Annotated in this window: 38 protein-coding genes, 2 pseudogenes and 1 riboswitch (1 of these 41 cut by a window edge); of the genes and pseudogenes, 26 read left to right on the forward strand and 14 right to left on the reverse strand. The window is 43.2% G+C overall.

Annotated elements, in window-relative coordinates; all coding sequences use genetic code 11:
• Both ISALK_RS01640 and ISALK_RS01645 read left to right on the forward strand, forming a co-directional pair.
• A protein-coding gene (locus ISALK_RS01640; RefSeq protein ID WP_160718485.1) for an ABC transporter ATP-binding protein crosses the window boundary here: on the forward strand, positions 1-1218 show its 3' portion. The gene continues 555 nt to the left of window position 1, outside the view; 1218 of the gene's 1773 nt are visible here — the last part of the coding sequence; its start codon lies beyond the left edge, outside the window; its stop codon occupies positions 1216-1218.
• A gap of 82 nt (positions 1219-1300) precedes the next feature.
• Positions 1301-1386: riboswitch (cyclic di-GMP riboswitch) on the forward strand.
• A gap of 81 nt (positions 1387-1467) precedes the next feature.
• Complete coding sequence (locus ISALK_RS01645; protein WP_160718486.1) at positions 1468-1905, forward strand: nuclear transport factor 2 family protein; 438 nt, start codon at positions 1468-1470, stop codon at positions 1903-1905.
• Between the two features lie 93 nt (positions 1906-1998).
• Here the strand turns inward: ISALK_RS01645 and ISALK_RS01650 are convergent, their stop codons facing one another.
• Positions 1999-3057, reverse strand: a complete 1059-nt coding sequence (locus ISALK_RS01650; protein ID WP_160718487.1) for an SAM-dependent methyltransferase — start codon at positions 3055-3057, stop codon at positions 1999-2001.
• Between the two features lie 219 nt (positions 3058-3276).
• Between ISALK_RS01650 and ISALK_RS01655 the strand changes: the two genes are divergently transcribed.
• The 4 genes from ISALK_RS01655 to ISALK_RS01670 all read left to right on the forward strand — a co-directional run bounded on the left by ISALK_RS01655 (position 3277) and on the right by ISALK_RS01670 (position 7914).
• Positions 3277-3516 carry a MoaD/ThiS family protein gene (locus ISALK_RS01655; RefSeq protein WP_160718488.1) on the forward strand — a complete coding sequence of 80 codons (240 nt, stop codon included), beginning with the start codon at positions 3277-3279 and terminating at the stop codon, positions 3514-3516.
• 129 nt (positions 3517-3645) lie between these two features.
• Entirely contained in the window at positions 3646-3960 is a 315-nt protein-coding gene (locus ISALK_RS01660; protein WP_160718489.1) for a hypothetical protein, read from the forward strand.
• 609 nt (positions 3961-4569) lie between these two features.
• Positions 4570-5964, forward strand: coding sequence for a PAS domain-containing protein (locus tag ISALK_RS15490; protein ID WP_371723382.1), 1395 nt, complete (start codon positions 4570-4572; stop codon positions 5962-5964).
• 111 nt (positions 5965-6075) lie between these two features.
• Entirely contained in the window at positions 6076-7914 is a 1839-nt protein-coding gene (locus tag ISALK_RS01670; protein ID WP_160718491.1) for a sensor domain-containing diguanylate cyclase/phosphohydrolase, read from the forward strand.
• Between the two features lie 115 nt (positions 7915-8029).
• Here the strand turns inward: ISALK_RS01670 and ISALK_RS01675 are convergent, their stop codons facing one another.
• Genes ISALK_RS01675 through ISALK_RS01690 form a run of 4 tightly spaced genes read right to left on the reverse strand, consistent with a single transcriptional unit; the run spans position 8030 to position 11903 of the window.
• Positions 8030-8989: an ABC transporter ATP-binding protein gene (locus ISALK_RS01675; RefSeq protein ID WP_160718492.1), complete on the reverse strand. Its 960-nt coding sequence runs from the start codon at positions 8987-8989 to the stop codon at positions 8030-8032.
• Positions 8982-10001, reverse strand: coding sequence for an ABC transporter ATP-binding protein (locus ISALK_RS01680; protein ID WP_160718493.1), 1020 nt, complete (start codon positions 9999-10001; stop codon positions 8982-8984). The genes ISALK_RS01675 and ISALK_RS01680 overlap by 8 nt, the downstream gene beginning before the upstream one ends.
• A gap of 15 nt (positions 10002-10016) precedes the next feature.
• Positions 10017-10946 carry an ABC transporter permease gene (locus tag ISALK_RS01685; protein ID WP_201756814.1) on the reverse strand — a complete coding sequence of 310 codons (930 nt, stop codon included), beginning with the start codon at positions 10944-10946 and terminating at the stop codon, positions 10017-10019.
• A 27-nt stretch (positions 10947-10973) separates the two neighbouring features.
• Positions 10974-11903 (reverse strand): ABC transporter permease, encoded by a 930-nt coding sequence (locus ISALK_RS01690; RefSeq protein ID WP_160718494.1) that lies wholly within the window; start codon positions 11901-11903, stop codon positions 10974-10976.
• Positions 11904-12148: 245 nt separating this feature from the next.
• Here ISALK_RS01690 and ISALK_RS01695 point away from each other — a divergent pair, with 245 nt between their 5' ends.
• The 11 genes and pseudogenes from ISALK_RS01695 (at position 12149) to ISALK_RS01745 (ending at position 26945) form a co-directional block, all read left to right on the forward strand.
• Positions 12149-13861 carry a peptide ABC transporter substrate-binding protein gene (locus ISALK_RS01695; protein WP_160718495.1) on the forward strand — a complete coding sequence of 571 codons (1713 nt, stop codon included), beginning with the start codon at positions 12149-12151 and terminating at the stop codon, positions 13859-13861.
• 312 nt (positions 13862-14173) lie between these two features.
• On the forward strand, positions 14174-14668 hold the full coding sequence (locus tag ISALK_RS01700; RefSeq protein ID WP_160718496.1) for an FMN-binding protein: 495 nt from the start codon (positions 14174-14176) through the stop codon (positions 14666-14668).
• Positions 14631-14723 (forward strand): annotated as a pseudogene (locus ISALK_RS15495) (hypothetical protein); the annotation flags it as partial. The gene ISALK_RS01700 and the pseudogene ISALK_RS15495, both read left to right, overlap by 38 nt.
• 170 nt (positions 14724-14893) lie before the next feature.
• Complete coding sequence (locus ISALK_RS01710) at positions 14894-16732, forward strand: sensor domain-containing diguanylate cyclase/phosphohydrolase (RefSeq protein WP_160718498.1); 1839 nt, start codon at positions 14894-14896, stop codon at positions 16730-16732.
• 401 nt (positions 16733-17133) lie between these two features.
• A complete protein-coding gene (locus ISALK_RS01715; protein WP_160718499.1) occupies positions 17134-18135 on the forward strand; it encodes a virulence RhuM family protein in 1002 nt (333 codons plus the stop codon).
• Between the two features lie 111 nt (positions 18136-18246).
• Positions 18247-19077: a YitT family protein gene (locus tag ISALK_RS01720; RefSeq protein WP_160718500.1), complete on the forward strand. Its 831-nt coding sequence runs from the start codon at positions 18247-18249 to the stop codon at positions 19075-19077.
• A gap of 146 nt (positions 19078-19223) precedes the next feature.
• Positions 19224-20297, forward strand: coding sequence for a Wadjet anti-phage system protein JetD domain-containing protein (locus ISALK_RS01725; RefSeq protein ID WP_160718501.1), 1074 nt, complete (start codon positions 19224-19226; stop codon positions 20295-20297).
• Positions 20297-21766: a hypothetical protein gene (locus ISALK_RS01730; RefSeq protein WP_236660220.1), complete on the forward strand. Its 1470-nt coding sequence runs from the start codon at positions 20297-20299 to the stop codon at positions 21764-21766. The genes ISALK_RS01725 and ISALK_RS01730 overlap by 1 nt, the downstream gene beginning before the upstream one ends.
• A 4-nt stretch (positions 21767-21770) precedes the next feature.
• Positions 21771-22532, forward strand: coding sequence for a DUF6063 family protein (locus ISALK_RS01735; RefSeq protein WP_160718503.1), 762 nt, complete (start codon positions 21771-21773; stop codon positions 22530-22532).
• Positions 22510-23937 carry a hypothetical protein gene (locus ISALK_RS01740; RefSeq protein ID WP_160718504.1) on the forward strand — a complete coding sequence of 476 codons (1428 nt, stop codon included), beginning with the start codon at positions 22510-22512 and terminating at the stop codon, positions 23935-23937. The genes ISALK_RS01735 and ISALK_RS01740 overlap by 23 nt, the downstream gene beginning before the upstream one ends.
• Positions 23880-26945, forward strand: coding sequence for a coiled-coil domain-containing protein (locus tag ISALK_RS01745; RefSeq protein ID WP_160718505.1), 3066 nt, complete (start codon positions 23880-23882; stop codon positions 26943-26945). The genes ISALK_RS01740 and ISALK_RS01745 overlap by 58 nt, the downstream gene beginning before the upstream one ends.
• Positions 26946-27027: 82 nt before the next feature.
• On the opposite strand, the gene ISALK_RS01750 is transcribed toward ISALK_RS01745, so the two are convergent.
• Entirely contained in the window at positions 27028-27969 is a 942-nt protein-coding gene (locus ISALK_RS01750; protein WP_160718506.1) for a zf-HC2 domain-containing protein, read from the reverse strand.
• Positions 27966-28460: an RNA polymerase sigma factor gene (locus ISALK_RS01755; RefSeq protein ID WP_160718507.1), complete on the reverse strand. Its 495-nt coding sequence runs from the start codon at positions 28458-28460 to the stop codon at positions 27966-27968. Before ISALK_RS01755 ends, ISALK_RS01750 begins: the two co-directional genes overlap by 4 nt.
• A 471-nt stretch (positions 28461-28931) precedes the next feature.
• Here ISALK_RS01755 and ISALK_RS01760 point away from each other — a divergent pair, with 471 nt between their 5' ends.
• The 4 genes from ISALK_RS01760 to ISALK_RS01775 all read left to right on the forward strand — a co-directional run bounded on the left by ISALK_RS01760 (position 28932) and on the right by ISALK_RS01775 (position 31741).
• Positions 28932-29444: an SOUL family heme-binding protein gene (locus ISALK_RS01760; RefSeq protein WP_160718508.1), complete on the forward strand. Its 513-nt coding sequence runs from the start codon at positions 28932-28934 to the stop codon at positions 29442-29444.
• A gap of 172 nt (positions 29445-29616) precedes the next feature.
• Positions 29617-29895 carry a tRNA-specific adenosine deaminase gene (locus ISALK_RS01765; RefSeq protein ID WP_245394400.1) on the forward strand — a complete coding sequence of 93 codons (279 nt, stop codon included), beginning with the start codon at positions 29617-29619 and terminating at the stop codon, positions 29893-29895.
• Positions 29896-29942: 47 nt separating this feature from the next.
• A complete protein-coding gene (locus ISALK_RS01770; RefSeq protein WP_160718510.1) occupies positions 29943-30953 on the forward strand; it encodes a macro domain-containing protein in 1011 nt (336 codons plus the stop codon).
• 137 nt (positions 30954-31090) lie between these two features.
• Complete coding sequence (locus ISALK_RS01775) at positions 31091-31741, forward strand: vWA domain-containing protein (RefSeq protein WP_160718511.1); 651 nt, start codon at positions 31091-31093, stop codon at positions 31739-31741.
• 325 nt (positions 31742-32066) lie between these two features.
• On the opposite strand, the gene ISALK_RS01780 is transcribed toward ISALK_RS01775, so the two are convergent.
• Positions 32067-32255, reverse strand: a complete 189-nt coding sequence (locus ISALK_RS01780; RefSeq protein ID WP_160718512.1) for a hypothetical protein — start codon at positions 32253-32255, stop codon at positions 32067-32069.
• A gap of 266 nt (positions 32256-32521) precedes the next feature.
• On the opposite strand from ISALK_RS01780, the gene ISALK_RS01785 reads away from it, so the two are divergent.
• Both ISALK_RS01785 and ISALK_RS01790 read left to right on the forward strand, forming a co-directional pair.
• Positions 32522-33352 carry a YitT family protein gene (locus ISALK_RS01785; RefSeq protein ID WP_160718513.1) on the forward strand — a complete coding sequence of 277 codons (831 nt, stop codon included), beginning with the start codon at positions 32522-32524 and terminating at the stop codon, positions 33350-33352.
• An 84-nt stretch (positions 33353-33436) separates the two neighbouring features.
• Positions 33437-33856: a recombinase gene (locus ISALK_RS01790; protein ID WP_160718514.1), complete on the forward strand. Its 420-nt coding sequence runs from the start codon at positions 33437-33439 to the stop codon at positions 33854-33856.
• Positions 33857-34494: 638 nt separating this feature from the next.
• Here the strand turns inward: ISALK_RS01790 and ISALK_RS01795 are convergent.
• Positions 34495-35586: an RNA-guided endonuclease TnpB family protein gene (locus ISALK_RS01795; RefSeq protein ID WP_160718515.1), complete on the reverse strand. Its 1092-nt coding sequence runs from the start codon at positions 35584-35586 to the stop codon at positions 34495-34497.
• A gap of 234 nt (positions 35587-35820) precedes the next feature.
• Here ISALK_RS01795 and ISALK_RS01800 point away from each other — a divergent pair, with 234 nt between their 5' ends.
• Both ISALK_RS01800 and ISALK_RS01805 read left to right on the forward strand, forming a co-directional pair.
• Positions 35821-36453, forward strand: coding sequence for a hypothetical protein (locus ISALK_RS01800; RefSeq protein WP_160718516.1), 633 nt, complete (start codon positions 35821-35823; stop codon positions 36451-36453).
• A gap of 71 nt (positions 36454-36524) precedes the next feature.
• Positions 36525-36701: a hypothetical protein gene (locus ISALK_RS01805; RefSeq protein ID WP_160718517.1), complete on the forward strand. Its 177-nt coding sequence runs from the start codon at positions 36525-36527 to the stop codon at positions 36699-36701.
• A 139-nt stretch (positions 36702-36840) separates the two neighbouring features.
• Here the strand turns inward: ISALK_RS01805 and ISALK_RS01810 are convergent.
• The 4 genes and pseudogenes from ISALK_RS01810 to ISALK_RS01825 all read right to left on the reverse strand — a co-directional run.
• Positions 36841-37074, reverse strand: a pseudogene (locus ISALK_RS01810) (transposase domain-containing protein); the annotation flags it as partial.
• Positions 37075-37259: 185 nt separating this feature from the next.
• A complete protein-coding gene (locus ISALK_RS01815) occupies positions 37260-38066 on the reverse strand; it encodes an ExeA family protein (protein ID WP_160718518.1) in 807 nt (268 codons plus the stop codon).
• The gene (locus ISALK_RS01820) at positions 38059-39327 is read right to left on the reverse strand and encodes a DDE-type integrase/transposase/recombinase (RefSeq protein WP_160718519.1); all 1269 of its coding nucleotides are present in this window, start codon (positions 39325-39327) and stop codon (positions 38059-38061) included. The genes ISALK_RS01815 and ISALK_RS01820 overlap by 8 nt, the downstream gene beginning before the upstream one ends.
• A gap of 109 nt (positions 39328-39436) precedes the next feature.
• Positions 39437-40009 carry a DUF6431 domain-containing protein gene (locus ISALK_RS01825; RefSeq protein WP_160718520.1) on the reverse strand — a complete coding sequence of 191 codons (573 nt, stop codon included), beginning with the start codon at positions 40007-40009 and terminating at the stop codon, positions 39437-39439.
• Between the two features lie 253 nt (positions 40010-40262).
• Here ISALK_RS01825 and ISALK_RS01830 point away from each other — a divergent pair, with 253 nt between their 5' ends.
• Entirely contained in the window at positions 40263-41315 is a 1053-nt protein-coding gene (locus ISALK_RS01830; RefSeq protein ID WP_160718521.1) for a hypothetical protein, read from the forward strand.
• 175 nt (positions 41316-41490) lie between these two features.
• Here ISALK_RS01830 and ISALK_RS01835 read toward each other — a convergent pair.
• A partial coding sequence (locus ISALK_RS01835; RefSeq protein ID WP_160718522.1) for an IS3 family transposase occupies positions 41491-42410 on the reverse strand: 920 nt, incomplete at its 5' end.

The raw sequence follows: 42410 nt of genomic DNA on the forward strand, positions 1-42410 counted from the left end.
GATGAAGTGCAAAACAGAAAATCATTGTTCACCCAAAATCTTACGGATATTTTTCAAGGTTTTCAGGTGATGAAGTCCTATAACCTTGAGAACTTATTAAAGGAAAAAATGGAGGAAGTAAACGAAGGGGTCTATGAAAAAGCCTATCAAAGAAGCCGACAGCAGGCGAAGCTTCGAATCCTCAGCAACCTGGCCTTTACCAGCAGTTTTTTGTTCATCATCGTCTTCGGAATTCTTTTTATCACCCTGGGATGGATGAGTATCGGTGTAGTCGTGGCCTTTACCAATCTTCAAGGGGCCATTAACTCAGTGCTGAACTTCCTTCCCCAGTTTAATCAGTCCTTACAAGGAGCCAGGGCTTCATTGGACCGGGTGTTTGAAATCATCGATGAAGATAATGAACCTTCTGTGATCAATCCAAGAATCGAAGAGTCCGGGAAGCAACGGGAAATTGGTAAGCCTGAATACATTGAATTTCGGAACGTTCGCTTTTCCTATGAAAAGGATCAAGCAACCCCGGTTATTAATAATCTAAGCTTTGCCATGGAAAAAGGAAAATCCATCGCCTTAGTGGGAGAAAGCGGCGGGGGAAAATCCACGATTTTAAAGCTTCTTTTAGGCCTTTATTCAATCGATCAGGGAGAAATCATTGTAGGGAGCCGTTCCACGGCGGACACCGAGATTCGGGATATTCGAAAAGAGTTAGCCTATGTATCCCAGAATCCCTATCTATTTACGGGAACCATTGGGGAGAATATCTCCTACGGCAGGGAAAATACCAGTGAGGAAGAAATCAAAAAAGCGGCGAAAAGAGCCAATGCCCATGACTTTATTATAAAGTTGGAAAAAGGCTACGATACCGTGATCGGAGAACGGGGTCTCGGACTTTCGGGAGGACAGAAACAGCGGATCTCCATTGCTAGAGCCATCATAAAGGATAGTCCTATTCTACTGATGGATGAGGCCACTTCCGCCCTGGATACGGAAAGCGAGCGGCTGATTCAAGAGTCCTTAAAAGAGATGATGAAAGAGAAAACCGGCATCACCATCGCCCACCGCCTCTCCACCATTGAAGACAGCGATGAGATTTTTGTCATTCAGGAGGGGAAACTCATCGAGCGGGGAGATCATCAGACCCTTTTGGATCAAAAAGGCTACTACAGTATGCTTTATCACACCCAGTTTTCCAAAAAAGAAAGGGAAGAGCGGGCAGGTTAAGATATCTGTTGATTTTTAAGAATGTTCTGTTAATTATTAACCAAATGGGGTATAAGCCAAACAAACATGCATTTCGAGGAGAAACTTAAGAGGACACGAAGATCCCGTAACCAGATTTGGACGCTTCCTGTTACGGAGGAGTGAGTAGCGTAACCGGCCTAACAGGTCGGTTTTTTTGTTTTTGTCATTAGGTTTCTTTACAGTGTCTCTGCAACCTCAATCGGCTGAATCGGAAAAGGAGGTGAAAAAATGTCTGATGAGAAAAAAGTAGCTATGATGAACGATTTTGTGAAATCCTTGGAAGAGCAGGACCGGGAAAAATTGATGTCTCTTATAACCGATGACTTCTGTTGGCACAACCCTCATGGAAGTTTCTGTGGACGGGAAGAGATGAACCGATACTTGGACTGGTTCCATAAAAACACAACGAATCTGAAATTCAGAGATGTGGGTTCGGAAAAAGTGATTCAAGGGGATCGAGCTATTTATGAGCATGAAATATCCGGAGTAATGCAAGGGGAGAAGGTGACATTCCTGACGATGTGTTCTTACAAATTTAACAAAGATAAAATCCAAGATGTCAGCACCGTGTATGACCGGCTCAGTCTTGCTGAGCAGGCTTCCTCCTCATGGTTGCCAAAAAAAATGGTCAATTCCGTAGTAAATCAAATGCAAAAAGGGTTATAGGAAACAGCCTTAGAGTAAAAATAAAAGCTGCAGGGAATCTGTAAAGGTTCGTACTGAACGCTCTTTAAGCCGTAAAGTCAAGAGCGTTCTTTTTTAGGATATTAACATATTTTTTTCAAAAAGATAGTGACTGATAAACCACTCATCTCCGTCGTGGAAAGAAAAGAACTCGGCGCAGGCCATGAAAAATACCCGCCAGTAAACCCACCATTTTAAGGCTTCATCTTCCCCTTCTATTTCAGCCATAATAGGCATGATTATGTCTTTTTGCTCATCCATACGTTGAAGCCAGGCTTCCAGGGTTTTTTGGTAATGTATACCGGAAATCGCCCACTGTCTTTCCAATGAAAACCGATCGGTAAAATAATGAAGCAAATCCCGGCTGGGCATAGTGCCGCCTAAAAAGAAGTGTCGGGTCATCCAATCATTATCACTTCGCACTTCATAGGCATAGGGCGTGGTTCGATGGGTAAAGATATGTACAAATAACCGTCCCCTGAGCAATAAAAACTCCGAAATTTTATTCATCAACTGTTCATAATTTCGCATATGCTCAAACATTTCAATAGATATGACACGGTGAAAGCGTACTTCCGTGGTAAAGTCATTGATATCTTCCGTAATCACCGTAAGATTCTCTAAACTCTCCTCCTTAGCCTTGGCATCAATATAAGACTTTTGTGTAGCGGAGTTGGATAGCGCCCAAATATTCGCTGAAGGATATTTTTTTGCCATATACAGCGCTAAAGAGCCCCAACCACACCCTAAATCTAGAATATTTTGCCCATCTTCTATTTCCGCCCGTTGACATGTCAACTTTAGCATGGCTTCTTCCGCATCGCTTAAATGATCTTTCAGTTCTTTAAAAGGAACCGGATTATTCCAATATCCGCAGCTGTATTTCATATGAGTACCTAGAACATGCTGAAAAAATTCTGTAGGGATTTCATAGTGTTGATCGTTAGCTTCCGCAGTATTTATTGCAATCGGTTGCTTTGTTAAATCCTCAATGTATTGAGTGAGATATTGTTGATGCTCTTCTGCGCTGTAGGATGTTATTTCCTTCAATCTGGCTGATGTCATACGACGAGCTCCCCAACGAATCAGAAAATCCGGGATTTTATTTTTCTCCAGTAGCGGTTCAAATCTCATTTAGTAACCTCCTAGTATAAAGTATTTTGCTTATAATATTACCTCTTTTATCAAGGCACATATACCCGGGAAACCTCTCAGTAAACGGAATGATCATAATTTTGAAAAAAATTTAGTTTCAAATTTCAAGCCTAGGGTAAAAAAATGAATACCATTAATCGAAATATCATACAAAATGCTTAATTACTTTAGAGACTATTTATGGAAAGGAGGATTCTCATGGGTGTAAAAGTAAAGTTGTTTTCAAAACTGCGGGAAGGCCGGGAAAAAGAAGTATGCACCAAAGAATGCATGTATGATTTAACAGGCAGCGATACTGTTGAACAGGCCGTGGAAGCATTAAATGTTAACAAAGAAGATATTAAAATTTTGTTAGTCAATGGTCTTGATGCAGAGCTTACAACACCTTTAAAAGATGGAGATACCGTATCCGTGTTTCCACCAACAGGGGGGATGTAGTTTTATTGAATTTTATTAATTACAATTTGTTACAAGCCTCGGGAAGTATTTTATCCCGAGGCATTATTTATAATTCAAAGTCTGCACAAGAAATCTGAAATCAAATATAAAAGAGAGGAGATGGTATTGATGAATCCATTTATTTTTGCTATAGTAACTGGTATTATTATCGGAGTGTTTTCGTTTTTCTTTGAAGCTGTTAATAAAAGTGTTTTAAGACCCTTTGAACCGATTCAAAGGGTAACGGGGAAGTTGAAAAGGAAAAAAACAGTTTACTATTTTTCTGTCGTTATCGTATTACTTGTTGTATTATTTATCGTTGAGGTATACTCCCTTAATGATATGGGTTTTGCAATGATTCTAGGTTTTGTATTTGCAATGAACAATATCTTTTTTCAAAAAGGATTTCATGAGAAAAAAGAACATGCAGATATGGAAGAATGAAAAAGTGGTTAACACACTTGATAGTTCGGGTGTTTTTCATCATTTCAACCGATTTGCAAGAGGGATTGATCATAAGGAGTTCCAACAGGATTTGGACCGGGATATTAAAAAATACCGCTTCGAATCTTTTTGCTATGGACCGAAATCCTGTAAACACTATAAGCTGGGAAGGACCAGTTCGGTCCCTTTGACTTATAAAAAGCGAAAGATGTGCAAAAAACAATAAAAGTCATTGAGAAAAATCCCTTGTAAAGATAAAAATGATAAAAATATTTATTGAAAGTAGCAGGGTATCTGCTTGAAAACTTAACAATAGAACCTTCTATTGTGAGGCTCTGAGGTAAAGCTTCTTTTATGGCGACTGCAATTTGTGGTTGATTTCAAAAGAAGCTTTTATTATGCGAAAAATGCCGAAGGTTTTTTTGGAACCAATTCTCAAAAAATAAAGGATTTGGAGAGGGTTTTGTAGAATAGTACTTTAAAGAGGAGTAATATGTGAACGGAAAGTGTTTTTTTATTATCATTAAGATTATTAATGGACTAATGAAATGGCGTGGTTGCTTGAAACCTCACAAATGAACCGTCCCCGTGTGAGGGGTTCGAACGGAAATTCGAGAAATGGTGGTGTTTGCCCGACAAAACTTTCTAAAGGATCCTCCCTTTAATCGGATTGATCTTCTCAGTTGTCGGAACGTTTTGATCTATCTTGATCCCAAATCCCAAAAAAAGGTGCTTTCCTTTTTCCATTTCGCCTTGAGGCAAAAGGGATATCTTTTTCTCGGAGCCAGTGAATCCCTTGGAGATATGATCAATTCCTTTGAAACCATATCGAGCAAATGGAAGCTCTACCGTGTCAGAGAAGGGGATAAGAAGAACATTCTGGGCAGCCTTCGAGGGGACCCGATCAAAAAGATCCACTCCCCTTCGCCGGGTAAAAAAGTAGGGACCTATTTTAAGGAGATTCAAAACAAAACCTTTCACGAAGAGATCGCCCGGGAAGTAATGAAGGATTATGCACCGGCAACGGTGGCCATTAACGATGAACATAATCTGGTGTACGTTTTCGGAGATGTCAACCCCTATCTGGCTCTGCCAAAGGATAGCTTAAGCTTTAATATTTTAAAAATGGTTAACAAGGCTCTGTCCATTCCCCTGCATACCGCAATCAAACGGGCAAGGGCAACGGGGGAGAGTGTTTCTTATAAAGGAATTCGGCTCTCGGAGAAAAAGATCCGGCTTGTGATAAAGCCCTATTACAGCAAAACCTCCCAAGAGCAGTTTTGGATTGTTTCCTTTATAGAAGGGGAGGTGGAAAAAAGGGATTCTACGGCCAAACCCCAAGGATTGGAAGAAGTCTATGATGAAAAAGAAAACTCCGTCCGAAGAATTACGGACCTGGAGTACGAACTAAACCATAAAGAGGAAACCCTGCAGGCAACGATTGAGGAACTGGAGACTTCCAATGAAGAACTTCAGGCTACCAACGAGGAGCTTCTGGCTTCCAACGAGGAACTTCAAAGTACCAATGAGGAGCTTCAGTCCGTAAACGAAGAGCTTTATACCGTAAACTCCGAGTATCAAAACAAAATCGAAGAGCTGACGGAACTGAATGATGATATGAATAATCTTTTAAACAGTACGGAAATCGGCACGATATTTATTGATAAAAACATGCGAATTCGAAAATTTACCCCGGGAGTGAAAAAACAGCTGAATCTTCTGGATGGGGATGTGGGGCGGCCTCTTAGTCATATTTCCCACAATCTGGATGTGAAGGATTTGCTAAAAGACGGGGCAAGGGTTCTTGAGAATCTGAAGAAAGTCGAAAAAGAGGTAAAAGGCAAGGAGGGGCGATGGTATCTGATGAAGATTATACCCTACCGAACTTCCGATGACAGGATTAAAGGGATCGTGATCAGTTTTGTGGACATAACCATGGTTCGTGCTCAGAAACATCGAATTAATGAACTGTCACAGGAAAATACGGAGTTAAGAGAAAAGTAGCGGAATTTGGTTGCTTCTAATCAGCGGAGTAAAGAAATAAGACTAGGCCTGAAGTAGGAGAGCTGTTATAATAATAGCAAAGGCAAACGTACCGAAAGGCAGGGATACCAAATGAACGAACAACAGAACATAAAAAATATCCGGGACCTGCAAAGGGCCCTTAAAAAGTCAGAAGACTTACTGCGAAAGGTTATTGACACCATTCCCCTCAGGGTATTCTGGAAGGATCGAAATTGTCGATACTTAGGCTGTAACAAAGCCTTTGCCAAGGATTCCGGATGGGAAGAACCGGAAAAACTTATCGGCAAAACCGATTATGAAATGGCCTGGAAATTTTACGCGGAGGATTATCAAAAAGATGACCGATTCGTAATGGAAACCGGGGAGGAGAAAATCAACTTTATCGAAAATGTGGTGAATGAGAAAGGGGAACATCGATATGTACGAACCAGCAAAATTCCCCTGTATGATGAAAAAGAGCGGATATTTGGTATGCTGGGAACCTTTGAGGATATTACGGATATCATGGAAATAAAAAAGGCCCTGAAAGAAAGTGAAAAACGCTACGAAGAGCTTACCTTACGAAGTCGTGCCCTGGTTTTTGAGCTGGATCCAAAGGGGCAGTTTACCTACGTCAGTCCCTCGGCCAAAGCCCTTTTCGGCTATGAGGAAGAGGAACTTTTAGGAAAAATGTTTTTTTATGAACTGGCTCCCGAGGATCAAAGGGAGGAGCTGAAAGCCTTTGGAGAAGAAATCCTAAAACAGGGGGGAACAGTTTCCGACTTTGAGCACACCCTACAGACCAAGGATGGACGGCGGATCAGCGTTATGACCAACGGGTTTTGCACCCTTAACAAGCGGGGAGAGGTGGAGAGCTTTCAGGGGATTGATGTGGATATCACCCATATTAAAGAAGCGGAGGAACGGGTGAGATATCTCAGTTATCATGATCAATTAACCGGTCTGTATAATCGCCATTTTATCGAGGAAGAGATGCAGCGATTGGATGTGGAAAGAAATCTACCCCTGTCCATGATTATGATTGATGCCAACGGATTAAAACTGGTTAATGATGCCTTCGGTCATAAAGCGGGAGACGAGCTCCTTTTAAAGACGGCTCGAGTAGTGAAACAGGTCACCCGTAAGGAGGACCTGGTTGCCAGAACCGGCGGAGATGAATTTCTGGTTTTTCTTCCCGAAACAGGAGTGGAGGAAACCTTAAAGATACAAAAAAGAATGGAGGACTTGGCAAAGGAGGTAATCGTTTGCAATCTGCCCTTATCCTTTTCAGTGGGATCCTATACCAAAAAACATACCCGCATCACGATGGAGGATGCCCTAAGCCAAGCGGAAACCCGCATGTATCGTCAGAAATTCCGAGAGCGGGAAACCGTACGAAAAAAGTATATCAATGGAATTTTACAACAGTTATTTATTCGATCTCCCGAGGAAAAACGCCATGCAGAGCGGATCAAAGAACTTTCCCGAAGGATCGGTGTTTCTATGGGCATTGAAGGCAGAAAACTTCAGAATCTGGAAAGAGCCGCCTACTATCATGATATCGGGAAAATCAGTATAAGGGAGGATCTGTTACTGAAAAAAGGAAAGCTGAATAAAAAGGAAGAGCAGGAAATCACCCGGCATAGTGAAATCGGTTACTCCATTTTTAACTCCTCAACAGAGTTTATTCCTTTGAGTGATACTCTACTTGCCCATCATGAGCGCTATGACGGGAAGGGTTACCCTAAGGGTCTGAAGGGAAAAGAAATCCCTCTGTGGTCTCAGATTATTCACTTTGCCAACCTCTATGATGACCTAACCAGTACCCGCACCCGACAAGAAGTCTACTCCTGTGAAAAGGCCCTGGAAGAGCTAACGGAAGCAAAGGGCACCGCCATCGATCCCGAGTACTTTGATCAATGGATGGAAGTTTTAGATAAGAGGAGCTAAATACAGGCAATATAGAATACGTAGAAAACCAGCTAACGAAAGCTATGTCACTTGAAAAAAATCATTATAAAAGACACCGCCTGTAGGATTCTATAAAGTCCTAAGGCGGTGTCTTTTATAGGATTATTTTATGACAGGCAACTTGATGTTTTCTATTCAGCGTTTTTAGTTCCGGGTCTTGGAGTCGACAATGCTCATCTCCTTGAGCACAACGAGAATAAAAACGACAGCCTTTCTGTATATTGATCGGACTTGGAATTTCCTTGGACATTTTAATTCGTCGATTCCGCATAGGATTCAAAATATCGGTGCTGGGCATCGATGAAAGCAGGGCCTTGGTATAGGGGTGCTGAGGGTTTTGGTACAGCTCCTGGCTGTCTGCCAGCTCTACGATATTTCCTAAGTACATTACGGCAATACGGTCGGAGATATGCTTAACCATGGAAAGATCATGGGCGATAAACAAATAGGTAAGGCCCAGCTCTTTTTGCAGATCGATTAAAAGATTGACGATCTGGGCTTGAATCGACACATCCAAGGCGGAAATCGGCTCATCGCATACGATAAACTCCGGTTCGACGCTTAAGGTTCTGGCAATACCGATGCGCTGCCGCTGCCCGCCGGAAAACTCATGGGGAAAGCGGGAGGCCTGTTCCCGGTTAAGTCCTACCATCTCCAGCAGTTCCTGAATCCTTCGGGTTTTCGCTTTACCCCGATAGCCTCCGTGCAGGGCCAGACCTTCGGAGACAATATCCCCGACGGTCATTCGGGGGTTTAACGAGGCGTAGGGGTCCTGGAGTATGATTTGGGCGCGTTTTTTATAAGCCCGGTCGGCTTTGCCCTTCAGGTTGAAAATATCCTCTCCGTCGAATAAAACCTTGCCGGAGGTGGGCTGATAGAGCTTGATCAAGGTCCGTCCGAGGGTAGTCTTGCCGCAGCCCGACTCCCCTACTACCCCTAAGGTTTCCTGTTTTTGGATTTTAAAGGACACCTGATTTACCGCGGAGAGGGTTTGTTTACGCTTTAACCTAAACTCCTTGCTGAGGTTTTCTACTTCCAACAACACATTAGACATTGAAATCCCTCCTTTCCTCCGAGTTATTGTTTTCCCCCAGGGGATGGCCCAACCAGCAGCGGTAGGAATGGTCCTTAGACAACGAATAAAGCGGGGGTTCATGTTTGGCACAGACATTCATCGCTAAGGCGCAGCGGTTCATAAAGCCGCACCCCTTGGGAGGATTCAACAGGTCCGGAGGCTGGCCCTTTAAGGAATAAAGACGGCTCTTGGAAAGACCGGCAACATCGGGAACGGATTGAAGAAGCGCCCGGGTATAGGGATGGGCGGGGCGGTTAAAGAGGTCCTTCGCCGTGGCTTTTTCCACCACTTTCCCGGCATACATCACGTGAATCTTTGTGGCGATTTCCGCCGCCAGCCCCAGGTCATGGGTGATTAGAATAATGGACATATTCAGTTTTTCCCGAAGGTCCAGCAAAAGGTCCATAATATCCGCCTGGATGGTCACATCCAAGGCCGTGGTGGGCTCATCGGCGATCAGAACCTTGGGGCTGCAGGCCAGGGCAATGGCAATCACCACCCGCTGGCGCATACCCCCGGAAAATTCATGGGGGAACTGGCGGATTCTTTCCTTGGGGTTCGGGATCCTTACCAGCTCCAATATATCGATGGATTTTTCCATAGCCTGTTTTTTCGATAATTTTTCATGAATCATCAGACTCTCGGCGATCTGCTCCCCGATGGTCATCGTGGGGTTCAGGTACGTCATGGGATCCTGAAAGATCATGGAAATATCCCGTCCCCGCACTTTTCGAAGATCCTTTTCCTTTAATCGGAGCAAATCCGACCCTTCAAAGAGGATCTTCGAGGTATCGGGTATTTTGGTAATTTTTTTCGGCAGCAGCCGCAAAATACTCTTGGACATGACGGTCTTTCCGCATCCGGATTCTCCGACGACCACCAGCACATCCTTTGGATAGAGACTGAGATCCAGTCCTCGTACCGCCTGTATGGTTCCGGCATAAGTGTGAAAATTTATTTGAAGATTTTCAACTTGCAATAAGGGTTCCATAATCAACCTCCTTTGTTATTCTCGTAGTTTCGGATCCAGGGCATCCCGCAAACCGTCCCCCAACAATTGAAAAGACAGCATCGTTAAACTGATCATCAATGCAGGAAAGAACATCTGATAGGGATAAAAAGCCATATTCTGCTGGGCGCCGGAAGCCAGGGCCCCCCAGCTGGTCATCGGGGACTGAACCCCCAAACCGATGTAGGATAGAAAGGCTTCTCCAAAAATAAAGGAGGGGATATCAAAGGTTGCGGCAACCACCATTACCCCCAGGGTATTGGGAATCAGATGCTGGAAAATCACTTTAAAAGGATGGGTTCCCAGAGCCTTAGCGGCTAAGATGTAATCCTGTTCTTTAATCTGCATGATTTGTCCCCGTACCAGCCGGGCCATGTGACACCAGCCTGTAATCGTCATTGCGATAATCAGCGAAGGAATTCCCTGGCCGATAATTAACGAGACAATAATCACCACCACTAAATAGGGAACGCTGACCAGGATCTCAAGGATTCGCATCATCACGGTATCGAGTTTGCCGCCGAAATAGCCGGCGACCCCGCCGTAGAGGGTCCCGAGGATCACGTCAATTAAGGCTCCAATGAGACCGATGCCGATGGAAACCCTCCCGCCGATCCAGATCCGGGTAAAAATATCCCGCCCCAGATTGTCGGTCCCGAACCAGTGCTCCGCCGACGGGGACTGATTGATCATCGAGGCGTCCTGCTGGTGGTAGGTATAGGGGGTCAAAAAAGGACCGATCAGGCACATTATAAACAACAGCAGCAAAATCCCCAGGGCGATCAGAGAAACTTTATTGGCTTTTAGCCTTCTCCAGGCATCCTGCCAATAGGAAATACTGGGTCTTCCCGCCAGCTCATCGGCGGCATCCTCCCGCCGGAAGGGCTGGAAATCTTCAACTTGAAATTCTATATAATCTTTTTCCAAAACGTCACCTCCAAAATGTTTAGCCCATCAGGACCCGGATATTTTTATTCTGGGATCAATCAGTGCATACAGAATGTCTACCACCACCAGGGACATAATATACAGACTGGCAATAAAAATGGTTTGTCCCATGATCATGGTGTAGTCCCGGTCGGTTACCGAGGATACAAAATAAGAGCCGAGCCCCGGGATGGAAAAAATCCGTTCAATAACAAAGGACCCGGAAAAGATCATCGCCACCTGAGGTCCCAAAAGAGTCACAATAGGCAGGATGGAATTTCTGAAAATATGCTTTCGGATGATTCGAAACTGGGAAGCCCCTTTCGCCTGGGCCGTCAGTATGTAGTCCTGATTCAACACATCCAGGCAATTGGCCCGCATGTACCGGGCGTATTTTGCCAACGGACCCATGGCCAGGGCAAGGCTTGGCAGAAAAGTATGCTGCAGCGTACCCCAGCCGGTGATGGGTAAGAGCCCCCATTGAATTGCTAGAAAATACTGTAGTAATGCGGCGAATACAAAGCTGGGTACGGAGATGCCCAAAATAGAAAGAAACATTACGCCGTAATCGGGTACCTTTCCGCGAAAGAAAGCCGCAAATAGGCCGAATAAAACACCGAAGGACACTCCAAAGAGGAGCGCCTGGGCTCCCAGACGTCCTGAAATCGGTGCATAGTTGGCAATGGTATCGGAAACCTTACGACCACGATAGGTAAGGGATTCGCCAAGATCCTGTTCAAAAATTAAGTCGCGCCAGAAATTTTTGTACTGAACCCTTAGGGGTTCATTAAAGCCGTACTGTTCCTGAACCTGGAGTCTCGTTTGTTCCGGAAGTTCCTCCGTCATACGCTCAATGGGATTGCCGGGAATCAACCGAATCAATATAAAGGTTATACTGATAACGATAAATAGGGTCAAAATTCCATAACCGATTCGTTTTAGAATAAATGTAATCATCGAATACCTCCTCTAATCACTTTGCTTATAAATTAACAATATAAACCTTGATTAGTATAACCGATTAATAATATAAAGCAATAGATTTTAAAAAAGATTAAAGATTCCTACCATTTTAAAATTTAGTAGGCTTTTACCAATGGATAAGAAAAATCAATTGGATGGAGAAAAAATTCTATGCTATACTTCAGGCTGGATTTAAAAGTTAAATAAATAACAAAAATGAAAATTAGGGAGGTAAGTGTATGATTAATTTAAGGAGAATGTTGTTTGTCGGTGTGCTAGTACTGTGTTTGACAGTTGTGGCGGCCTGCGGCTCGGAAGAAGGGGCCGGTGCCGAAGCGGAAGGAGAGCATGCAGCGCCGGGTTCTGATGAGGCCGGTTCTGAAGAAGCGGGGCTGGTTAAAGAGGACCAGGTCCTGAATATGTCTCTTGGGGCTGAGCCGGATTCCCTGGACGTGGCAAAAACTTCGGATATGTACTCCAACAGTGTGCTTTTACAAACTATGGAGACTCTGACCCGCCTTGAAGTCGATGAAGACGGAGAAACCGTTGTGGTTCCCGGAGCGGCAACGGAGTGGGAAGTCAGCGAAGACGGTATGGAATGGACCTTTCATCTTCGGGAGGCCAAGTGGTCCGATGGAGAACCATTAACCGCCATGGATTATGAGTATGGAGTAAAGCGGATTTTGAATCCTGAGACCGCATCCCCGATTTCTTCGGTGCTTCATGAAGTGAAAAATGCCCAGAAAATTGCTCAGGGGGAGATGGAAATTTCCGAAGCGGGGATCGAAGCGCTGGATGATAAAACCTTAGTGATTACTTTAGAATATCCGGTTCCTTATTTTTTGAGCCTTACCAATGGAAGAGGTTTTATTCCCCAAAGAGAAGATATCGTTGAAGAACACGGAAGCTCTTACGGCACGGAAGCGGATAAACTGGTTTTTTCCGGACCATTTGTGGTGGAGGAGTGGATTCACAACAGCAGCATCACTTTATCAAAAAATGAGAATTACTGGGATGCGGACACGGTAATGCTGGAAGAAGTAAATATGCGGATCATCAATGAAGAAGCAGCCCTGATGGGAGAGCTGGAAAGCGGGAATATTGATATTACCAGCGTCACCAGTCCCGAATGGGTGGAGCGTCTGGATGCAAAGGGGGGCTTTGAAAAGCTTACCGGAGACCTTCCCCGAACGGCGTATGTGTTTATGAACCATGAAGTAGAGCTGTTTTCCAACGATAAGGTGCGTAAGGCCTTTTCCTTGGCCCTTGACCGGGAAGAAATTTCCCGGGATATCAATAGCGGGATGACGAAGCCGGCCTACGGTTGGGTGCCGCACCCGATCACCGTAGAGGATGAAAACTTCAGAGAATATGCGGGAGACTTGGTAAAGGAACTTGAAGCCCGGAGTCCGGAACCGAAAGATTTGTTTTTGGAAGGGCTGGAAGAGCTCGGTATCGATAAGGATCCGGAAGATATCTCCGTTGAAATTATGCTGCCGGGACCTCCGGGAAGAGAGTTGGGAGAATACTTTCAAAGCGTATTCAGCGAAGCCTTGGGAATCAACATTGTATTGGATCCTAACGAATGGCCGGTATTCCAGGAAAGAAACCGGCAGCTGGATTACGAAGTCGGGTTTAAGTCTTATGGCGGGAATGCTTACAATGATCCTTCCTCCTTTTTAAATCTATGGCTGACGGATAATGATATCGTACCGATCGGCTGGTCCAATGAAGAATATGACCGTCTGGTTCAGGAAGCCTCGCTGGAGCTGGACGAGGAAAAAAGAATGGAAATGTATAAAAAAGCCGAAGAGATTTTACTGATTGAAGAAGCTGCAATGATTCCCTACAGCTATTTAGTAGAGAATACCTACGTACAGGAATATGTAAAAGGGTATATGCAGCCGGATTTTGGAAGCGCTGTATTAAAGAATATTTATATTGTGAAATAACACAACTAGAATGGAACATTCCCTTCATCCATTATGCTGGGGATATAAAGAAGGGATAAGATAAAAAGAAAAAACAATAGTCCGGCTAAACTTATTCAAAGAGAAGGAAAAAAATATTAGACAAGCTTTCACTGAAAAAACAGAACAACCTTTAACTGTTAATGGAAACAGGATAGGGCTGATGACGTTTGGAGTGAAGGCTTGTTTTTTGTCACAGGCGTGCAAAAATAGTAAAAATCGTGTAAATACAGAGAGCCTGTTCTCTACTACAATGAAGTTGACAAAGAAATAACAACTCAAGGAGGTAGTAAAATGAAAGGATGGAAAAAGAAAACGGCATGGTTTTTACTATTCATTTTAATGGCAGTGACCCTAGGGGCCTGTAACGGAGAAGAAGAGGGGACGGCTCCCGAAGGAAAATATCAGGACGGCGAGTATGTAGCCAGCGCTCCCGGCCACGAAGGTCCCATCGAACTGAAAGTAATCGTAAAGGATCAAGATATTCACAGCATTGAGGTGGTAGACCATAACGAAACCCCGGTGCTGACGGATCCGGCCTTTGAGAAAATCATTTCCGCCATGGAAGAGCATAAGACCACGAATGTGGACACGGTTACCGGCGCTACCCTGACTAGCTTAGGAATCATTCGGGCGGCTCGGAATGCTCTGTTGGAAGCCGGCGGTGACGAGGACCTATTTCAAGAAGGGGAGGTGGAAAAAAGCGGGTTCTACGGCCAAACCCCAAGGATTGGAAAAAGTCTATGTGGATGTGAAGGATTTGCTAAAAGACGGGGCAAGGGTTCTTGAGAATCTGACGAAAGTCGAAAAAGAGGTAAAAGGCAAGGAGGGGCGATGGTATCTGATGAAGATTATACCCTACCGAACTTCCGATGACAGGATTAAAGGGATCGTGATCAGATTTGATATTGTGTTGCTTCTAATCAGCGGAGTAAAGAAATAAGACTAGGCCTGAAGTAGGAGAGCTGTTATAATAATAGCAAAGGCAAACGTACCGAAAGGCAGGGATACCAAATGAACGAACAACAGAACATAAAAAATATCCGGGACCTGCAAAGGGCCCTTAAAAAGTCGGAAGACTTACTGCGAAAGGTTATTGACACCATTCCCCTCAGGGTATTCTGGAAGGATCGAAATTGTCGATACTTAGGCTGTAACAAAGCCTTTGCCAAGGATTCCGGATGGGAAGAACCGGAAAAACTTATCGGCAAAACCGATTATGAAATGGCCTGGAAATTTTACGCGGAGGATTATCAAAAAGATGACCGATTCGTAATGGAAACCGGGGAGGAGAAAATCAACTTTATCGAAAATGTGGTGAATGAGAAAGGGGAACATCGATATGTACGAACCAGCAAAATTCCCCTGTATGATGAAAAAGAGCGGATATTTGGTATGCTGGGAACCTTTGAGGATATTACGGATATCATGGAAATAAAAAAGGCCCTGAAAGAAAGTAAAAAACGCTACGAAGAGCTTACCTTACGAAGTCGTGCCCTGGTTTTTGAGCTGGATCCAAAGGGGAAGCTTACCTACGTCAGTCCCTCGGCCAAAGCCCTTTTCGGCTATGAGGAAGAGGAACTTTTAGGAAAAATGTTTTTTTATGAACTGGCTCCCGAGGATCAAAGGGAGGAGCTGAAAGCCTTTGGAGAAGAAATCCTGAAACAGGGGGGAACGGTTTCCGACTTTGAGCACACCCTACAGACCAAGGATGGACGGCGGATCAGCGTTATGACCAACGGGTTTTGCACCCTTAACAAGCGGGGAGAGGTGGAGAGCTTTCAGGGGATTGATGTGGATATCACCCATATTAAAGAAGCGGAGGAACGGGTGAGATATCTCAGTTATCATGATCAATTAACCGGTCTGTATAATCGCCATTTTATCGAGGAAGAGATGCAGCGCTTGGATGTGGAAAGAAATCTACCCCTGTCCATGATTATGATTGATGCCAACGGATTAAAACTGGTTAATGATGCCTTCGGTCATAAAGCGGGAGACGAGCTCCTTTTAAAGACGGCTCGGGTAGTGAAACAGGTCACCCGTAAGGAGGACCTGGTTGCCAGAACCGGCGGAGATGAATTTCTGGTTTTTCTTCCCGAAACAGGAGTGGAGGAAACCTTAAAGATACAAAAAAGAATGGAGGACTTGGCAAAGGAGGTAATCGTTTGCAATCTGCCCTTATCCTTTTCAGTGGGATCCTATACCAAAAAACATACCCGAATCACGATGGAGGATGCCCTAAGCCAAGCGGAAACCCGCATGTATCGTCAGAAATTCCGAGAGCGGGAAACCGTACGAAAAAAGTATATCAATGGAATTTTAGCACAGTTATTTATTCGATCTCCCGAGGAAAAACGCCATGCAGAGCGGATCAAAGAACTTTCCCGAAGGATCGGTGTTTCTATGGGCATTGAAGGTGGAAATCTTCAGAATCTGGAAAGAGCCGCCTACTATCATGATATCGGGAAAATCAGTATAAGGGAGGATCTGTTACTGAAAAAAGGAAAGCTGAATAAAAAGGAAGAGCAGGAAATCACCCGGCATAGTGAAATCGGTTACTCCATTTTTAACTCCTCAACAGAGTTTATTCCTTTGAGTGATACTCTACTTGCCCATCATGAGCGCTATGACGGGAAGGGTTACCCTAAGGGTCTGAAGGGAAAAGAAATCCCTCTGTGGTCTCAGATTATTCACTTTGCCAACCTCTATGATGACCTAACCAGTACCCGCAGCCGACAAGAAGTCTACTCCTGTGAAAAGGCCCTGGAAGAGCTAACGGAAGCAAAGGGTACCGCCATCGATCCCGATTATTTCGATCAATGGCTGGAAGTAATAAGGAAAACGGAATAAACCGCAAAAAAGCTTGTACCCAAAATCATTTGAAGGGGTCTAGACAGAGAGCCTTACTATCAGCAAAAAACTGCCTCAAGGCATCGGTATCTCCGATCCTTCCGGCGGTTATCTTTTTATTTCTTCATTTATCATTTTCCATTGCACCGGTCCAAGTACGGCTTTTTCAATTTTGGACTTGGCACTTTTAAAGATGATGGTAAGTTTGTCGGATTTTTCTTCGGGGCGGTTTTTTATCCGTCGGTGAATGGAGGAAAGATGTGTTATGTTTTTATAAATAAACAACATATTTAAAGGACTTTTCCTCCGTTGTATCGAATTTATATAGTAAGATGAAAATATGTAAAAATACTGGATAGCTTATGATAAAATGAATACTTGTATTAGAAGGGAGGATTATATTGGAGCATAAAAACGATTTACTCATTTATCAGACCGAGGATGGAAAAACTAAAATTGATGTAAGGCTTGAAAATGAAACCCTATGGATGACACAAAAGGCTATTGCGGAGCTGTATCAAAAGAATATAAGAACGATTAATGAGCATATAAATAATATTTACAAGGAAAAAGAACTAGATGAAAGTTCAACTATCCGGAAAAACCGGATAGTTCAGAATGAAGGTAATAGAGAGGTTACAAGAGAAGTTGCATTTTATAACTTAGAATTAATCATTGCCGTAGGTTACCGTGTACGGTCTCACAGAGGAACACAATTCAGACGTTGGGCAACGGAACGATTAAATGAATATTTGGTTAAAGGTTTTACCATGGATGATGAACGCCTAAAAGATATGCGCAATATCGGGGATGATTACTTTGATGAACTCTTAGAGCGGATTCGTGATATTCGGGCATCTGAAAAAAGATTTTATAAGAAGATCACGGATATCTATGCATTATCTATAGATTATGATGCAAACTCTGATGCTGCAAAGAAATTTTTTGCAACAGTACAAAACAAACTTCACTTTGCTATTCATGGATATACCGCTGCAGAGCTTATTGAGCAAAGAGCCGATGCATCTAAAGATAATATGGGCCTAACCAATTGGAAAGGCCAAAAGGTGCGCAAAAGGGATATTGCCGTTGCTAAGAATTATTTGACGGAAAAAGAACTTAAATCGCTTAACCGAATTGTGACGATGTACCTGGATTATGGGGAAGATCAAGCAGAAAGACGTAATCCGATGCATATGAAGGACTGGGAAGAAAAACTCAACGCCTTCTTAAAATTCAATGAGCGGGACATACTTACCGATGCAGGTTCCATCTCTCATGAAGTTGCAAAAGAGCTGGCTGAAAAAGAATATGAGAAATTTAATAAACATCGATTAGAAAAACCTGAGAAAGATGATTTTGATAAGTATCTAAAGGAACATGAAGAGACATATAATAATTGAAAGCGGTGATCATATGGTCATATATGATCGTATATTAAATATAGTTTACGAACAAAAAAGACGGACTGAAAAAAGTATTAGAGATAAAAGTATGAAAATGAGGTGAAATCCATGAAAAGATTTTTAAAAATCAACTTCGGTGTATTTATTATGGCCGTCGGTCTTTATGTGTTTTTAATCCCCCAAGATTTGGCTGTAGGAGGGGTTACGGGCCTTGCCATGGTGGTGAACAATTTCTTTCCGATCATTTCCGTAGGTTTGGTCATGATCATAGCCAATATTGTCCTGTTCATTTTAGCCTTCATCGTGATCGGGAAGGATTTCGGCGGTTATACGATTTATTCCAGCTTATTGTTATCGGGGATGATTTACCTGTTTGAAATGGTTTATCCCATATCCCAGCCCTTAGTAGATGATTTAATGATCAATCTGATTTACGGGGTCATCATTCAGGGAATCGGTATGGGCATCATCTTTTATGAAAATGCTTCTACGGGGGGCACGGATATTATTGCGAAGATCATTACCAAGTTCGTCAACATGGAGATCGGAAAGGCACTGCTGCTGGCAGATTTTCTAATTGTTATGTTTGCGGGGATCTCTTTCGGATTGACATTGGGGCTTTACGCCTTACTAGGTGTGATTGTGAATGCAGGGGTAATTGATAATGTAATCGCCGGCCTGAATAAGAAGATGCAACTCTTGATTATTACGGATAAAACCGATGAAATAAATGAATACATTATCAATGAAATTCAACGAGGGACAACCCTATACACCGGAAAGGGAGGCTTTTCCGGGGAAGAAAAAGTAATCATCAGCACGATTGTAAGTAAAAGAGAGTATATTAAAATAAAGCAATATTCCAGGGCTATGGATGATAACGTATTCATCAGTATAGGTTTTGTGAATGAGGTTTTAGGAAATTATCGAATGACCTAGACTGAGGAGCAAAGTCGTGGAGGCGTATAACGATTTTGATTGAAGCTAAGGCTTTTTTTACCCCTTCACGAAAAGTCCGTGAAGGGTTAAAATGGTAATTAGAAGGTTTGAGTCATTGATCAAAAAACCATAAAAGCAGGTGACCCATGGAAAAAATCATCGAAAAATACATAAAAGGGCTGCAGCAAAAAAACAGAAAACGATTTGAGCTGCAGGGCCTGATAAATAACGTCATTGACCGCTACAAAGGGGCCCATTATTATCATGAGGCGGGAGGCTACCGGGCATTGTACAACGGGGTGCAAAGACTTAAAGAAAAGGGTAAGCTGAAAGAAATCAAAGCCTCGGGTTATAACGGATTAAACCCGCCCCTAAGTAACCGCTGGCAGGTAATCGAAGAAGGGAGCAATCACCGGTGGGATCCGTCGAAAGTCCTTCGGTATTCCGATCGGTTGGACTTTGCTTACTACCACAACCATCCCGAATATCAAAGGGATGAGGAATGGGAATATATCGAAAACATCTATGCTTTTTTAAAAAGTCGGGATCAACGGAAGTGGGCAAGTGTGGAGGAGCGTTCCCTGGAACTTTTTTATGATGAAAAATACTTAAAAAGCAAAAAAGACACGGCAAAGGGCAAATACGGCATTTTAAAGCGCTTAAAGCTGGACTATGAAAATTTGAAGATGAAAAAATACGGGGAGATGTTCATTTACTGGAACAAAGGGGTAAAACACATCAGAAAAATCGTGATCCTGGAAAATCACTCCACCTTTTTCACCTATAAACGGGCCGCAGTGGATCTTGGCAGTATTTTCGGATTTGAGGCCGACGCCCTGATTTACGGGGAAGGAAAAAAGATCGAGGAAAGTTTATCTTTTCTGGAGGAAATTGCGGATGCCAAAGCTATGAAAATACTGTATTTCGGAGATTTCGACGGGGAAGGCCTGGGAATTTACCATCGGCTGAAAACCCGTTATGATGAGCTGGACATTCAGCTGCAGGGTGAGGCCTATCAGCATCTGATCCGGCGGTGTGAGAAAAAGTATCCCGGAAAAGTGCAAAATAAGAATCCCCTGTATCTGGAGGGTTTCCTGGATGAAATGAAGGACCGCTTAACCCCGGAGGAGATCCTAAGGCTTCGGGACCTTTGGGCGTCGGACCGGCGAATTCCCCAGGAACTGATCAACTATGAGTACTTACTGAAGGTGGGCAGATGATGATCGAAAAAGGATTTTTCAATCGTATGAAAAAAATGCAGACCATGCGGATGCTGGGCGGAGGGATGGACCTGGGACCGCTGAATGAATACAGCTTTGAAATCTGCTTTTTGCTGATTCAAAATATCTTTCTTCGGGAGCTTCGGGAAAATCATCATCGAACCCGGGAGGATATGCTTTTTATTGCGGAGAAAATTTTGCAGGAGATGGATCTGAGCTACGACCCCGAGGCTACTCAGCGGGTAGTGGACGGAACCCTGTGGTTTCGGGACCCGATGAAGCAGGAAAGTTTTAAAACAAGGATTTTTCATGAAGAGACGGGAAGAAAAGAGGAGTTTGCCTTTCGTTATTTCAAAGTGGACCGGGAGCATAGCCACTGGGAACAGGGGGGCTCCACGGTGTATATGTTGACGGAGGAAAGCCAGGAGATGATTTTTATTACCCGGGAAATCCTTGAAGAGTTCGGCTTTGACTTAGAGCAGTTTTATACCCTGCAGCTGATTAAAACCGGGAACTTCACCAAAGCCCAGGGGAGTATCGATAACTTAATGGCCCGGGTCCGAACATTGATTACCCGGGAGAGGGAATACCGCAGGGATATCCTTCGGGATCCCCAAAATATTTTCTTTGACCAAAGTTCCCGGGGAAACAAGTCCGAGGAGGAAATCAAAGCACAGTTTGACGAGGAACAAAAGGTGTTTGAGGATATGTTTACCTGGAGAAGCCGCTATGATGCCCTGCCCACGGAGAAAAAACAGGAAGCGGAAACCATGTTCGAAAAACTGGGCCAGGCAAGAGCCCTGCATGATCGTCTGGCAAAGCTGGTGACGGAAAATTTCGCTTTGGAAATGGAAATTCGGGTAAAATACCCGGAGAGTTTCTGGAACACCGCCAGCCATAGTTTTAAAAAGGATATTTGGCAAAACCACATTGTAAAAAACGGACTGGAAAAAATCGAGGATCTGGAAGCCGTGGTGGCCCCGCTCTTTTCCCCGAAGACGGATTTTATCTATCCCATGGACTGGGCCTGGGGAGAACAGCAGGTTTATCGGAAAAGAACCTTTAAGCATGCCCGGGAGGAGCTATTAGAGGAGGACTGGACCTTTCGGGAAATCGACTGGGAGCTGCTGACAGAGCTTTACGAAGACGTATTTCGGGAGCTGCTGGAGAAGGGGAAATTCTCGATTCGATCCCTCAATGAGAAAAGCGAACCGGAACAGGGGAAGTGGCTGAAGCAGCGGGAGAACATCGATTTATTCATGATGTTTGTGATCGCCGATGTGAAGCTGGACCGATTTCATACCGGAGAAGATGAACGGCTGCGGGTCTATAAGGCCCTGTGCGACCGAAACCCGGACTTTCACAAACTACACGGAAAACGGATTACCTCGGCAATAGAGGATGCCGGAGAAGTCCTTCTTTGGGAGGAAGTTTTGATTTCCCCCTACACCATTTACCTAGAGGAGTGAGCCCATGAGCTATAGCAGTGAAGAGATTAAAAAAGCGGGAGAAGTGTTTTTTCATCTGTTTGATAAAAAAATTCTGCCCGCCGGGGACGTGCTGGCGGCGGAGTTTTATGATAATAATGCCGTAAGCGAGATTGTCAAAAGCTTTGCGGAGGAAGGCGGGCTTCGGGTTATTCCCACTCGGCAGAACCTCCATCTGGTGGCACAGGGGGAGGGCTCTATTTTTGCCACGACCTATACGAAGATGAAAGAGGAATACAAGCTGGATCGGAAAAAACATTTTTATCTGGCCAACATCATTATCTGTATCTATTTAGCGGAGATTGATCGGGAAAACAATTTTTCCTTTCGGATTGAGGACGGGGCCATTTCCTATTACAAGCTGGAGGAGATCATCTCCGAAACCCTGGAATCCTGGATCAAGAGAAATGAACAGGAAGCAGACTTCGCCCGGGACTTTGCCATCGCCATTGAAGAAATTCATCAACTGTGGTCCGTGGAGATGTCCCATTCCAAAGAGGCGAAGGAGGGTGTGGGATTTTCCCTGTCCAAAGGAACCCGCCTGGGCTTTATTCATGAAGCCTTAAAGCCCCTGGAAAAAGAGGGGCTAATCATTACGCTGCCCCGGGAGAATCGAATCATTCCCAAGGAAGAACTCTATGAACGATTGGAAAAGCTTTATCACGGAGGAGACCGGTACGAGGAGATTATGGAACTGATCAAGAAAAGCAAAGGGGAGCGGGAGAATGCCGAAACTGACGAAAATTAGACTGACGGGCTGCAAATACGACGGAATGCAAAAGGAACACGAAAACTCCATCTTCGATCTGACCCGAGAAGATGCGGCGGACCATACCCTCTTTACGCTCTTTAACGGCGGCGGCAAGGGGGTAATGATGCAGCTGATTTTTCAACTGATGCTCCCGGGAACCAAATGGGGAAAAAGCAACGGCAATAAAGTGGTGGGGATGTTTCGGGATCGTCGAAACAACCTGCAGTCCTTTACCTTCCATGTGGTTCTGGAATGGGTACTGGATACGGAGCCGGAAAGGCGACTGATTACGGGGATTGCGGTAAAATCCCGGATCAAAAATACGGAAGGGGAAGAGGAGGACCAGGCCGGTCTTTCCTACTTTCTATACACCCACGAATATCAGGGCCACAGTTACTTTACCGTGGACAAACTTCCCCTATATCAGCGGGACAGCCAAGAGGCCACGGATCTATCCGCCCTGGAAGCCTTCATTGATGAGCATAAGCAGGATTTTCGAAAGTTCAGCAAAAGTGACGCAAGCAATAAAAACGGGCGGTATTACAACCATCTGCTAAGCAAGGGCCTGTATTTAAGTGAATGGAGAAATTTAAAGGAAATCAATAAATCCGAAGGCGGGGTGGGAGACTACTTTACCGGCGCCGGAGATAACAAATCCATTTTTGATAAAATCATTCTTCCCGCCATCAGTGAAAATCTTCGGACCTATTCCCCGGATGAGGAAAACAATTTGGTGGAGATGTTTAAAAGCAATCTGTCCATCACCAAGGATCTTCCCGTATTGAAAAAGCGGGAGGGGGACTATAAGGAGCTTTTGGCCAAGATCGATCCCTTAATGAAAAATGCCGACAGCGGCTCGAGATATCTGGACAAGAAGGATCGCTTAAACCATGAGGGAAATGCCATTTACTATACGCTAAAAGATGAGGCGGGACTCATTGGTCAAGCCGTTGAAAAATGGAAAGGGGAAGAGAAAAAAGCCCTGGAGGAAAAAGGCCGCCTGGCCTATGAAAAAGATAATATCGCCTACAATCAAAAGCGTATGGAGCTAACAGGAGAAGAGAAAAAAGTTCGGGCCCTGGAGGACGAGCTTCGGGGAATCCACGAAAAAATCGAACAGAAGAATCAGGAACTTCTGCTTTATCAGGTGAACCGATTGTTAGAGGAAAAGAAGGCCAAAGAACAGTTGATGGAAGATACCCTAAAGGAAAAACAGCGACTTATGGAAATCCTGGAGGAATCCGGGAACCGCCAAAAGGCAAAAGCCCTCGACGGAGAATTATTGCAGAGTGGAATGAACGGAAAGAACACTGGAAGCAGGAAGAGGACCGATACCAGGGCTATATGCACCACATCGAGGAGCAAAGGGAAGGCCTTAAGCGAAAGAAAAAAGAATACCTAAAAACCGTGGAAACGATGGAAAAGCAGATCAACCGATTCTCTCTTCAGGAAGAGGATTTAAGCAAGGTTCGAAAGAAGCTGGAGGAGTCTTACGATCCCTTAAGCCTGCTGTATCCCGAACGGATCCTGGAGGAGCTGGAGAATCACTACCAAACATCGAAGGAGACCTCGGAGAAAAACGCCGAGAAGGAAGCGCTTTACCGAAAAGAGATCGAAAAACTAAACCGAAGCATGGACCGCCTGGATATGGAAGTTACCGCCAAGGAAAAGGAAATGGATAAACTGCAGCAGGAAATTCATCAGCAGGAAGCCTACGAAGGTAAAACCCTTCGACAAATATCCAAACAGCTGATGGAAAGCTACGACGGGAGCCTGTTAACTCATGCCTGGTTCAAGGAAAAGCTGGAGGCCTTAAAAACCCTGGAAGCCGAAAAGAAAGAAAAGCTGGAAGCCTTGCAAAGACGAATCTGGGAGAAAAACATGGACCGTTCCCTGAATAAGGGAGACTACTTCGTTCCGAACCGGGATATTCTCACAATCAAAGAAGAGATGGAAAAGCTGGGAATCCACGGAGAGACCGGCAACGAATATCTGATGAAAACCGATGAAGAAGAGCGGCGGGAGATCCTGGAGAGTGATCCCGGCTTTATCTACGCCATTGTAATCGGAAATCAGCGGGACTGGGAAATTATTGAAAAAAACATTCCAAAGGATTTATTTCTGCACAATCTGGTACCCATTTATGTACGGTCCGATATGAATCAGTCGGGAAAGCAGACCTTTAAAACCGTCACTGGTAAAGGGGAGCACATGATTGAACGGGAGTTTTTTATGGGCTGGAAGGCGGATATGGACCGGGAAATCGCCGGTCTTGGGCAGACGGAAAAGAATATCAAAGAAGACCTCACGGAAATTGCAAAACTTCGCCAAGATATAAACATCATCCTGGAGGGGGACACGGCCCGGGACTTACAGGTAGAGTGGGAAAATCGGAAAGAAGAAAAGAAAAATTTCACAGAGGAAAAACGCCTGAAAGGCGAAGGGAAAGCAGGCAAGGAAGGAGAACTGGAAAAGACGATCCATATCCTGAAGGCGGAAACGAAGAAACAGGAAAACTTACGTCATGGGATCGATCAGCTAAGGGACTATATGGAAAGGGCGGAGAAGGTTCGAGAGGAAGAGGTTCGAATCACCGCTGTCCGTCGGGATCTGAAGGGGATTGAAAAAAACATCGAAAACCTGGAAGAAACCCTGGAGGAGATCCGAAACTTCGAAGAGAAGGTCCGGGAGCAGTATCGAACGTGGGAGTATCAGCTGCAAAGGATCCTGGAAGAGGTAAAAGAGGTTTACGTCGGGGCGGAGTACCATCATGACGATAAGGAAAGCTTTAGAAATGAGCAGCCACCGGATATGAAAATCAACAGCGAGGAACTGAGGATTCTGGTAAAGGAAAGAAAAGCCCTGGAAAAAAGCATTACGGAAAATCATTCGGATATTGCGGTATTGGAAAACGATCTGAAGCATCATCGAGAAAGCTATCATAAGATTTTGGCGGAGTTGGAAAAGCTCAGTGGCGACTGGAAAAGCTTTAGGGATCTTGCTATGACCATGGGTGAAATCGAAGTATTGATAAAAAGCATGGAAAAGGCGATCGGAAAACTCCGGGAGGAAAAAAGCACCCGACAGTCCGATAAAGATCGGATCCTGGGGGCCTTAAACACCTTGCAAAGAAGTCTTAGGGACAAAGAAGAACAGATCCGAAAGGATCATCAGCGGGCACCCACCCTCCTCGAGGATCGGGAACTTTCCGGTGAGCTGGACTTGGTGGAGAGAAATATCAGGGACAATGAACGATATCTGAAAATCTGCGAGGAGGAACTGGAGAGTAGTCGGGAGAAAGAAAGAAAAGTGGAAACCAATCTGATCAAGATGAAAAGCATCTATCCCGTAGATCCTACGAAAGCCAAAGCCGAGGACATTCTGAAGGAAAAAGTACAGAACAACCCGGACCAGATGGTGGATGAATGGATTTTGAAATATCATCGAAACATAAACGCCATTAGCAAGACCGAGGAAGAGGGAGAAAGAAACCGGGAAGCCTTTATCCAAGAGATTCGCAGGGATTTAGTGGAGGATCAGCTGAAGGAAAAAATCATCGAAACCTTGAAAGGTGCGAAAATCGGGAACTTTCGGAAGAACCGCATCACCTTTGAGAGTATGAAGCAGAACTTTGAAAAAGAGCTGTTGAGTCTTTCCCGGGATAAACAAAAGGCCGAGGAGGCTATGAGTCAATGGACCAAGCGGGCCTCGATCCACGTGATCCGTATGGTTGAGGCGCTGAAAACCATGGTGGGGGAAATGAATTATACCAATGAACAGGGCTACGCCTTTCCCCTCGTAAAGTTGAAGGGTACGGAACGACTGCCCCGGGATGAGGGTGAGATCACCGTTCTTTTGGAAGATTACTTTATCAAAGCCATCGAGAAGGTTTTGGAGAAAAACGAGGACATCACGAATTTGGACGAGAAAGTGTATAAGAATCTGATGGGGGATGTGGTCCTCTTTTCCAAGGCGCTTCAGGGAAGATATCCGACGCTCCTGGTTTATAAAATGAGTGAGCGAAACGAGTTTCGCTTTGCCCGGGCAAGAGAGGAATACTACACCACCTGGGAAGCCATCAATAAAGGGGAGGGAGATATGCCCGAAGGCTCCGGTGGGCAGACATTATCGGTAAACACCTTTGTGATCATGATGATCATGAGTTTTAAGAAAAAGCACACCGGTAACGAAAACCCCTCCACGGTGCTGCTGCTGGACAATCCCTTCGGGAAAGCCTCGGCAAAGCACGTACTGGACCCCATATTCGAAATCGCCAACAAGCTGAATTTCCAGCTGATCTGCTTCGCCGCACCGGAAATCATCAAAGTGGAAATCAGTGAGCGCTTCCCGGTGTTCTGGGAATTAAAACTTCATAAGGGAAAAGTCCTCCACGGCGGTCGCATCATGTAAGACCGGACAATCTGACAAGGGGACACAAAGGGGACGGAGGTAGTTGATTCAAAAAAACCAACTACCTCCGTCCCCTTTCTGTTCACTGCTTTTTATTCGCAACCAAAACCTTTCGAAGAATCAACAAAATCATAAAAATCGTTACACTCAGCAGCATAATTTCCGTAAAGTCCCGAAGGATGGAGTAAGTGGTGGCGCTGAGGCCATGGAGCATGCCGTGGGAGAGTACATAGGAGCCGAAAAACATCGCGGCTACTTCAAAGAATCGCCGGATTCCTTGCTTTCGAAAAAGTTTCCAAAATATTAGGGCGATCAGGAAACAAAAGGCTGCCAGTATCACATAGTAGTTGAGGGCGAGTCTTGGCAAGGTTAAAGATCCCCCATTGGGATAGGGATTTGTCCCGTAAATCACTTGGTCCGGCTGTCCATCGGTAGTGTAGTAGAAAATAGTGCTAAGATTTTCCCCTTCAGGGTTTAGAACGATCATGGAAGAGCTTCGCCGAGGAAAAACACTGCTCCACAGATTATCCCAGGTGCTAATTCGATATTCAACCCCGTCTCCTGCGTCATTTTCGTAGGGATGGATATCATAACCCGCCACATCCTCACCAAACTCCAAATAAACCTTGTTGTCCGATCCTTCAATGATCCCTACCCGTTCTTCATTATAGGGCAGATAATTCGGTGCAGTGAGATAAGTAATGATCAGTATGGCCATGACCAAACTTCCAAGTACCGCAAGGAGAATTCCCTTCACTTTACCCAAGGTGATTTTTTTTCGGATTTTTTTAAAAGTTTCGATGTCCCCTTGTCGAGTAGCGGCCGCTTCATTACCTTCGATGTTTTCGTAGCTCTTTAGGGAAGCAGCGTCGTTTATAGAAGTATCCGCTTCCTTTTTGCATGCACCGCAGGTCTTAAGATGCGCCTCAACCAGTTCGACGGATGCCTCACTCAACAGTCCCTCCTGGTAAAGGGGCAAGAGATCGTTGATCACATCACACTTTGCTTCACAATCTATTTTCATGGTGATTCCTCCAATTCCGCTAAAATTTTCTTTCGGCTTCGATGAAAAGTGACACAGGCCCAGTTTTCCGTTTTCTGAAAGATCTCTCCGATCCTTTTAAAGCTGAGCTCCCCGAAAACCCTCAGGGTAAACACCTCTTTGTAGGGCTCTTTCATATGGTGCAGGATGCGGTGGATCTTTTGGGAGGTCTCCTCATTCATCAGACGGGTATCCATGGAGGTCTCAGAAAAGGGCCCTTTATCCTCGGGAATCTCCGCCACGATATCCACCCGCCCCTGTTTTCGAAGATGGGAATAATAGCTGTTCTTTCCGATTTGGCAAAGCCATACTCTTATGTCGCAGCCGCCATTAAAATCCTCGATCCCCTCCAGGGCTTTCATGAAAGTCTCGGCGGTTAAATCCTCCGCTAAGTTTTGATCCCTGGTAATACTGAGCAAATAGCGATATACCGAGGGGAAATATCGTTCATATAGGTCTTCGAGTTCAATCACTTTTTCACCTCCTCAGTTATAAGACGCGGGAAAAACGAAAATCTTACAAAATTGTAGAAAAATTTTCGAGTTTCTTTGGAGTTTCTTTAGCATTTCTTTCGGATTTTTTTGGAATTGGTTGGAATCCATTTTTATTTGTTAATGATACACCATTTTTTTGAAAGAAGGAATACGGAAATGAAATCGGGGAGGACAGGGGGATGCTTCTTTTGTTCTCCTTGAGCCAGAACAAAGGGCTGAGTGCTTTTTCTACTGCGGCTGCAACATGGCAATAGCAATCTTTTCGTAAGCGTGAGTATTGCGATCTGCGACCAATCCTGAAAAGGGATCTTCTAGTTTAAAAGCGGTTTTTCTCTGTGGCAGGTGCAGTGTGAAGGACGCAGTATGTAAGGTGCAGTGTGCAGGAAAATTCACCGATGTTAAACCCTAAATTCCTGGGTACATATAAAGAAAAGACCGGGAGGGTATACAATGGGATACTATGAAAGACCGGAATATGAAGTGGTGTTGACGGATAAGCCCTTTGAGCTAAGAGATTATAAAAAATTTTTCATGGTCACGTACTTTAGCAAAGAAGACCCGAAATCCAGTGAAGGATTCCGAACAATATTCAATTATATCTCTGATAAGAATGAGGAAAAGACGAAGATCAGCATGACGGTACCGGTGATTGAAGGAAAAAATGAAGAGGGATACCGAATGTCCTTTGTGGTGCCGAAGCGTTTCGGCTCGAATCCTCCGAAACCCGTGGATGCTCGGCTTACCATCACAAAGATGGAAGGGGGACGTTATGCGGTAATTCTTTATCGGGGAACGTCCAATAGCAAACTGGAAAAGGAAAAAGAGAAACTTCTGCTGGATTGGATGAAGGAAAAGAACCTGCCGGTGGAGGGAAGCGCCAAGGTGGCCTTTTTCAACCCGCCCTTTATTCCCGGTGCATTCAAGCACAATGAAGTGATGATACGGGTGAAGGATGAGGGGTAGTGTTTAATTTCGAAGAATGATTTTTATAATTGATAAGGAGGCTTCCATAATGATAAGTAATTCAGATTTGAAGTACCTGCGGCGATGTGTTGAACTAGCGAGAACTGCCTTGGAGAAAGGTGACCATACACAACACCCGGAATTTGCGTTGGCCCGATGGGCAGCAGCAAATATGACACGGTCAGAAAGAAGTAAAGCGACGGTATATACCTCTGGGGAACATTGCCCTATGTGCGCTGCAGCCCATGGGTGGGTTGGTTTAGGTAGGATTGTTTATGCAAGTTCTTCGAAGCAGTTGGTACAATGGTTGGATGAAATGGGCGTACCTCCATCACGGGTTCGGAACCTGCCTATTCAAGAGGTTATTCGCGATTCCATCATAGATGGACCGGTTCCGGAACTGGAAGAGGAAATGCGTCAGCTCCATCGACAATTTTATAAAAGAGTATAATAAAGTAGTAGGAAGGGATTGATAATAATCGGGAAAAAGGTGATGAAATGCCATTTGAAATCCTAAGAAATGATCTGACAAAAATGGATGTGGATGCTATCGTAAATCCCACCAATAGCAAAATGCATGGCACCGCAGGGGTGGATGGTCGAGTCCACAAAATAGAAGCCCCCCGGTTACGAGAAGAAACTCAACAAATGGGGACACTCCCTCCGGGACAGTGCGCTCTAACAAAAGCCTTCAACCTACCGGCCCGCCATATTATCCATACGGTGGGGCCTATTTGGAAAGATGGAAACAGCGGCGAAGAGGAACGCTTAAGCGACTGCTATAAAAATGCCCTGAAGCTTGGAAAAGAGAAGGGTTTTAAAAGTATGGCCTTTCCCTTGATCTCCTCCGGGGCTTATGGTTTTCCCAAAGACCTTGCCTTAAACATTGCGGTTCGTTCCATCGGAGAATTTCTTCTTTTTAATGAGATGATGGTATATCTGGTGGTTTATGATAAAAAGGCCTACCAATTATCAGCAAATCTGTCTGCATCGGTGGAAGCTTATATTGATGATCATTATATTGATGAACATCGGATTCACAGCGCCTCAAGGCTAGAATACAGGAAAATGCTTTACTACGAAGGAGCAGAACCGGATGTAGCAGAAGAAATGATAGCGGAACCGGATCGACGAAAGAAGAAATCCCTGGATGATGTTTTAGAGCACTTGGATGAATCCTTTTCCGAAAGGTTGTTACGGTTGATCGATGAAAAGGGATTGAAGGATCCTGAGGTATACAAAAAAGCCAATGTCTCAAAACAGACCTTCTCGAAGATTAGAAATGAAAATAACTATAACCCGACTAAGCAAACCGTACTGGCCTTTGCCATTGCCTTGAAGCTTAATTTGGATGAAACGAAGGACCTGTTATTGAAGTCCGGCTATGCCCTTTCTAGAAGTAGTCGTTTTGATGTGATAATCAGTTATTTTATTGAATCAAAGAATTACAATATATTTGAGATCAACGAGGTACTCTTTGCCTATGACGAAAATCTCCTTGGGCTATAAGACCAACCAAAGCAATCAAAGGAATTAAATTAATTAAATCAATTATAAAACAATCAAAAAAAGGTCCCTTCCTAAGGGACCTTTTAGCGGTTCAAATGTTGTATCCTTACATTATCAAAGTAAATGGAGGGATAACCATGAAAAAAAGATTAACGGAATTGGTATTTATTTTAGATCGAAGCGGGTCCATGGCGGGGTTGGAAAGCGATACTATCGGAGGCTTCAACAGTGTATTAATGAAGCAGAAAAAAGAAGCGGGGGATGCCAATATTACGACGGTACTCTTTGATGACCAATACGAAATGCTCCATGACCGCTACAATCTTCGGGAGGTATCCAATATTACGGCAAAGGAATACTTTGTTAGAGGAACCACGGCCTTATTGGATGCTGTAGGTAAAACAATCAGTAAGATGATCCATGTCCAAAGACGAGCAACCGAGGAAGAACGGGCGGAAAAAGTGATGTTTGTCATTATTACCGACGGGTTGGAAAATGCCAGTGTGGAGTATTCTTATAATCAGATTAACAAGATGATTGATCATCAAAAGAAAAACTATGAGTGGGAGTTTATCTTTCTAGGAGCTAATATCGATGCTGCAGAGGTGGCCGACCGCTTCGGCATAGCAAAAGACAGAGCCGCGAATTACCACGCAGACAGCAAAGGAACCCGACTCAATTATGATGTGATCAGTGATACCGTAAGTCAGCTTCGTGAAAAAGGTTCCGTTGCTAGTGATTGGAAGGAAAAAATCGATCAGGATTATGAAAAAAGAAAAAAACGATGATGGTTCAAAGGGATAAGAAGGGCAGGGGGAAAATTGGATCGTCTTCAAGCCGTACAATATGAGTACGGTTAATAAAAAAGGGGGATTAATAATGAAGAATATATTGCTTGATTGTATAATTAAATTGAACTAGTAATAAAAAACCCATGAAATGTTGTTAACATTGACATACACTAAAATAACCGCCTCAAGGCATCGGTATCTCCGATCTTTCAGGCGGTTATCTTTTTCTCATTCTCTTTGTAGTTTTCCTTGTACCGGTCCAAGTACGTTTTTTTCTGTAGCTTGTAGTGTTATCTTCTTTGCGTCTATGTTGTTTGTCCGCTTATCCAATGTAACTACCATAGCTGTAGAATTCCTTTACTTTTTCCAGGTCCCGCTCAACTTCTTGAAGTAAAATCGCCTTTTCAATTTTGGATTTGGCGCTTTTAAAGATGATTGTTAATTTGTTTGAATTCTCTTCAGGAATGCTCAGTTCAAAAGAATCGTTGTTTAATTTGATTGATCGTTCCAATTTGTTTCCTCCTTTTAATATATTTTTTGGTGATTAAGTTTCCTTGGATTGTTTCCTGATCTCTAAGTACATTATAGGATGAATCCCGTGAAGTGGTAACGGTCTGAAGGCTGCTTTTTAGTACATCCCGAGGGTGGTTTTTGATCGGTCTAAGGATGGAGGGAAGAGGCTGAAAATGATAAATAAACCGGATATTTTAAAGGACTTTTACCCCCAGATATCGAATTAATATAGTAAGATGAAAGTATGGAAATGAGGTGTAACCCATGAAAAGATTTTTAAAAATCAACTTCGGCGTATTTATTATGGCCGTCGGTCTTTATGTGTTTTTAATCCCCCAAGATTTGGCTGTAGGAGGGGTTACGGGCCTTGCTATGGTGGTGAACAATTTCTTTCCGATCATTTCCGTAGGTTTGGTGATGATCATAGCCAATATTGTCCTGTTCATTTTAGCCTTTATCGTGATCGGGAAGGATTTTGGCGGTTATACGATTTATTCCAGCTTATTGTTATCGGGGATGATTTACCTGTTTGAAATGGTTTATCCCATATCCCAGCCCTTAGTAGATGATTTAATGATTAATCTGATTTACGGGGTCATCATTCAAGGAATCGGTATGGGTATCATCTTTTATGAAAATGCCTCTACGGGGGGCACGGATATTATTGCGAAGATCATTACCAAGTTCGTCAACATGGAGATCGGAAAGGCACTGCTGCTGGCAGATTTTCTAATTGTTATGTTTGCGGGGATCTCTTTCGGATTCACATTGGGGCTTTACGCCTTACTAGGTGTGATTGTGAATGCAGGGGTAATTGATAATGTAATCGCCGGCCTGAATAAGAAGATGCAACTCTTGATTATTACGGATAAAACCGATGAAATAAATGAATACATCATCAATGAAATTCAAAGAGGGACAACGCTATACACCGGGAAGGGAGGCTTTTCCGGGAAAGAAAAAGTAATCATCAGCACGATTGTAAGTAAAAGAGAATATATAAAAATAAAGCAATATTCCAGAGCCATGGATGATAACGTATTCATCAGCATAGGTTTTGTGAATGAGGTTTTAGGAAATTATCGTATTACCTAGCCCAGAGGAGCAAAGTCGTGAGTAAAATGCTGGAGCTTGGAACATAAAGATTGTAAAAACTATACTGCAGAGAGGCGGATTTTTATGGATGAATTGTTTGAACATGAAGTGCAAATTGAAAAGGTAAGAAATGAGAATAAAGTACTGCTCAAGGGCTTTGAACAGTGGCTTCAGGAATCAGGGTTTGGAAAGAAAACGATTCGGAATCATCTTTTTAATGCGGAGTTTTATATCAACGATTTTTTGCTGTACTATGAACCGGTAAAAGCCCGGGAAGGAATCGAGGAGGTAAGCAACTTTTTCGATGACTGGTTTATTCGAAAGGCCATGTGGTCCAATAAAGCATCGGTATTATCAAACATCACTTCCCTGAAAAAGTTTTATCAGTACCTGGTAGAGATCGGAGAGATTCAAGGAATTGATTCCGAAATGCTTAAGAGAAGGATAAAAGAAGAAAAAGCCGACTGGGTGGAAGCCGTGGAGGCGTATAACGATTTTGATTGAAATACAAAACAACTGCCTATGGATTTTTTTGATCCTTCAGGCGGTTATCTTTTCCTCATTCTCTTTGCAGTTTTCCTTTGCACCGGTCCAAGTACACTTAGCCGATGTAGCTGCCATTAACTCACACGGGAAACTCACACGGGGACGGTGGTTTTGATCGGATTATCACTTGAAGTCTCAGGATTAATTTTCTGAGATTTTTTCCTGTTTTTAACCCCGTCTTTAAAATAAATGTAAAGTAGAATTGTCTCTGCAGCACTTGTTTCTCTTGTTATTGCAGTTGTATTCCCTATGTTTCTTTCGTTATTTCAATATATTTTTTTTGCAAGAGCATGATTTTTCTCGATGGTCATCAGAATAACGGCTTGTTGCAAAGGATCCTTCTCTCAACAGTTTTTGTTATTTGGTAGCCCCAAAAGGGATCAAGAATAAATTAATTAGAGAAGATCAGAAAACTTTGGAAGGGTGATTCGGTGAGTGATAATAAAAATTTACTGAAATATATCGGAATATTATTCATGGTTGTATTAGTGACATACTCCCACCACTTATAGAAGTGGGGGCTTCTCGTTCGAGTAGCCTAACGGCTACAGCATAAGCGAGCTAACCCCGTGTGCCCCACGGTTTTTATGTTGAGGTTACCCCAGTGTCATACGCATCCCTTCATTTTTGATGTTGATGCTTGCATTATAATCCCGATCGAGAATAATTCCACAAGCTTCACAGTGGTAGATCCGTTCAGAAAGGGAAAGTTCTGCTTTCTTTTCACCACAGGAACTACAGAGTTTAGAGCTTGGGAACCATTTGTCGATTTTGATCAGGTCTTTTCCTTGGTCCTTCAATTTGTAATCTAGCATGCTGACAAACATACCAAATCCATTATCTGAAACACTTTTACCAAAATGAAGAGCCCTGGACATTCCTTTCATATTCAGATTCTCGATGCACACGCGGTCAGCGGCATTGGTTATCTGCCGTGACAATTTGTGCAAAAAATCTTTCCGTTGGTCTCGCACTTTCTCATGGAGTTTGGCAACTTTGATTCGCTGCTTGTTTCGGTTTTGGCTTCCCTTTTGGCATTTGGACAGTTTTCGTTGTTCTTTTTTTAGCTTTACAAGGGCTTGATGGTAATATCTTGGATAGGCCGCTGGTACCCCTTCGGAGGAGATGAACAGTTCTTTCATGGAATAATCCAGCCCGAGAAACACTTTCGGTTCTATGACTTTTATATCCTGTTCATATGCATACAACAAACTTGCGAAGTATTTTCCCGTTGCTGTTTGGCTGATTGTTACGGATTTGAGGGTATAATCCTTCGGGATCTCTCGATGTTGCTTCATTTTTACAGCTTTAAGCTTCGGAAGTACCAACTCGCCAGTTCCGAGCTTAATATTTCCATTCACTACGTTTGTTGTATAGCTCTTATGATTCTTTTTTTTCGATTTGAAATTTGGAAACCCAATGGATTTGTCACGAAAAAAATTGGCATAGGCTTTATTCAAATTCAACTGTGCATTTGCAAGGGCTAAACTATCTACTTCGCCTAGCCACTCATATTCTTTTTTATAGTCCGCCGGGGTATTATGAAGACTTTTTTTCGTCTCTTTATAATAGGCTATTCGATCCGAAAGCATCCGATTGTAGACAAAGCGAACACAGCCAAAGGTTTTGGCAATCAGTTCTTGTTGCTCGCGATTTGGATAGATTCTAAATTTGAAGGCTCGATTCATCCCTTTTCCTCCTAGCTTTCAACATCTTTCTTTATGTAATTTATTTCTCAGCAATCTTGGACGTTTATTTTCGGGGTACATATTACTATCTAGCGATATGTTTATCCTCTTGTTTGGGTGTAAACTAGTGTTCTATTTATACCCACTTTACAAGGTCAAAACCACCGATTCATCTCCCACCTACGCTCTCACTTTGTGAGCAAGGAAGGCTAAGAGGAGGGAGACTTCTCGGCATTGCGGTTAAACTATGAGGTGCCCTATGATTCGTACACAATTATTGAATACATTATACGGCCCATAGGATTAAACGGCGGTACGGTTTATATTTCCGGCCTGGTGTCCCTGGTGCTTTTCATTATTGGACTGAGGGGTTTGTTTAAGCTGGAACGTTTTCAAAACACCAGTAAAATCCTAATTTTCCTCGGAGTCGTCCTGATTGCCATCCCGGTCATGCAATGGACGGTGGATGCGGGGAGAACAACCTTTCATCGGATCAATGGCCATGAACTACAGGGGGTGGATTTTGTAGAGGGAGAGATTTCTTTATCCGCCTCCGATGAAGAACTGACCATCCATTCAAGCTTAACCATCAAGGATTATAGCCGGAGACAGAACCGTTTTAAAGTTCGGTTGTACTTGCCCGAAAGCCTGCAGGAAGTAACCGGGAAGGAATTTTACGATTTTGATCGAGATTACATTACCTATGGAAATCGGGGAGAAAAAGTCATAACCAAACAAGTAAGTATTTCCTTGGAGGATGAAGGGGTCCGGGATGATTTTTTCAGGGTACAGTGGCATGATCAGGACATACAATATAAACTATATAATGAAGAGGAGTCCATTACCCCAATGAATCGGGGGCTATGATATTAATAAGAGATGATGTAGAATTACGGTGGGGAGCAATTAACAGCCAGTATCTTTAGGAGGGAATGAATATGTTTTTACTTTTGATTTCATTAATCACAGGAACCATCGGCATTATGCTAGGAAGTGCCCTGGGATTGGAAACTGTACTCGGGGTATTCGGCTTTTTATGTCCTACGATTTTTCTCTTTGAGAAAATGTATGTAAGAGTAGAAGAAAGAGGTGACGTCAGTGATGAAACAGAGTAGGCAGACACTATCATAAGCCTTCATATCTTCATAATGGTCTATACGTAAGCGTCAAACCCAGCCCACATACTCAAGCTCACTAAAATTTGATAGCATATATAAAAATACCGCTTATCTCCAAGAGATAAACGGCTGATGTTTACGTATCCTTTTCTGTTTTATGCCTAATTTCATCGGGGATGGTTTTTGCCCATGGCAAATGAGCATCCAACGATTTCGGATCTTCGATATCCGTATTTGGAAGCTGCTCAAATAAGTAGTTGAGATACTGGAAAGGATTTAGTTTGTTGGCCTTTGCCGTTTCAATAATGGAGTAGCAAATAGCACTGGCGCTAGCCCCTTTCGGTGATTTAGAGAAAAGATAGTTTTTTCGTTTATGTGCTTAAGAACATAAACGAAACAACGGGTTATTTTCTACATAATAAGTGAAGGAACGACAGATTGAAATCGAAACGCCGTAGTTTTATCGGTGAAACAACACACTGTGTTAGGTAAAGCGGAGGACTAAAATACCGGATTCATTAAATAAGACTATGACCGGGGTCATAGCCTTATGAATTAATATAATGATTGTGCATCAATGGCAGCCATCATGACCTCGGCATCCATGGTCTGTTTTTGCATCTGCGCACCAAGATCCAGGGCATAACTCAAGACATTGTCGATAAGCCTTGGGTTGCCCCGGCTATAACTATGAGCCGCGCTGATCGCTGCTTCATTGATAAGAGAAGGGGCTCCTCCGGCATTGGAAAGCTTATGGTGGATATAGTGCTTGACCTCCGTATCGTCCAGGCCCTGGTAATTATAGTGAACGGTAATACGTTGCTTTAAGGCCTCATGTATGGGTTTTTCCAGGGTATTATTCAAATGCGGCTCCCCGGCAAGGATGAGGGTAAAGCAGTTCAGGGAATCATAGCCATGGTTCATGAGCATTTTAAGGTCTTTGAGGATACCGGAGTTGAGATATTGGGCTTCATCGATGGCGATGATCAATGGTTTACGCTTCTCCTTGTAGAGGTAATAAATCCGCTGTTGAATGCTTTTAAACATGGTGGTTTTCCCACCATTAGCATCTAAGCCCAGGGCATGACAGAGTTGCTTGTAAAATTCCGAGACGGAGATGGTTGAAAGACAGATATACTCCATTTGGTGTAAATTCTCATTGAGGGATTTGGCAAAACAGCGTAGGGCATAGGATTTTCCCATCCCCGGGCTTGCGGTAAAAATTCCGATCCCCCGGATCTCTTTTAGATATTCCAGGCGATCCATCATCGATTTATGGTCGGCGGAAGTAAATGCATCGGATTCTTTAAGTAAGTGCTTGTCGAATGGATTGTGAGACAGTCCGTAAAAAGAATTAGCCATGTTGTACACCTCCCCGCCGAGAATAATATAAAGGAACAAATGCGTTATTACGTTTGGTCTTGGCGTTGGCCACCTTATCCGTCGGCTTGAGAGGATAGTGCTTGTCGTCGTAGAGAATGAAGGCCTCGTCCATGGCATCGGGAAGGAAGCGAATATCCACACTCATGCCGATAAACTGTTGGGGGGCATCATAGGAAACTTTGTTGATGGAAACACAGGAATCGTTGTTCACCTTTCGTTTGATCCGGTTATGAAAACATTCATCCAACCAGTCGGTGGACTTCGGTGTTGCAATCGGTGACTCAGACCCAAGGAATCGATTGATCGGGGTGGAATCGATCGAGCTGTGGTGCGTGGTATTGTGGCTTCGGATATACTCCGAAAGCAGTGCATTGAACTGCGTAAGGGAAGTTACGGTAGCAATATCCAACCCGTGTAACCATCGATTTTTAAGGGTTCGAAAAGCTCGTTCAACTTTCCCTTTTGAAGCCCCGTCTCTTACAGGGGTTTGAAGTTTAAGCGTACCGATGGATCCACAGATGAATTCCAACTGCTTGTTAACGTATACAGAACCGTTGTCCACATATAGCTTGTGTGGGATGCCATAAGAAGCAACCGCCTGTTTGAGTACTTTTTGAAAGTTGTAGGTGGTGTCGGCATAAAAGATTTGGCCGGAAACAATCATCCTTGAATGATCATCCACAATCATGATGAGGTAGGTTCTTTTGGACTTGCCGTCTTCGGTAATATAGGGAAGATAGCAGGTGTCCGCCTGCCATAGGGATCCGAAGTACGGCGCTTCAAAAGCCTTTCGATCTTTAACATTGGGACTGCGGGCAGACGTTAGATCATGTTTTTTGATGAATCGTTGAACGGAAGCGACGGAGACCTTAGGAGAAAGGAACCCCTGCTCAACAAGCCGGAAGTAGATTTGTGTGGCATTAAGCTTGGGGAACTGTTCCTTGAGTCGAAAGATCTCTTCAATGGCGGTATCCGACAAGGTTCGGGAAGCGCCTTTATCCGAACGGGTCTTAGGCATTAATCCATCCATCCCCTTTTTTCGGTAGTATTCGGTCCACTTTTCCAAGGTTTTAGGATTGTAAGAAAATGTGTTACCGTCAGGAAGTGTAAGGGGTTTTCTTGTAACCTTGGCGTAGTAAGCGGAAGCTGATGACTCAAAATACGTACCCTGAATAACCGGTGCGATGAGCGCGAACCGGAAGTGGGCAATATCCATATCGGATGCATTGATTTTTGGCATAATAATCCCTCCTAAAGTTAAGTTTTGCTACAGATACTATGATAACGGAGGTTGGAGAGCGAATCCATTTCGGAATCATATGGGAGGGGATAAAGGAAAAGATGAATCCTTAAGAAGAATTGGAAAATGTCGTAAAGGCATATTGAAGAAAAGAAAACCGGTAAGTTGAAAAGAAATCATCGGGAGAAAAAGCGCCGGAAAGAAGCTCCTTAAGAAAGAAGATCGCCGTGGTTTCTCCATCTTGTAAGATGCCCAACCATAGCCTTTTGTGTTTTTGAAATTGACGGATCCAAGCATACAGGGTGGATACGGAAATTTGAAAATGCAAACAAAGATCTTCAATGGTTTTTGTACCTGAAAAGTAACGGTGAAGAACCGTTAGAATAAAAGAAAAAGAATAGGAACTATAAGGCACCAGGCAGTCAGGTAGGACTGCGTGGATGGAATGGCAAGAAGAACACTGAACCTGGCGAACAGAAATCCTACAACAGATCACCGTGGCATTTTCATAAGAAATAAGGTGTCTCGAATAGGACTGAATGTTTGAACAGGCATGCTTTCTACCACATTTCGGACAGACAAAATCATCCGCCGAGAAAGTATCACAAGCCTGGGTGAAAAGTAATAAATCTGAAGTTTTATTAAATATGGACTTGCAAAAAGCATCGAAAAATCGTATCATATCTATATCCTTTCGTTTTCTTTCAGTTTTAAGAAATCGGATGGGGGTGAGAGAAGAAACGGTGCTTTGGTCAGTGCTTATAGTTTCTTCTCTCTTTTTTGTTACAAAAAAATAATAACCGAATATGGGAGAATAGGCAAGAAAAAAGCGTGTTGCATAATACAACACCCTTCTATAGGAACAGAATAATTTAGAGAACAACATTTTGTTGTAAAAGCGTAGTCGGTGGAGACTATAATTTGCAACTTAACAGTTGATAGAGGTTTTATATGATAACCCCGACTTATTGCTGAACATTTCAACTTATTTCAAGAATTACAATAGGAATATTTCGCGCAGAGTATTTGAAGAAATATTAAGCCATCTAAAAGATCAAGAGATTAACCAAAATATTAATGCATATATGATGGATGCAATAGTTAACCAGCTTAATGAAAGGGAACATATAATACTACAAGAATTTGTAATAGAAAGATGGAGTAGAAGGGGAAAACATCCTCTTAATCCCTCTTATAGGATGTCGATTATCAACTATCTATTGAAGAGACAATACTTTAATTATGAGGCTATTAAAGACATAATTGAGGGAGAAAATGAATGGATTGTACGGAAATCACTGATTCAAAACGTAAACAAAGATTTTATCGGAGAACCATCATTTACTGTATTAGCAAGAAAGTTGCTATCAAGTGAAAACGTGGATGAAGCTATTACTAGTGCACATGAAATAATTATTAATAAATATTCTTTAAGCAAACCATATAATGATATCAATCACATCGCACAAAAGGTTTTGAAAAATGGTGGGATAATAAATAGGGCAGCAAGTCAACCAAGCATGATCCATGAAAAATTATTATTTATTTGTAACGGTAAATCTACAAGGTATACATTGCTAAAAAAAGACTGGAAAAAAATGCTTAAAGATAATCATGATAGTGCAGAAAGCATTATTATTAGAGCATATGGTTATGTTCAAAGTGATATTACGGCATTTGTGAACATTTTAGATACTTTTAACGACCTACTAATGGATCGTTTATTTCAACATGATCCAAGTATTGGGAAATACGTTTTAGGGAAGCCGGGTTCTGTTCTAAGTTCTAAATCAAGCAGATTCGGTAAAAAATATCCTGACTTTTTTAAGTTATGTAATGAAATTCATAATAAAAGACTTGAGTCCGACTTATCGCATCCGATGGTAAAGGCTACTGGAAATCCTACAAAACGAATTAAATATGCATATATAAATACCGTTAGAAAGACAATGTATGCTGGCTACAATGAACTACTAAACAAATGGTAAAGCTTAGGACTAATCATACCTTTTGCATAGAACTAAAAAAAGATTACATAATTACGTAATATCTAAGCACTTCTGGAGAAAGTTTAAAAAATGATTTTTCGAGACTTGTTATAAATTTCCATGTCGGTGTTTGTCAACATAGTTGTCGCATAAAGTTTTTATCTATGTATAATATTTAAATATTTTGCGAATGTTCAATCAACTCTTCTTCGTTCATTGGATTCAGTGTTACATAGTCGGGCAATTTCCAATCTCTTGTGTTCTTGGACCAGCGCTCCGGGTGTCTTTGCTTAGCTTGCTCATACACCTTTTTTCGTTTTTCCATGATTACTTGATCCAGTCGATAATGTCTTTGATAAGGACTAATAAATTTGATGCCGCTATGATAATGCTCATTATTGTACCACTGAACAAAGTACTTCGCCCATTCTCTGGCCTCTTCAAGGCTATTAAAGCCCTTGAATGGGAAGTTGTTACGGTATTTCATTGTTCGAAAAAGCGATTCTGAATAGGGGTTATCATTGCTTACCCGAGGTCTTGAAAAAGAACTCTGTACTCCCAGTTTTTCTAAGGTAGCCAAGAAGGTCGCTGCCTTCATCGGCGATCCGTTGTCTGAGTGCAGTACCAATGGTCTCCCGGTGATTCCCTGGGAAAGCGTTGCCTTTCGAATCAGTTGTTCTGCGTAGCTTGTTTTTTCCGTCTCCCATACTTCATGGGCAACAATCAAACGGCTATACATGTCTAAAATGAGGTAAAGCTTATAGTAAACCCCCTTTACACCGGCCTTCAGCCATGTGATGTCCCACGTCCAGACTTCATTCGGTGCATAGGCGATATGAGAAGGAATTTCCGCCTTTATAGGTTCTTTGCTTCTACCACGATGAGCATTCATCTTTTCTTCTCTTAAAATGCGATAGATGGTGGACTCAGAGGCTAAATAGGTACCTTCATCCGCCAATTTCGGGACAATTTGAGAAGGGGTTAGATCTCGATATTTTGGTTCATTAATTTTTATCAAGATATCTTGACGTTCTTTTTCCGAAAGTTTATTCTTTGGTGTCCGACGCTCCGCTTTAGGTCGTTGATCGACCTTTA

Source organism: Isachenkonia alkalipeptolytica (assembly GCF_009910325.1).
Taxonomy (GTDB): Bacteria; Bacillota; Clostridia; order Peptostreptococcales; family T1SED10-28; genus Isachenkonia; species Isachenkonia alkalipeptolytica.

Bases quoted from the DNA above. Each gene is read 5' to 3' on its own strand.
- ISALK_RS01745 (WP_160718505.1), top strand. From the start codon at position 23,880: ATGCACCACATCGAGGAGCAAAGGGAAGGCCTTAAGCGAAAGAAAAAA.
- ISALK_RS01760 (WP_160718508.1), top strand. From the start codon at position 28,932: ATGGGATACTATGAAAGACCGGAATATGAAGTGGTGTTGACGGATAAG.
- ISALK_RS01805 (WP_160718517.1), top strand. From the start codon at position 36,525: ATGTTTTTACTTTTGATTTCATTAATCACAGGAACCATCGGCATTATG.
- ISALK_RS01690 (WP_160718494.1), bottom strand. From the start codon at position 11,903: ATGATTACATTTATTCTAAAACGAATCGGTTATGGAATTTTGACCCTA.
- ISALK_RS01710 (WP_160718498.1), top strand. From the start codon at position 14,894: ATGAACGAACAACAGAACATAAAAAATATCCGGGACCTGCAAAGGGCC.
- ISALK_RS01700 (WP_160718496.1), top strand. From the start codon at position 14,174: ATGAAAGGATGGAAAAAGAAAACGGCATGGTTTTTACTATTCATTTTA.
- ISALK_RS01680 (WP_160718493.1), bottom strand. From the start codon at position 10,001: ATGGAACCCTTATTGCAAGTTGAAAATCTTCAAATAAATTTTCACACT.
- ISALK_RS01785 (WP_160718513.1), top strand. From the start codon at position 32,522: ATGAAAAGATTTTTAAAAATCAACTTCGGCGTATTTATTATGGCCGTC.
- ISALK_RS01790 (WP_160718514.1), top strand. From the start codon at position 33,437: ATGGATGAATTGTTTGAACATGAAGTGCAAATTGAAAAGGTAAGAAAT.
- ISALK_RS01695 (WP_160718495.1), top strand. From the start codon at position 12,149: ATGATTAATTTAAGGAGAATGTTGTTTGTCGGTGTGCTAGTACTGTGT.
- ISALK_RS01725 (WP_160718501.1), top strand. From the start codon at position 19,224: ATGGAAAAAATCATCGAAAAATACATAAAAGGGCTGCAGCAAAAAAAC.
- ISALK_RS01735 (WP_160718503.1), top strand. From the start codon at position 21,771: ATGAGCTATAGCAGTGAAGAGATTAAAAAAGCGGGAGAAGTGTTTTTT.
- ISALK_RS01820 (WP_160718519.1), bottom strand. From the start codon at position 39,327: ATGCCAAAAATCAATGCATCCGATATGGATATTGCCCACTTCCGGTTC.
- ISALK_RS01770 (WP_160718510.1), top strand. From the start codon at position 29,943: ATGCCATTTGAAATCCTAAGAAATGATCTGACAAAAATGGATGTGGAT.
- ISALK_RS01765 (WP_245394400.1), top strand. From the start codon at position 29,617: ATGACACGGTCAGAAAGAAGTAAAGCGACGGTATATACCTCTGGGGAA.
- ISALK_RS01750 (WP_160718506.1), bottom strand. From the start codon at position 27,969: ATGAAAATAGATTGTGAAGCAAAGTGTGATGTGATCAACGATCTCTTG.
- ISALK_RS01645 (WP_160718486.1), top strand. From the start codon at position 1,468: ATGTCTGATGAGAAAAAAGTAGCTATGATGAACGATTTTGTGAAATCC.
- ISALK_RS01660 (WP_160718489.1), top strand. From the start codon at position 3,646: ATGAATCCATTTATTTTTGCTATAGTAACTGGTATTATTATCGGAGTG.
- ISALK_RS01775 (WP_160718511.1), top strand. From the start codon at position 31,091: ATGAAAAAAAGATTAACGGAATTGGTATTTATTTTAGATCGAAGCGGG.
- ISALK_RS01720 (WP_160718500.1), top strand. From the start codon at position 18,247: ATGAAAAGATTTTTAAAAATCAACTTCGGTGTATTTATTATGGCCGTC.
- ISALK_RS01675 (WP_160718492.1), bottom strand. From the start codon at position 8,989: ATGTCTAATGTGTTGTTGGAAGTAGAAAACCTCAGCAAGGAGTTTAGG.
- ISALK_RS01795 (WP_160718515.1), bottom strand. From the start codon at position 35,586: ATGAATCGAGCCTTCAAATTTAGAATCTATCCAAATCGCGAGCAACAA.
- ISALK_RS01815 (WP_160718518.1), bottom strand. From the start codon at position 38,066: ATGGCTAATTCTTTTTACGGACTGTCTCACAATCCATTCGACAAGCAC.
- ISALK_RS01670 (WP_160718491.1), top strand. From the start codon at position 6,076: ATGAACGAACAACAGAACATAAAAAATATCCGGGACCTGCAAAGGGCC.
- ISALK_RS01655 (WP_160718488.1), top strand. From the start codon at position 3,277: ATGGGTGTAAAAGTAAAGTTGTTTTCAAAACTGCGGGAAGGCCGGGAA.
- ISALK_RS01650 (WP_160718487.1), bottom strand. From the start codon at position 3,057: ATGAGATTTGAACCGCTACTGGAGAAAAATAAAATCCCGGATTTTCTG.
- ISALK_RS01730 (WP_236660220.1), top strand. From the start codon at position 20,297: ATGATCGAAAAAGGATTTTTCAATCGTATGAAAAAAATGCAGACCATG.
- ISALK_RS01740 (WP_160718504.1), top strand. From the start codon at position 22,510: ATGCCGAAACTGACGAAAATTAGACTGACGGGCTGCAAATACGACGGA.
- ISALK_RS01825 (WP_160718520.1), bottom strand. From the start codon at position 40,009: ATGATACGATTTTTCGATGCTTTTTGCAAGTCCATATTTAATAAAACT.